Source organism: Halococcus morrhuae DSM 1307, assembly GCF_000336695.1.
Lineage (GTDB): Archaea > Halobacteriota > Halobacteria > Halobacteriales > Halococcaceae > Halococcus > Halococcus morrhuae.
The window spans coordinates 1-55,199 of the sequence record NZ_AOMC01000161.1; the positions used below are offsets into that span (position 1 = coordinate 1).

59 protein-coding genes and 1 pseudogene (1 of these 60 running past the window's edge) are annotated in these 55,199 nt (G+C 65.9%); 32 read left to right on the forward strand and 28 right to left on the reverse strand.

What is annotated here, in order from left to right:
* Positions 1-143: 143 nt before the first annotated feature.
* From C448_RS14465 to C448_RS14480, 4 genes are all read right to left on the reverse strand, one after another.
* Complete coding sequence (locus C448_RS14465) at positions 144-1,598, reverse strand: hypothetical protein (RefSeq protein ID WP_004055860.1); 1,455 nt, start codon at positions 1,596-1,598, stop codon at positions 144-146.
* Between the two features lie 2 nt (positions 1,599-1,600).
* Positions 1,601-2,191 (reverse strand): DUF2150 family protein, encoded by a 591-nt coding sequence (locus tag C448_RS14470; RefSeq protein ID WP_004055861.1) that lies wholly within the window; start codon positions 2,189-2,191, stop codon positions 1,601-1,603.
* A gap of 38 nt (positions 2,192-2,229) precedes the next feature.
* Positions 2,230-3,057: a TatD family hydrolase gene (locus C448_RS14475; RefSeq protein ID WP_004055862.1), complete on the reverse strand. Its 828-nt coding sequence runs from the start codon at positions 3,055-3,057 to the stop codon at positions 2,230-2,232.
* A 125-nt stretch (positions 3,058-3,182) separates the two neighbouring features.
* Entirely contained in the window at positions 3,183-4,451 is a 1,269-nt protein-coding gene (locus tag C448_RS14480) for an IS200/IS605 family transposon protein TnpB (protein ID WP_004055863.1), read from the reverse strand.
* 56 nt (positions 4,452-4,507) lie between these two features.
* On the opposite strand from C448_RS14480, the gene C448_RS16955 reads away from it, so the two are divergent.
* Complete coding sequence (locus tag C448_RS16955; RefSeq protein WP_275039136.1) at positions 4,508-4,636, forward strand: hypothetical protein; 129 nt, start codon at positions 4,508-4,510, stop codon at positions 4,634-4,636.
* 70 nt (positions 4,637-4,706) lie between these two features.
* Here C448_RS16955 and C448_RS14485 read toward each other — a convergent pair whose 3' ends face one another.
* Positions 4,707-5,153, reverse strand: coding sequence for an NYN domain-containing protein (locus tag C448_RS14485; protein ID WP_004055864.1), 447 nt, complete (start codon positions 5,151-5,153; stop codon positions 4,707-4,709).
* A 105-nt stretch (positions 5,154-5,258) separates the two neighbouring features.
* On the opposite strand from C448_RS14485, the gene C448_RS14490 reads away from it, so the two are divergent.
* Positions 5,259-5,489, forward strand: coding sequence for a hypothetical protein (locus C448_RS14490; protein ID WP_004055865.1), 231 nt, complete (start codon positions 5,259-5,261; stop codon positions 5,487-5,489).
* 25 nt (positions 5,490-5,514) lie between these two features.
* Here the strand turns inward: C448_RS14490 and C448_RS14495 are convergent, their stop codons facing one another.
* Positions 5,515-6,294, reverse strand: coding sequence for an inositol monophosphatase family protein (locus C448_RS14495; RefSeq protein WP_004055866.1), 780 nt, complete (start codon positions 6,292-6,294; stop codon positions 5,515-5,517).
* A gap of 78 nt (positions 6,295-6,372) precedes the next feature.
* Between C448_RS14495 and gcvT the strand changes: the two genes are divergently transcribed.
* The 7 genes from gcvT (at position 6,373) to C448_RS17255 (ending at position 11,864) form a co-directional block, all read left to right on the forward strand.
* Positions 6,373-7,467 carry a glycine cleavage system aminomethyltransferase GcvT gene (gene gcvT, locus C448_RS14500; protein WP_004055867.1) on the forward strand — a complete coding sequence of 365 codons (1,095 nt, stop codon included), beginning with the start codon at positions 6,373-6,375 and terminating at the stop codon, positions 7,465-7,467.
* Positions 7,464-7,847 (forward strand): glycine cleavage system protein GcvH, encoded by a 384-nt coding sequence (gene gcvH / locus C448_RS14505; RefSeq protein ID WP_004055868.1) that lies wholly within the window; start codon positions 7,464-7,466, stop codon positions 7,845-7,847. Before gcvT ends, gcvH begins: the two co-directional genes overlap by 4 nt.
* Before the next feature lie 84 nt (positions 7,848-7,931).
* A complete protein-coding gene (gene gcvPA / locus C448_RS14510) occupies positions 7,932-9,260 on the forward strand; it encodes an aminomethyl-transferring glycine dehydrogenase subunit GcvPA (RefSeq protein ID WP_004055869.1) in 1,329 nt (442 codons plus the stop codon).
* Complete coding sequence (gcvPB, locus tag C448_RS14515; protein WP_004055870.1) at positions 9,257-10,684, forward strand: aminomethyl-transferring glycine dehydrogenase subunit GcvPB; 1,428 nt, start codon at positions 9,257-9,259, stop codon at positions 10,682-10,684. Before gcvPA ends, gcvPB begins: the two co-directional genes overlap by 4 nt.
* 70 nt (positions 10,685-10,754) lie before the next feature.
* Complete coding sequence (nikR, locus tag C448_RS14520) at positions 10,755-11,186, forward strand: nickel-responsive transcriptional regulator NikR (RefSeq protein ID WP_004055871.1); 432 nt, start codon at positions 10,755-10,757, stop codon at positions 11,184-11,186.
* Between the two features lie 85 nt (positions 11,187-11,271).
* On the forward strand, positions 11,272-11,463 hold the full coding sequence (locus C448_RS14525) for a hypothetical protein (protein WP_004055872.1): 192 nt from the start codon (positions 11,272-11,274) through the stop codon (positions 11,461-11,463).
* A gap of 269 nt (positions 11,464-11,732) precedes the next feature.
* Positions 11,733-11,864 carry a DUF7503 family protein gene (locus C448_RS17255; RefSeq protein ID WP_280518316.1) on the forward strand — a complete coding sequence of 44 codons (132 nt, stop codon included), beginning with the start codon at positions 11,733-11,735 and terminating at the stop codon, positions 11,862-11,864.
* A gap of 1 nt (position 11,865) precedes the next feature.
* Here the strand turns inward: C448_RS17255 and C448_RS14530 are convergent, their stop codons facing one another.
* The 4 genes from C448_RS14530 to C448_RS14535 all read right to left on the reverse strand — a co-directional run bounded on the left by C448_RS14530 (position 11,866) and on the right by C448_RS14535 (position 15,312).
* On the reverse strand, positions 11,866-13,935 hold the full coding sequence (locus C448_RS14530) for a hypothetical protein (RefSeq protein ID WP_004055873.1): 2,070 nt from the start codon (positions 13,933-13,935) through the stop codon (positions 11,866-11,868).
* A 68-nt stretch (positions 13,936-14,003) separates the two neighbouring features.
* On the reverse strand, positions 14,004-14,174 hold the full coding sequence (locus C448_RS16410) for a DUF7838 family putative zinc beta-ribbon protein (RefSeq protein WP_004055874.1): 171 nt from the start codon (positions 14,172-14,174) through the stop codon (positions 14,004-14,006).
* Between the two features lie 52 nt (positions 14,175-14,226).
* A complete protein-coding gene (locus C448_RS16050; RefSeq protein ID WP_004055875.1) occupies positions 14,227-14,367 on the reverse strand; it encodes a rubrerythrin-like domain-containing protein in 141 nt (46 codons plus the stop codon).
* A gap of 132 nt (positions 14,368-14,499) precedes the next feature.
* Positions 14,500-15,312 (reverse strand): helix-turn-helix transcriptional regulator, encoded by an 813-nt coding sequence (locus tag C448_RS14535; RefSeq protein ID WP_004055876.1) that lies wholly within the window; start codon positions 15,310-15,312, stop codon positions 14,500-14,502.
* Between the two features lie 208 nt (positions 15,313-15,520).
* On the opposite strand from C448_RS14535, the gene C448_RS16415 reads away from it, so the two are divergent.
* From C448_RS16415 to C448_RS14580, 10 genes are all read left to right on the forward strand, one after another.
* Positions 15,521-15,682 (forward strand): hypothetical protein, encoded by a 162-nt coding sequence (locus C448_RS16415; RefSeq protein WP_169316358.1) that lies wholly within the window; start codon positions 15,521-15,523, stop codon positions 15,680-15,682.
* Positions 15,676-16,680 carry a YeiH family protein gene (locus tag C448_RS14545; protein WP_004055878.1) on the forward strand — a complete coding sequence of 335 codons (1,005 nt, stop codon included), beginning with the start codon at positions 15,676-15,678 and terminating at the stop codon, positions 16,678-16,680. The genes C448_RS16415 and C448_RS14545 overlap by 7 nt, the downstream gene beginning before the upstream one ends.
* A gap of 51 nt (positions 16,681-16,731) precedes the next feature.
* Positions 16,732-16,986: a hypothetical protein gene (locus C448_RS16850; protein WP_239640592.1), complete on the forward strand. Its 255-nt coding sequence runs from the start codon at positions 16,732-16,734 to the stop codon at positions 16,984-16,986.
* A complete protein-coding gene (locus C448_RS14550) occupies positions 16,961-17,428 on the forward strand; it encodes a helix-turn-helix domain-containing protein (protein WP_239640593.1) in 468 nt (155 codons plus the stop codon). The genes C448_RS16850 and C448_RS14550 overlap by 26 nt, the downstream gene beginning before the upstream one ends.
* A 96-nt stretch (positions 17,429-17,524) precedes the next feature.
* Positions 17,525-18,394 carry a sulfurtransferase gene (locus C448_RS14555; RefSeq protein WP_004055879.1) on the forward strand — a complete coding sequence of 290 codons (870 nt, stop codon included), beginning with the start codon at positions 17,525-17,527 and terminating at the stop codon, positions 18,392-18,394.
* Positions 18,395-18,524: 130 nt separating this feature from the next.
* Positions 18,525-19,067 (forward strand): plastocyanin/azurin family copper-binding protein, encoded by a 543-nt coding sequence (locus tag C448_RS14560; protein WP_004055880.1) that lies wholly within the window; start codon positions 18,525-18,527, stop codon positions 19,065-19,067.
* A 79-nt stretch (positions 19,068-19,146) separates the two neighbouring features.
* Positions 19,147-20,481 carry a Trk system potassium transporter TrkA gene (gene trkA, locus C448_RS14565; RefSeq protein ID WP_004055881.1) on the forward strand — a complete coding sequence of 445 codons (1,335 nt, stop codon included), beginning with the start codon at positions 19,147-19,149 and terminating at the stop codon, positions 20,479-20,481.
* Positions 20,481-21,971, forward strand: a complete 1,491-nt coding sequence (locus tag C448_RS14570; RefSeq protein WP_004055882.1) for a TrkH family potassium uptake protein — start codon at positions 20,481-20,483, stop codon at positions 21,969-21,971. The genes trkA and C448_RS14570 overlap by 1 nt, the downstream gene beginning before the upstream one ends.
* A gap of 39 nt (positions 21,972-22,010) precedes the next feature.
* Entirely contained in the window at positions 22,011-23,573 is a 1,563-nt protein-coding gene (locus C448_RS14575) for a TrkH family potassium uptake protein (RefSeq protein ID WP_049916391.1), read from the forward strand.
* 545 nt (positions 23,574-24,118) lie between these two features.
* Entirely contained in the window at positions 24,119-24,445 is a 327-nt protein-coding gene (locus C448_RS14580; protein ID WP_004055885.1) for a hypothetical protein, read from the forward strand.
* A gap of 12 nt (positions 24,446-24,457) precedes the next feature.
* Here C448_RS14580 and C448_RS14585 read toward each other — a convergent pair whose 3' ends face one another.
* Complete coding sequence (locus C448_RS14585; RefSeq protein ID WP_004055886.1) at positions 24,458-26,338, reverse strand: PINc/VapC family ATPase; 1,881 nt, start codon at positions 26,336-26,338, stop codon at positions 24,458-24,460.
* Between the two features lie 81 nt (positions 26,339-26,419).
* On the opposite strand from C448_RS14585, the gene C448_RS14590 reads away from it, so the two are divergent.
* The 4 genes from C448_RS14590 (at position 26,420) to C448_RS14605 (ending at position 29,633) form a co-directional block, all read left to right on the forward strand.
* Positions 26,420-27,538, forward strand: coding sequence for a M20 family metallopeptidase (locus tag C448_RS14590; RefSeq protein ID WP_004055887.1), 1,119 nt, complete (start codon positions 26,420-26,422; stop codon positions 27,536-27,538).
* A gap of 25 nt (positions 27,539-27,563) precedes the next feature.
* Positions 27,564-29,069, forward strand: a complete 1,506-nt coding sequence (locus C448_RS14595; protein WP_004055888.1) for a carboxypeptidase M32 — start codon at positions 27,564-27,566, stop codon at positions 29,067-29,069.
* A 104-nt stretch (positions 29,070-29,173) separates the two neighbouring features.
* Positions 29,174-29,353: an HVO_0416 family zinc finger protein gene (locus tag C448_RS14600; protein WP_004055889.1), complete on the forward strand. Its 180-nt coding sequence runs from the start codon at positions 29,174-29,176 to the stop codon at positions 29,351-29,353.
* A gap of 49 nt (positions 29,354-29,402) precedes the next feature.
* A complete protein-coding gene (locus tag C448_RS14605; protein WP_004055890.1) occupies positions 29,403-29,633 on the forward strand; it encodes a DUF7533 family protein in 231 nt (76 codons plus the stop codon).
* Here the strand turns inward: C448_RS14605 and C448_RS14610 are convergent.
* Positions 29,630-31,456: a UvrD-helicase domain-containing protein gene (locus C448_RS14610; RefSeq protein ID WP_004055891.1), complete on the reverse strand. Its 1,827-nt coding sequence runs from the start codon at positions 31,454-31,456 to the stop codon at positions 29,630-29,632. The two genes, C448_RS14605 and C448_RS14610, sit on opposite strands and share 4 nt — an antisense overlap.
* 82 nt (positions 31,457-31,538) lie before the next feature.
* Between C448_RS14610 and C448_RS14615 the strand changes: the two genes are divergently transcribed.
* The 4 genes from C448_RS14615 (at position 31,539) to C448_RS14630 (ending at position 34,627) form a co-directional block, all read left to right on the forward strand.
* Complete coding sequence (locus C448_RS14615) at positions 31,539-32,123, forward strand: riboflavin synthase (protein WP_004055892.1); 585 nt, start codon at positions 31,539-31,541, stop codon at positions 32,121-32,123.
* A gap of 316 nt (positions 32,124-32,439) precedes the next feature.
* Positions 32,440-32,880 (forward strand): helix-turn-helix domain-containing protein, encoded by a 441-nt coding sequence (locus C448_RS14620; RefSeq protein WP_004055893.1) that lies wholly within the window; start codon positions 32,440-32,442, stop codon positions 32,878-32,880.
* A 30-nt stretch (positions 32,881-32,910) separates the two neighbouring features.
* On the forward strand, positions 32,911-34,038 hold the full coding sequence (locus C448_RS14625) for an acyl-CoA dehydrogenase family protein (protein ID WP_004055894.1): 1,128 nt from the start codon (positions 32,911-32,913) through the stop codon (positions 34,036-34,038).
* A 37-nt stretch (positions 34,039-34,075) separates the two neighbouring features.
* Positions 34,076-34,627 (forward strand): HAD family hydrolase, encoded by a 552-nt coding sequence (locus C448_RS14630; protein WP_004055895.1) that lies wholly within the window; start codon positions 34,076-34,078, stop codon positions 34,625-34,627.
* Here C448_RS14630 and C448_RS14635 read toward each other — a convergent pair.
* The 4 genes and pseudogenes from C448_RS14635 to psmA form a co-directional block, all read right to left on the reverse strand.
* Positions 34,621-34,857, reverse strand: coding sequence for a DUF5822 domain-containing protein (locus C448_RS14635; protein ID WP_004055896.1), 237 nt, complete (start codon positions 34,855-34,857; stop codon positions 34,621-34,623). The two genes, C448_RS14630 and C448_RS14635, sit on opposite strands and share 7 nt — an antisense overlap.
* Positions 34,858-34,961: 104 nt before the next feature.
* A pseudogene (locus C448_RS14640) lies at positions 34,962-35,995 on the reverse strand (LLM class flavin-dependent oxidoreductase).
* A gap of 79 nt (positions 35,996-36,074) precedes the next feature.
* Positions 36,075-36,773, reverse strand: coding sequence for an Ntn hydrolase family protein (locus C448_RS14645; protein WP_049916380.1), 699 nt, complete (start codon positions 36,771-36,773; stop codon positions 36,075-36,077).
* Positions 36,766-37,467 carry an archaeal proteasome endopeptidase complex subunit alpha gene (gene psmA / locus C448_RS14650; RefSeq protein WP_004055899.1) on the reverse strand — a complete coding sequence of 234 codons (702 nt, stop codon included), beginning with the start codon at positions 37,465-37,467 and terminating at the stop codon, positions 36,766-36,768. Before psmA ends, C448_RS14645 begins: the two co-directional genes overlap by 8 nt.
* A gap of 153 nt (positions 37,468-37,620) precedes the next feature.
* Between psmA and panB the strand changes: the two genes are divergently transcribed.
* Positions 37,621-38,430, forward strand: coding sequence for a 3-methyl-2-oxobutanoate hydroxymethyltransferase (panB, locus tag C448_RS14655; RefSeq protein WP_004055900.1), 810 nt, complete (start codon positions 37,621-37,623; stop codon positions 38,428-38,430).
* A 334-nt stretch (positions 38,431-38,764) separates the two neighbouring features.
* On the opposite strand, the gene C448_RS14660 is transcribed toward panB, so the two are convergent.
* The 9 genes from C448_RS14660 to C448_RS14700 all read right to left on the reverse strand — a co-directional run bounded on the left by C448_RS14660 (position 38,765) and on the right by C448_RS14700 (position 46,945).
* Positions 38,765-39,736, reverse strand: a complete 972-nt coding sequence (locus tag C448_RS14660) for a phosphoadenosine phosphosulfate reductase family protein (protein ID WP_004055901.1) — start codon at positions 39,734-39,736, stop codon at positions 38,765-38,767.
* Positions 39,737-39,808: 72 nt separating this feature from the next.
* Positions 39,809-39,994 (reverse strand): DUF7333 family protein, encoded by a 186-nt coding sequence (locus tag C448_RS14665; protein WP_004055902.1) that lies wholly within the window; start codon positions 39,992-39,994, stop codon positions 39,809-39,811.
* 63 nt (positions 39,995-40,057) lie between these two features.
* On the reverse strand, positions 40,058-40,888 hold the full coding sequence (locus C448_RS14670; RefSeq protein WP_049916392.1) for an aldo/keto reductase: 831 nt from the start codon (positions 40,886-40,888) through the stop codon (positions 40,058-40,060).
* An 80-nt stretch (positions 40,889-40,968) separates the two neighbouring features.
* Entirely contained in the window at positions 40,969-41,613 is a 645-nt protein-coding gene (locus tag C448_RS14675) for an SdpI family protein (RefSeq protein WP_004055904.1), read from the reverse strand.
* 84 nt (positions 41,614-41,697) lie between these two features.
* Positions 41,698-42,624, reverse strand: a complete 927-nt coding sequence (locus tag C448_RS14680; protein ID WP_004055905.1) for a PLP-dependent cysteine synthase family protein — start codon at positions 42,622-42,624, stop codon at positions 41,698-41,700.
* Between the two features lie 40 nt (positions 42,625-42,664).
* Complete coding sequence (locus tag C448_RS14685; protein ID WP_004055906.1) at positions 42,665-43,699, reverse strand: phosphate signaling complex PhoU family protein; 1,035 nt, start codon at positions 43,697-43,699, stop codon at positions 42,665-42,667.
* A gap of 79 nt (positions 43,700-43,778) precedes the next feature.
* Positions 43,779-44,855, reverse strand: coding sequence for an ATP-NAD kinase family protein (locus C448_RS14690; protein WP_004055907.1), 1,077 nt, complete (start codon positions 44,853-44,855; stop codon positions 43,779-43,781).
* A 185-nt stretch (positions 44,856-45,040) separates the two neighbouring features.
* The gene (locus C448_RS14695; protein ID WP_004055908.1) at positions 45,041-45,739 is read right to left on the reverse strand and encodes a competence/damage-inducible protein A; all 699 of its coding nucleotides are present in this window, start codon (positions 45,737-45,739) and stop codon (positions 45,041-45,043) included.
* Between the two features lie 51 nt (positions 45,740-45,790).
* On the reverse strand, positions 45,791-46,945 hold the full coding sequence (locus tag C448_RS14700) for an NAD(P)/FAD-dependent oxidoreductase (protein ID WP_004055909.1): 1,155 nt from the start codon (positions 46,943-46,945) through the stop codon (positions 45,791-45,793).
* Positions 46,946-47,086: 141 nt separating this feature from the next.
* On the opposite strand from C448_RS14700, the gene C448_RS14705 reads away from it, so the two are divergent.
* The 4 genes from C448_RS14705 to acs all read left to right on the forward strand — a co-directional run bounded on the left by C448_RS14705 (position 47,087) and on the right by acs (position 53,246).
* A complete protein-coding gene (locus C448_RS14705) occupies positions 47,087-48,556 on the forward strand; it encodes a DHH family phosphoesterase (protein ID WP_004055910.1) in 1,470 nt (489 codons plus the stop codon).
* Between the two features lie 38 nt (positions 48,557-48,594).
* Positions 48,595-49,398, forward strand: a complete 804-nt coding sequence (locus C448_RS14710; protein ID WP_004055911.1) for a CBS pair associated ParBc domain-containing protein — start codon at positions 48,595-48,597, stop codon at positions 49,396-49,398.
* A 56-nt stretch (positions 49,399-49,454) separates the two neighbouring features.
* The gene (locus C448_RS14715; RefSeq protein ID WP_004055912.1) at positions 49,455-51,155 is read left to right on the forward strand and encodes a methylmalonyl-CoA mutase family protein; all 1,701 of its coding nucleotides are present in this window, start codon (positions 49,455-49,457) and stop codon (positions 51,153-51,155) included.
* A 111-nt stretch (positions 51,156-51,266) separates the two neighbouring features.
* On the forward strand, positions 51,267-53,246 hold the full coding sequence (gene acs, locus C448_RS14720) for an acetate--CoA ligase (RefSeq protein ID WP_004055913.1): 1,980 nt from the start codon (positions 51,267-51,269) through the stop codon (positions 53,244-53,246).
* A gap of 174 nt (positions 53,247-53,420) precedes the next feature.
* Here the strand turns inward: acs and C448_RS14725 are convergent, their stop codons facing one another.
* From C448_RS14725 to C448_RS14735, 3 genes are all read right to left on the reverse strand, one after another.
* Positions 53,421-53,792, reverse strand: a complete 372-nt coding sequence (locus C448_RS14725; RefSeq protein WP_004055914.1) for a universal stress protein — start codon at positions 53,790-53,792, stop codon at positions 53,421-53,423.
* Positions 53,793-53,816: 24 nt separating this feature from the next.
* On the reverse strand, positions 53,817-54,101 hold the full coding sequence (locus C448_RS14730; protein ID WP_049916382.1) for a DUF7520 family protein: 285 nt from the start codon (positions 54,099-54,101) through the stop codon (positions 53,817-53,819).
* Positions 54,102-54,447: 346 nt separating this feature from the next.
* Positions 54,448-55,199 carry the final stretch of a cbb3-type cytochrome c oxidase subunit I gene (locus C448_RS14735; RefSeq protein WP_004055916.1) on the reverse strand. It continues 1,030 nt past the right edge of the window, so only the last 752 of its 1,782 coding nucleotides appear in the window; its start codon lies off the right edge, out of view; its stop codon occupies positions 54,448-54,450.

Here is a 55,199-nt window from a genome sequence, read left to right on the forward strand (position 1 = left end):
GAGATGTGTATAAGAGACAGGTCCCACCTCCTAAGTCATGCGATCACGATTCCATCGGCGGGGCGACCGATGTGGCAGACCCGTTTCGTCGATCGCTCCGATCGGCCGAGACGCCAGTAGAGATCGATATTCTGCGACAACCGCTACTCGCGGGCTGGCGTGTACGCCTCGTTGTAATCGACGCAGTCGTGGAGGTCGTTCTCGTCGAAGCGCTTGATGTGGCCACCGACGACGTAGAGCGTGCCGTCGATGACGCCGGAGGTCGCCCCGCCCCGGAGATGGGTCGGCTTCGGGAGGTCAGTCTCGAAGCGATCGGCGGCAGGATCGTAGCGGTGGGCGATCGGCTTGTAGCGGTCGATCGTCGATTCGCCCTCCCAGAACATGCCGTGAGTGAGGTAGGCCTGGCCGTCGATGACCGGGTTCGAGTGGGTCGCGTAGGTGCCCGACCGTGGCAACGGCTGCGCGCGCTCGAACTCGCCGGCCGAGACGTCGTATCTGAAGTTCGTGTCGGTCGGCCCGGTCGTCCCCGACAGCCCGCCGATGGCGTGGAGATACTGGTCGCCATCGACCGAGAACAGCGCGACCGTCGGCCAGCGCTTGGCGTTCGGCATCCGCGCGAGGTCCGGGTCGGCCACCTGCTCCGCCTCGGGATCGAACGTCCAGAGTCGGCTCTCGTCGTAGGTCCCCGGAACGCCCTCGCCGTCGAAGCCGTGGTCGGTCGCCGTTTCGGCGTCGTGATCGCCGGTGCCGCCGCCCACACAGTAGATCAGCCCGTCCTGTGGGTTGTAGAGCCCGCCCATCACCCAGTTCGGATACGGACAGCTGGCCGCGAGCTCCGTCCAGCCGTCGCCGGGCCGGTAGCGGAAGATCACGTCCGACGGCGGACCGCTCTCGTAGGGCGCGTTGGTGGGCGCGCCGCCGAAACTGTACAGCGCGTCGTCGGTCGCGACGCCACAGAGCCCCCACAGTTCTCGCGGGAGATCAGGCAGGCGCTCCCACTCGCCCCCCGATCCCGCGCTCGGGTCGTACGCGAAGGTCCGTGCGACCGCTTCGAGCCGAACGCCGGTCTCGATGCCGCCGAAGAAATGGAGTTTGCCGTCGAGCACGCCGCCGCCCGCGTCGCTCCCGACGACCGGCAGCGGTGCCCGTTCGGTCCAGCCGGTGTCGAGATCCGCTGCTTCCGCGTCGGTCGTCGACCCCGACGTTCGGTTCGTGCTCGCCGTCGACCCGCTCCGCGTCGTGTTCGTCGTTCGATCGGCCGTCGCACCGGTCGCGGTGCGGTTCGTCGCCTGTCCACTCGTCGTTCGTCCACTTGTCGTCGGCTCGTCCCCTGTCGGCCCATCCGTCATCCGCTCCGACGCGTCGGTTTTCGGTGGTGTCGCCGCCGGTGCGGTCGTGATGATCGACTGTTCCTGTGTGGGCCGGGGGGAGCGCTCGCCGTCCGCAGTCGTCTCGGCGGGTGTTTCGGAGCCGTTCTCGGTATCGGAACCGTTCGATCCACCGTCGAACGCACAGCCGGCGCTCGCCACGAGCGCGCCGACGCCGAGTGCACGCAGCGCCGCCCGGCGAGAGCGGCGCTGGTCGTCCCGGTCGACCATGCTCAGGCGACGTCCTCGTCCTCTTCGATGAGTTCGGGATCGCTCAACGCGCTTTCGAGACTGCCGAGCCCGTTGATCCACTCGGCGACGGGGCCGTAGCCGACGTCCTCGACGAGGGCGGGATCGATCGTCGCGCCGTCAACGATGCGCGTGCCGGCGCGTGCACAGTGATCGAGCGCGTCGTCGAACTCCTCGTCGGCCTCGGCGGTGCTCGCGGCGTCGAGATGCGTTTCGATATCCCCGTCGTCGGGGCCTTCGACGACGTACAGTTCGGCGGTGTAGAAGACACAGACGAGCGACGTCTGCACGCCGTCGACCAGCAGCAGCGTCTCCTCGTCCTCGATGTCGACGTCGGCGAGGACGATCTCGCGGGCGTCGGCGAGCTCCTTGAGCGCCATCTCCTCGTTGAGCTCCTCGTCGTCGAAGGCGGTGATGATCTTCGTGACGGCGATGGCGGCGTCCTCCTGGAGGTTCCAGAGCAGTCGGGCGGCGTCCTCGTCGTCGGGATCGAGATCGGTCTCGCGCAGTCGATCGAGCCAGTTCTGCCAACGCTCCTCCGTGTAGAACTCGTCGGGGGGTGTACTGCTGCTCATACCCGCTTCGAGCGCTTTGCTGTTGATAGGCCTTTTCGTTAGCCGAGCGTCTCGATCCCGTACACTCGACGGGGCGTCTCGACGTGGGCGGTTCGCACGGCATCGTCGAACCCCTCGTCGAGCAGCCACCGCACGCGCCGCGGCACCGTCTTCGGCCCCAGCACGGCTCCCGGGCGCTCGGGATCGTCGATGAAATCGGTCTCCATCAAGAAGGGTTCGCCCCGCTCGGCAGCCTCTGCCAACCGATCCTTCTCACTCATCACGCTCGGCATCGGTCCCACGAGTCGCCCACCGGCGTAGTGTTTGACGACGCGGTGAGCCGGTAGATCGCGCTCGGTGGCCCAGTCGGCGATCTCGGTGAGGTCCTCGCTCGCCTCCGTGTGGAGCTGGACGGCACAGTCGTTCTCGGCTCCGAGCGCGAGCGCGTGTTGCAGGACCCGGTTCGACGCGTCCCAGACGTCCGCCGAGATGTCGTAGTGCGGACGGCCGGATTTCAGCGCGAGCGCCTCCGAAGGGACGTATTCGGTGGCGATATCGAGCCCGGCTTGCATCAGTTCGCCGGCTTCGTCGGGAGTGAACCCACGCTCGGTGAGGTGACTGACGAGTCCCGGATGCACGCCGAGAACAGGCCACGCGCGACCGCCGAGCAACTCGCTCGCCTCGTCGACGATATCGATGGTGGTCTCGAAGGCCGCTCGAAAGTCTGCGGGCTCGTCGACATCGATCCCGAGCGTCCAGGAGGGTTTGTTGACGACGAGCAGGTGCGTCCCGCCCGATCGAGCGAAGTCTTGGACCGCCTCCATCCCCCGTCCGTTCTCGGGGTCGAGATGGAGATGATTGTCGAGGACCGGCGTGTCGAACTCCATGCTCACCCTACGTGCGTGCCGCCCCAAAGCGGTTGTTGACATCCTCCCCGCCCTGAAGGGCGGAGATTCCTTCGCTGGGGTCTCGGTCGGGCATTAGCGCCCCACCCCACGAAGGCAATTTTCTCCTACGCTAGGATACTCCGGTTTGTGCGCACTTCTTTGGGACTTTCGTGAGAGTGTGGTATCTCCAACCAGTCGTGGTTGTCCCACTCGAATCGCACGGGCCGTGCCATCGGCCGTGATACCGCTGTTTGGCGTCGCAGGAACGTTTCGCTGGCTACGAGGTCCGCGTGCCCCTCGAAGCCACATTCGCAGGTGAGTGTGTCCTTGTGCCGTGTGGTTCGGTCGGTTGAACCGCACTGCGGACATTCCTGCGAGGTCCACGCTTCGGAGCGTACCTCTATCGAGAGACCGTATTCTTCGGCGGTGTGTGCTAGCCGTTCCACGAATCGGCGAAACGCCCAGAAGTTGTGCGTCTTCGCGTTTGCTTCTACCGACCACGACGTTTCGAGCACGTCGGTGAGCGCACCGACGTACACGGTTGCCACGCCGTCGGCGTGCAGCCGTTCGATAAGGCCTCTGGCGAGCGCGTCCATCGCATGGTTTCGGCGGTTCGTTCGCCGCCGGTACAGTCGCCGTATGCGGTGGCTGCTGTACCGTCCGTTGCGAAGTTTTGACTGAAGACGCGCTATCTCTCGCGTGGTCTCGCGGAACCTCGCAAAGAGGTCGCGCCCCTCGTAGAGATACTGTTTGCCGGTACTCGTACTCGCCGCCACGATGTTGTTCGCGCCGATGTCCAAAGCAGCCGTTTCGTCGGCTAGTGGTGAATCCTGTCGAGAACCGTCCGTTGTGACAGGTTGAATGGCTTTGAACGAATCGGTGCGGTCGTCGTGGTTGAGTTCGAGACGGCCGTTCTTGCCGGACCACTTCGGTTTGCCCCGTACTTCGAGGCGAAGGCGTTCCTGATACCCGAAACCGTATTCGTCCTTGAGGTCCGAACCGATGGGTATCTCTAGACGCGACCGTTCGCCCGTTTCGAGCGTGTACTGGTCGCACCGACCGTACCATCGCAGGGTACGGCCGTCCTCTTCGTTGCCCCAGTATCCGGGTGGACCGGTCGGTTCGCCGTTCTCTTTTGCCGCGAAGAACGATTTCCACGATTCGTCGCTCTTGCGCTGCATTTCCTTCGCGGCGGCCGAACCGAGTACGCCTTTGTACCGGCCACGGATGCTGGCAACGTCGACGTCCCAAACACTCTCGCCGTCGGCGAGGTTCTGCCGACGAGCGTAGGTGAGTGCGTTCCACAGCGACGCCGAAGCGTCCAACACGCGGTGTAGCAACTCCGCGTCCTCGGATGAACGGGGAGCTACGTCGAAGGTGTTGGAACGCTTCATCGCCGGTTTTAGATGTAGTCAGAACATCCATTAGTGTTGTCTTTGTGGATGTGGGCATGGGGCGCTCCCTACACATCGAAGTGACCGACGAGCAGTACGAGCGACTGAATACAGCAAAGGAGAACCACGGGTTGACGTGGCGCGGGATGCTGATTCTCGCGGCTGAAGAGCTTGAAAACGATTGAGATCCGGCCATGTAGCCGCTAGTGGCGCTTACACCCCGCCCTGAAGGGCGAGGGTTCCGCTTGCTAAACCTCATTCGAGCGTTACGTCGTCGTGGGCGGCGTTGCGCAGCGCGTCCGAGCGGCCGTGCTCGCCGGGTGCGATGGCGAACGTCTCGACGCCTCGGCGGGCGGCGTGTTCGAGCACCGGTTTGAAATCCGTATCGCGCGAGGCGATCGTCAGCAGCGAGAGGTCGTCGATCGCGGCGGTCGCGTCGACGGCGAGTTTGACGTCGACGTCGCCGCTCGTGATACAGACCTCGAACCCGCGCGCCTCGGCGGCCTGGATCAATCCCGGCGTGGCGTGCTCGTCGAGATAGAGCCGGGCGACCGAGAGGCGACCGCGCTCGTCGGCGAGCGCGCGGACGTCGTCGAGATCGACATCGAACTCGTTTCTGAGGACGTTCGGACCGTCGACGAACAGGCCGACCGCTGGCTCGTCGCTCGATCCCGACACCGCCTCACGAAGCCGCTCGCGCATGCACCGACTTCCGTGAGGACGGACAAAGCCGTGGCGGTGTCGGCTTCACGTCACCCATCACAGGCAGGGCGGAGACTGAAGGGCGCAACGAACCGATGGCCACGTATGAGCGAGGACAACTCACACGAGCGCGACGTCACGCTCGCGAAGGAGAAAGAAGATCCCGAGGACGACGTGAGCGAGGAAGCAAGACAGAAACGCGAGGAAGAAGCGGAGCAGGCCCGCGAGGAAGCCGCCGAGGGCGAGGTCGACGTCGAGTCTGAAAAGCGCGAGGCGGCCGCCCGCGAGGCCGAGAACCCGGACAACCACCGCGACGAACCGCCGCACAGCAGCTAACGACCCGGCGCGGGCGGCACGGTTGCTACGATTTTTCTGCAGCGTCACGCAGCGTAGCGAGAAGCTCCTCGTGTGCTTCACCGTTCGAGGCGATCAGTTCGTCGCTGTCGTGGTGCCAGGGCTCGCCCGCGAGGTCGGTCACCGTCCCGCCGGCACAGCGGATCATGTGCACGCCCGCGACCGTATCCCAGGGGCTCAGGCGCGCGGTGGCGACGGCGGCGTCGAGCGAGCCGCCGGCGACTGCCGCGAGCGTCGCCTGTGAGCAACCGAACCGACGGACGTCGCCGAAGCGCTCGGCGAGCGCGCCCACCGTGGCTCCGAACTCGCCACCGAGGAGGATCGGCGTGACCACGAACGTCTCCGGATCCTCGCGCGCGCTCACGCGAATCGGCTCGCCGTTGAGCGTCGCCTCGTCCTCGTCGGCGAGATAGGCGTCGCCGAGAACGGGCAATATCGTGGCCGCGGCGACCGGCTGTCCGTCCTCGACGGCGGCGACGACCGTCCCCCAGATGCCGAGCCCGCGCACGAAGTTGTTCGTCCCGTCGATGGGATCGACGATCCAGGACGCACCCGATTCGGGCACGGTCTTCCTGGTGTCCGCCTCCTCGCCGACGATGGCGTCGTCGGGGAACGCCTCGTGGATGCACTCGATCGTGCGGCGCTGGGCGGCACGATCGGTCTCGGTGACGAGATCGGTCTTGGTCGATTTGGTCTCGACGGCGAGCTCACCGCGGAACGATTCGAGCGCGACGCTCGCGCCGACGTCGGCCGCTCGTGCCGCGCGCTCGGCCCGGGTCTCTGTCATGACGAACGCGACGACGCCGGGGTGTAAAAATCGGTCGCCGGAAGCAAGCCATTAGACCCCGCGGCGTGAGATGGCGGTATGGCGCTTCGCACACCACCGCTGGGCGCGGCCCACGAGGATCGTGGCGCGAAAACGACCGAGTTCGGCGGCTGGGAGATGCCCGTCGAGTTCGACTCGATCCGCACCGAACACGAGAGCGTCCGCGAGGGGGTCGGCAAGTTCGACGTCTCGCACATGGGCGAGATCGTCGTCTCCGGCCCCGACGCCGACGAACTGATGAACCGACTCACCAGCAACGACGTGCGAACGGTCGACGCCGGCACGGCCCAGTACGCGGCGATCACCGATGCCGACGGGGTGATCCTCGACGACACGATGCTGTATCGACTGCCCGAGAGCCACAGTGATGAATTCCTGTTCGTTCCGAATGCGGGCAACGACGTCGCGATGGAGGAGCGCTGGGAGTCCCACCGCGACGAGTGGGACCTCGACGCCACGGTCGAGAACCGCACCGAGGAGTACGCGATGATCGCGGTTCAAGGGCCCGACTCGGCCGACCTCGTCGCCGAGGCGACCGGCGACGATGCGCTCGCGGAGCTCCCGAATTTTGCGGCAACCGACGCGACGATCGCCGGGAGCGAAGGGTTGCTCGCGCGCACGGGCTACACCGGCGAGGACGGCTTCGAGGTGATCTTCCCGTCGGCGGACGCCGAGGCGGTCTGGGAGGCGTTCGACTGCCAGCCCTGCGGGCTCGGCGCTCGCGACACGCTGCGCATGGAGGCCGGCCTCCTGCTCGCCGGCCAGGACTTCGATAGCGAGGAGAACCCCCGCAACCCCTACGAGGCGGGCATCAGTTTCGCGGTCGACACCGACACCGAGTTCGTCGGCCGGGACGCGCTCGCCGCGGTCGAGGAGTCGGGGCCAGACGAACGACTCGTGGGCTTCGAACTCGACGAGCGCGCGGTGCCCCGCCACGGCTACGATATTCAGAACGGCGACGGGGAGACGATCGGCACGGTGACGAGCGGGACGATGGCTCCCACCCTCGGAGTCCCCATCGGGTTGGGCTACGTCCCCGCCGACCACGCCGACCCGGGAACCGAGATCGGCATCGTCGTCCGCGGCGAGGCGAAAGATGCACATATCACGGCGCTCCCGTTCTACGAACGATGAGCTTCGACGTTCCCGACGACCGCGGCTACATGGAGAGCCACGAATGGGCCAGCGACGAGGGAGGGACTGCACGAGTGGGGATCTCCGATTTCGCACAGGACGAACTCGGCGACATCGTTTTCGTCGAGTTCCCCGACGAGGGTGCGGAGATCGCCCACGACGAACAGCTCGGCGTCGTCGAGTCGATCAAGGCCGTCTCCGATCTCTACTCGCCGGTGTCGGGCACCGTGACGGCGACGAACGACGAACTGCTCGACGCGCCCGAACTGCTTAACGACGATCCCTACGGCGAGGGCTGGCTCGTCGAGGTCGATCTCGCCGACGAGAGCGGTCTCGACGAACTGCTGAGTGCCGACGAGTACCGCGACCAGATCGAGTAACGCGTCACCGAGACCGACGGTCTGATATGGACTGCGTCCGGACGCCCGGTATCGAATGTCCCCACATGTCACGGGAGGGCGGCGATGAGCGATACCGGCCGCGGAAGCCCGTTCGCGCCACATACCGACGCCGAGACGACGGCGATGCTGGACGCGATCGGCGTCGAGAATCAGGAAGCGCTGTTCGACATTCCGGAGGACGTTCGCTTCGACGGTGAGTTCGGTATCGCACCGCGCAGCGAGCGCGAGATCCGCCGCGAGATACAGCTCCACCTCGACCGCGACGACGATCTCACGGCGTTTCTCGGCCGCGGTCACTACGACCACTACGTGCCGTCGATGGTCGACCACCTTGCGGACAGATCGGAGTTCCTCTCCTCGTACACGCAGTACCAACCTGAGGTCGCACAGGGGTTCCTCCAGGCGCTGTTCGAGTATCAGTCGATGCTGGTCGAGCTCACAGGATTGGAGATCGCGAACTGTTCGATGTACGACGGCGCGAGCGCGCTCGGCGAGGCCGCGACGCTCGCGCTCCGGGCGCGCTCGGTCGACGGCACTCGCGTGCTGATCCCCGAACTGCTCGCCGATGGGCGGCGCGCGGTGCTCGAGAACTATCTCGCCGGCACCGACGCGACGATCGAGCGTTACCCGATGGCCGACGGCAACGCCGACCGCGAGGCGCTCGCCGACACGCTTGCCGACGACTGTGCGATGGTGTACGCCGAAAATCCGACTGTGAGAGGCACCATCGAGGAAGGCCTGAGCGAGATCGGCGAACTCGCCGACGAGCACGGCGCGCTGTTCTGTCTCGGGACGGACGGGGTTGCGCTGTCGCTGCTCGAAAAACCCGCGAACGTCGGGGCCGACGTGGTGGTCGGCGACGCGGCGCTCGGACTCGGCGCGAGCGGCGGGCTCGGGCTCGGCCTGTTCACGACACACGAGGACTTCCTCCGGCAAGTGCCGGGGCGACTGGTCGGCGTGGGCGAGGACAGCGACGAGAACCGAGCGTACACGCTCACCCTCCAGACCAGGGAACAGCACATCCGACGCGAGCGCGCGACGTCCAACATCTGTACGAACCAGGCGTGGGTCGCGCTCAGGGCCGCGATGCACGCCGCGTGGCTCGGTGCCGATGGACTCGTCGGGCTCGCCGAGGACTGCGTGACGAACGCGCGCGATCTCGCCGACCGCCTCGATGACATCGACGGCGTCGAGGCACCGGCCCACGACCGTCACCACTTCCGGGAGTTCACCGTCCGGACCGACCGATCGGCCGCTGATATGCGCGAGGAGCTCGAAGACGAGGGGTTCGCAGTGCACGCCATCGACGACCATCTCCTGCAGTTCTGTGTCACCGAGACGAACGCCGGACAGATCGACGAGCTCGCCGCGGCCGTCGAGGTGGTCGCATGAGATACGATCAGGCCACGTGGACGCGCGAGGACGGCGACGAGAACGCGGATACCTACGAACCGCTGCTCGCCGAGAAACGCTCGACGGAGGTCGCGGTCGACGAGTCGCCGCTGCCGGACGACCTCACCCGCGAATCCGTCGCGCTGCCGGACCCCTCGGAACCGGAGCTTGCTCGCCACTACACGCGCCTCTCGCAGATGAACTACGGCGTGGAGAGCGGGCCGTTCCCGCTCGGCAGCTGTACGATGAAGTACAACCCGAAGTTCACCGAGGACGTGGCGGCGCTGCCGGGGGCTGGAACCCATCCCGCGCGCTCGGCGGCGAGCACGCAGGGGACGCTCGAACTCCGCCATCACCTCCAGACGTATCTCGCGCGCATCGGCGGCATGCACAGTGTGACGCTCCAGCCGCCCGCCGGGGCCGCCGGCGAGTTCACGGGCATCCTGGTGGCGAAGGCCTATCACGAGGAACACGGCAACGACAGGAATGAGATTATCGTCCCCGAGAGCGCTCACGGGACGAACTTCGCCAGCGCGGCGCTCGCGGGCTACGAGGTCGTCTCGCTGCCGAGCGCCGAGGACGGCCGCGTCGACGTCGACGCGCTCGAAGCGGCGGTGAGCGACGACACGGCAGCGCTGATGCTCACCAATCCCAACACCCTGGGTCTGTTCGAGCGCGACATCGAGGAGATCGCCGAGATCGTCCACGGGGCGGGCGGGCTGCTCTACTACGACGGCGCGAACCTCAACGCGCTGCTCGGGCGCGTGCGACCGGGCGACATGGGCTTCGACGTGATGCACTACAACGTCCACAAGACGTTCGCGACGCCCCACGGCGGCGGCGGCCCCGGAGCCGGGCCGGTCGGCGTCGTCGAGGAGCTCGCGCCCTATCTCCCGTCACCACAGATCGAGGAGCGCGACGGCGAGTACGAACGGGTCGAGCCGGAGCACACGATCGGCAAGGTCCACGGGTTCGCGGGCAACTGGCTCGTGCTGCTCAAGACCTATGCCTACATCGCCAGACTCGGCGACAGCGGGCTCACGGACACGAGCGCGAAAGCCGTGCTGAACGCGAACTACCTCGCCAGCCAGATCGACTACGAGATCCCGTTCTCACCCTTCCACCACGAGTTCGTCGCGAGCGCTGACCGCGACGCGGCCGATGTCGCAAAGCGGATGCTCGACTACGGCGTCCATCCGCCGACGACGAAGTGGCCCGAGATCGTCGACGAGGCGCTGATGACCGAGCCGACTGAGGCCGAGACCCAAGCGGCGCTCGATCAGCTTGCGCGCGCGTTCAACAACGCGGCCGACGATAGCGACGAGGCGCTCGAAACCGCGCCCGAACGGACCGCGGCAGGTCGCATCGATCAGGCCGACGCCGCACGGAACCCGCGGCTGTCCTGGCAGGCGCTCGACAACTGATTCACAACACGGCCACCGTTATCGCGCTGTGTTGCTAAGGTTTAGTAGTGCAGCCGACGAGGGTTGACACATGACCGTCGTCAGCGTTTCGATGCCCGAGGAGTTACTGAACCGGATCGACGAGTTCGCCGACGATCACGGCTACACCGGTCGCAGCGAGGTGGTTCGTGACGCCGCACGCGACCTCCTCGGCGAGTTCGAGGACGCCCGGCTGGAGGATCGCGAACTCATGGGCGTCGTCACGGTATTGTTCAACTACGAGACCACGAGCGTCGAGGAGCGGTTGATGGGGCTGCGCCACGAACACGAGAACCTCGTCGCCGCGAACTTCCACAGCCACGTCGGCAACCACTACTGCATGGAGCTGTTCATCCTCGATGGCTCGCTAGAGGCGATCTCGGCATTCGTCGGGAAGATCCGCGCGACGAAGAACACGCTCAGCGTGGACTACTCGGTGATGCCGGTCGACGATTCCGCCGGTCCGCTCGCCGACAGCAAATAGGAACGATCGGGCGTTCGTCCGACGGAAGGATATCTTCGGTGATAGCTAGATAGATTTATGTGCTCGTATCACAAAGGGATACTGCATGGCAGCGTGTCCACTCTGTGGGGCGGACGTCTCGGAGGAACGACCCCGCCACTGCGTGACCCTCGAAATCGAGGACACGACACGGTCGACGAAGCAGTTCATGGGCGACGAAGCCGAGATCAAGCGCTACTGCGTCGATCGACAGGTCTGTCCCGACTGTTGGGACGATCTGCGTACGAAACTCTCGTAAGCGTTCTTTGCCGCGTCGATCAGCACCCCTGACAGCCGCACGAGCGATGACTGTGCTGTTCGTCCTCGCTACGACCTGCATTGGTAACTGGTAACAACGCAAATACGCCATCCCTTCAAAGCCGTTGCCACGACTGCTCACTGGTGCTGTCGGCCGAATCGGAAAACATAATTGTATTTAGTATATGGGCGCAGAAATAATATTTTTATTATTTTTGTAGGATACATTCGGAAATATTCATATCCGGGGCATGCATGGGTGAGAATGTCATGTCCGATGACCAACTCCGAACGTACCTGTACCGTCATCCGAAAACGCTCGCCGCGCTGTTCAGTCTGACCGTGCTGCTGTCACAGATGGGAGCCGTGGCGGCCAATCACACCGGAATAGTTGGCCCCTAACTCATACGGATTCGCTATCAACACTCCGGCTCCAGTTCAGTTTCTCCCGCACTATCACGGGAATGTCCTCAAGCGACAGAAATTCGAGGAGTTCCTCTTCCGTAACATCGAAAGATTCCACGTCACCCGACGAAATATAATGATCCGTGTTATCTCCGATCTCCGGCCGGACAACGGTTCCAATGCCGTCCCAGGATGTGAGAAACGTCTTGTATGTTGCCCGAAATGAGTTGTCACCGCGCTCGATTTCACAGAGATTGGGTTGTAGATGAGCAGCCTGCGCGATCGCTATCTCGCCATCCCCCACGACCAGATATTCATCACCCATTATACTCTCGCTACGTGCGATTTCGAGCGCAGACCCAAGTGGGAATCCAGCGTTGAGCAGGCGTGCGAGCGCCCGACCCATCTTGATACCCTCACTATTGAGGATATCGGTAAGCGTAACGATCCCGCCAATGGCACCCGCTTCGATCAGCGCAATCCCTTGCTGGTAGGACTGGCAAGCGTTCAGTAGAAAAGCATCCACGCCCACCGAATCGAGCCGCCGGGCGTCGAGACGGCCGTCCGCGCACGCGAATCCCTCACTGTCGACGTGGCCGATGTAGTGCAAGAAATCCGTCCGGGTAGCGAGCACGTCCGCCAACTCGTTAGTGGTGAGATCGTGGGCGACAGTCACGTCGAAGGGGAGATCGGCCCGCTCGCCGTAGCTCGCCCCGACGGCGCGCTCGTCGTCCATCGCCGCGTCGTTACAGACGACCGTGATCTCGATGTCACCCTCCGCCGGCGTCCGCTCCAGCCGGTTCCGATAGGCCGCGAGCGACGCCTTGCTCGCCCCCAGCGGCGTTCCCTCGCCGATCCACGTTTGCTCCAGCGACTCGGCCGGCTCGGGCCGCACGAACGGCTCCTCGATATCGATGGCGGCCGGTCCGTCGACGAACCCACTCCGCCCGTCGGCCGTCTTCTCGTCTGCTGCCATTGCCTCCGGACTGGATGCCGGGTTCACCGCCCGAACGATGGCGAGATCGGCGACGACAAAGGGCAGGTGCTCGCTGCTCGCTGGCGTCGCCGCGACGTTCGCGGTGAGCTTCCAGGTCGGCAGGTGCTCGGCGATCGTCCGGTAGGGGATCGAGAGATACGTTTCGAGCTGGGTGGCCAGGGATTGCTCGTAGAGCGTCGGGAAATCGAGCCCCAGCTCGCCCTCCAGCACCCGTCGCTCGTGGAGATCGACCGGATACAGCCCCTCGGTCCGAGTGAGACAGTCCAAAAAGAAGGTCTGCTTGAGCGTCCGCGCGACCGTTTGCTCGAACCCCTGCGAACCGGCGAGCGACTGCTCGAACCCGCGATCGGTCCGCAACAGCGGTTCCGCGCCCGGTTCGACCGTCGCACCAAGGTAGTACGCGAGCGGCGCGGCCACGTATATCGACTCGTAGTCGGCCGGCACCTCGATGGTCACGCCGGTGTCGGGCGGTTCGAGTCCCGCTAGATCCAGGGAATCACCGAGTTCGACCGTCGGCGGATGGCCCCGCAGGGTCGGATACGATCGCTCGGGCGTCGTCGTCTTCAGGGCCGACCCGAACGTCGAAATCGCCTCCATCATCGCCTCGGGGTCGGCCGGCGTTTGCACCGTCGTCGCCGGTCGCTCGTGGTGCGAGCGCGCGCCGATCAGCACCTCGCGCTCGCCCTCGAATTCGATCGCCATTCCCTCCGCGTCGGCGGTAATCTGGAGAGCACTTTCCACGCGGAAATACAGCTTCACCGGTGCGCTCACTTCGACGATATACTCGCCAGCGGGGAGCTGTTCTTCCGCGTGATGTTCGGCACGGGCGACCACTACGCCCGACTTATCGCGGACGTGTACCGACACCACGCTCGGCAGCGTGATCTTGTCAGTCCGGACCGACACCGCGCTCTCGACGGGAAACCGAAAACACGACGGGTCGGTGGCCGTCGGCCGTGTTGGACCCGTCGAGAGCACGTATCGATGGCGTTCGACCGGGTCGACGACCGCCAACCCGTCCTCCGTCCGCTCGAACGTGGGCCGCGTCGCTGCGCCCGATCGATCCGTCATCTCATCGATTCATCCCGTGGCTATGGGCAGTCGTCGCGACAGCAAAAGCGTGTGGGGCGTCGATCGGCCTACGCCGATGCGCTGGAGTCGACGTCCTCACCGATGGTGACGAACCCGTAGTCACAGTCGGGACAGCGCCACTTCGTCTTCTCGCCGAGATGCATCATCGTGCTCGCCGCGCGGTAGAACACCTGCTGATCGTCACACACCGGGCAGCGCTGTTCGCGTTCGAGGCTCATATCGTCGGATAACGGTCGGCGGCCCTCAATCTACTGGTTTCGCGATCCGACCCTATTCAAGCGACATCGCTCGGTTCTGGAAACTCCCACCACAGGAACACGCGCCCGGATGCGTCGTTCGCTCGACGATCTTCCCACACTGGAGGCACTCGTATGTCGACTCGCGTGCGGACTCCTCGACGACATCGTACATACACAGCCATAGACAGTCAGTATTAATAATACTTATGCAGCTATGTTATATAACCACTATGCCCTATGCGGACGCGATGGGCGTCCGTATGTATGCCACAGACCGGACGCCCCCGGCGAGTGGCCAATAGGGTTACTCGTTCTCACCGACGGTCATGCCCGGGTGGAGCCGAGCGAGCTCGGGGTGTTCGCTCAGCGGGATCGCGGCGTCGCGATACTCGTCGTAGACCGCCTCGGCCCACTCGCGGGCGGCGGGCGCATCGGTATCGGCATACGTTCGCAGCAGCCCGGTGTCGTCGTCGTAGCTGCCGACACCGACGCGCTCGGCACAGAGCGTCAACCCGAAGGGGAGCTCGTCGTGGACCAGGATCGAGAAGTTGCCGCTCGCGAACGTCCGCTCGGCGCGGTCGGGGTTCGTTTCGAGCAGCTCCGCGACGACGCTCGTCGGGAAGACGACCTCGGTCACCATCCCGCCGACGATGCGCTCGTGAAGGGCGTCGATATGCAGCGGGTTGATGATCGCCGGATCGAGCCCACGGAGTTCGTCGGTCGCGTCGACGAGCGTCATGAACCGCTCGACCGGGCGATACGGGTTGCCGGGCGCGGCGGTCGTCACGGTCGCGTCGGCGAACGCCGCCATATCGAAGGCAACGTCGTGGGCATCGGCGGCGGCCAGCACCGGCGCGAGCTCCCACGCCGTCTCGACGGTCGCCGTGAACGACGCGACCTCGCGGGCGCACGCCCGCCCCAGCGGCGTGAGCACGAACGCACCCGCCTCGCGCTCGATGAGCCCGTGCTCGCGGAGCGAGCGCGTGAGGCGATGAACCGTCGACTTCGAGACGTCGAGCTCCGCTTCGAGATCGCGCCGGTCCATCGCTTCGGCGTCCTGCAACGCCGCGAGCACCGGCGCACGCCTGATCAGTTCGACGAGGCGCTCGGTGTTCATCGTTCGTGTGCTATTGTTCAACATCGGTAATAAACGTATCTCCAAAAGTGGGTCGATCGACCCGGTTCCGTTAGAACGCAGACGTGAGAGCGAAATTTGGCGTGCGCCAAACGAAGGGCTATGATTGCCATCGCCGGACGGACAAGCAAGATGCGACGTATTGATCGAGCGGGTCGAAACGGGATCGATCGCGACGAACGGGGAACCGATGAGTAACGAACAGCAGAGCGGCGGAACGGTGGGTGGCGAATCGAGCGCAACGAGGACGCTCGTCAGCTACTGGACGGAGCTCCCGCACGACTGGCAGGCGGTGGTGCTCGGCGCGCTCGTCCTGGTGATCGTCGCCACCGGTGTTCAGATCCCGTGGTGAACGTCCGCGAGTCGGTGCTGCCCGGCATCGGCGTGCTCGTCGTCATCGGGCTGGCCGCGCGGGCGCTCGCGACGGTCATCCCGACGAGCCACCTGATCCTCGCCATCGTCATCGGGCTGGTCGTCGGCAACCTCTACGGCGTGCCCGACTGGGCGAGCGCCGGCGTCGGAACGAACAAGCTCTGGCTCGAAGGCGGGATCGTCCTGATGGGCGCGAGCGTCGCCCTCGATCGCGTCGTCGACGCCGGCCCGACGATCCTGGTTCTCGTGATCGCCACGGTGATGACGACGATCCTCACCGTCGAGGCGCTCGCACGCGGCGCGTTCGGCATCCGCGAGCAGATCGGCTCGCTGCTCGCCGCCGGGTCGAGCATCTGTGGCGTCTCGGCGGTCGTCGCGACGGCCGGCAGCATCGAGGCCGACGAGGACCAGATCGCCTACGCGGCCGCCACAGTATTGTTGTTCGACGCCGTGACGCTGCTGGCCTATCCGGCACTCGGCCACCTCTTCGGGCTCACCGACAAGGTCTTCGGTATCTGGGCGGGGCTGACGATGTTCAGTACTGGCCCTGTGACCGCCGCCGGGTTCGCCTTCTCGCAGGCAGCCGGCCAGTGGGCGCTGCTTGTCAAACTCACGCGCAACGCACTCATCGGCCTCGCGGCAATCGCCTACGCGCTCTACTACATCCGCCGCTCGGGCGGGGAGCGCGAGGACGCCGTTCCCGGTGGCGTGGGCTATCTCTGGCACTCGTTCCCCAAGTTCGTGCTCGGCTTCCTGGGACTGATGCTGGTCGCAAACACCGGCGTGCTCGGCGGGGCCCAGCTCGCCTCGCTCGAACACGCCGCCGACTGGCTGTTCCTGTTCGCCTTCGCCGGCCTCGGGCTCGACATCCGCCTCGACGAACTCCGCTCGACGGGGGTCAAGCCGGTCCTCGTCGTGCTCGTGAGCCTCATCTGCGTGAGCACGGTCTGTCTGTTCGTCCTCACGACGCTGTTTTAGACGGCTGCCGAAACGGCATGTTCTTTTCGCGCGCGCCGAACGGTGGGATGGATGCGGGAGTTCACGTTCACCATCGAGTACGAGCGCGGGACCGACCCCATCATGGACGCCTTCATCGACGATCCCGACACAGTGGCGCGCTCGCTCGACGGCTTCGTGACCGAGGAGCGGTTCTGGCGCATCGAGCGCATCGCGGGCTCGCCGGCGACGCTCGACCGCATCGAGGACATCCGCTTCGACGACGACACCTGCGGGGAGTCGCTCACCGAACGCGACTGTGATGCTGTCTCTTATACACATCTCTGATGGCGCGAGNTATAAGAGACAGGTCCACACCCTCTCGGGGAAGCATCTCCCGCCCGGACTCGTCTTCGAAACCCTCCGAAGCGAAAACCGTCACTCCTGGCGCGTGCTGATGCGCTCGGACGCGAAGGTGGGTGTACTCTACGACGAGATCGCCGCCCGCTTGCGCGAGGGGCTCTCCTTTCGGATGGGCCATCTCCGCGATGCCGACGGCTGGCAGCGCGACTCGCTGGCGTCGGTCTCGGTGGCGGCCGAACAGCGCGCGGCGCTCCAGGCGGCCGTCGAGGATGGTTACTACGAGACGCCCCGAGAGACGACGCTCGACGAGCTCGCCGACGCGCTCGACGTTCCCCGCTCGACGCTCTCCTACCGGCTCCGGCAGGCCGAGAGCCAGCTCGCGCGCCGCTACGTCGCCGACGACGAGCGCGATCGCTGGCTCCGGTAGCCTCGTTTCCAGGATGTCGCCCGGCAGCGATCGGCACGTCATCGGTAGCCGACAGCACGGGTTTAATAGCCATTGCGACCTAGCGGACGGTAAGCGATGACCGACCACGCGACGGACGTGCTCGTTCCGCCGGAGTGGGTCGAGGCGCGCCTCGACGAGTTCGTGGCCGACGACCCTGCTGCCCGCCTGCTCGAAGTCGATCTCGACCCGAGCAGCTACGAGACGGGCCACATCCCGGGGGCGACGAAGCTCGACTGGAAGGAGGACCTCCAGGACTCGACGGCGTTCGACATCCCGTCGGTCGACGACTTCGAGGCACTGCTCGCCGAGATCGGCATTACCCCTGACTCGACCGTCGTCGTCTACGGCGACATGATGAACTGGTTCGCCGGCTACGGCTACTGGCTGCTCAGCTACTACGGCCACGCCGACGTCCGCCTGCTCGACGGCGGGCGCGACGGCTGGCTCGCCGCGGACTACGAGCTCACCGACGAGATACCCGAATTCAGCCCGCAGTCGTACACCGGCGCGAGCCCGAACGAATCGATCCGTGTCGACCGCACGGAGGTCGAGACGGCGATGGAACGCGGCACGTCGCTGATCGACGTCAGAACTCCCGAGGAGTACCGCGGCGAGGTGCTCGCACCGCCGGGCTGGAACGAGGGCGTTCAGCGCGGCGGGCACATCCCCGGCGCGGTGAACGTTCCCTGGAGCCAGGTCGTCGACGCCGACGGCCGGTTCAAATCGGAGGAAACCATCCGCGAGATCTATCGCGACGCGGGCATCGACGAGGAAGTGGTCGTCTACTGTCGCATCGGCGAGCGCTCGGCGCTGACCTGGTTCGTCCTCCACGAACTGCTCGGCTACGAGAGCGTGCGCAACTACTACGGCTCGTGGGTCGAGTGGGGCAACACCGTCGGCGCGCCGATCGAGCGCGGCCGGCGGGCGGGCATCCGCGGCGAGTAGCTCACACTCTCCCGACACGACGACGGCACGCAGGGAATCGTACTGCGGGATCGTGCCCATCGGTAGCGCAGGCCGCCGAACACGACGATATCCAACGTCTTTTGTCCGTCCTCGTGGAAGCTCTCGGCGAATGCAACGAACGAATCGGCGGCGGTTCCTCGCCGGCATCGCCACGACCGGTACCGTGCTCGCGGCGGGCTGTAGCAGCAGCGGTTCCGCCGGTGACGGCGGCGATGGCAGCAACGGGACGGCGAGCGGAGGGAGCGGTGACGAAACCGCGACCGGTGGGAACGCCACGAGCGAGAGCGGCGGCTCGACGAGCGGTGCGAGCGGCAACAGTAGCGCGAGCGGCGGCGAGACGACCACGGTCGCGTCCGGTCCGGACGGACGGCTCGTCTTCGAGCCGGAGACCGTCGAGATATCGGTCGGCGACACGGTGGCGTGGGAGTTCGAGAGCGCCGGCCACAACGTCAGCGGGGTGCCGGAGGACAACGAAGAGGTGAGCATTCCGGATGGGGCGGAGCCGTTCTCGTCGTACGACGGCGACCCCTACGCCGTGGTCGAGGAGGGCAAAACCTACGAACACACCTTCGAGACGGCCGGCGAGTACACCTACGTCTGCATCCCACACGTGAGTTCGGGGATGGTCGGCACGGTCACGGTCTCGGAGTGAGGCTCGGTGCACCGACGCTGAAAGGGAAATCCACTTACTCGCCGCTACGAACTGTCGGTATGGTCAGAGGGCGATCCCCGTGCGCGTGATCATCGTCGGGGCCGGACAGGTCGGCTCCTCGATCGCCGAGAGCCTCGACGACGACCACGAGGTCGTCGTGATCGACACCGACGATAGCCGCGTCGAATCGCTCACCTACTCGCTCGACGTGCTCGCCATCGAGGGCGACGGCACGTCGCTCGCGACGCTGCGGGAGGCCGACGTCGGCGCGGCCGACCTGTTCATCGCGAGCACCGACGACGACGAGACGAACATCGTCACCTGCGCGACGGCCAAAACCGCCAGCGACGCGTTCACCATCGCCCGCGTCAGATCGACGAACTACCTCCAGACGTGGGAGGAGTCCGGCGGTGCCTTCGGCGTCGACTTCATGGTCTCGACGAACCTGCTGGCCGCCGAGACCATCACCCGCATCATCGGGCTGCCGGCCGCCCAGAACGTCGACGTCTTCGCCGAGGGGAGCGTCCTGTTGGCGGAGTTCTGTATCCCCACGAACAGCCCGATCGCGGGCCAGACGGTCGCCGAGGCCGACGACCAGTTCAACGAGCTCACCGTCGCGGCCGTGCTCCACGAGGACGGACTGATCGTCCCCGACGGCGAGACGAAACTGGCGACCGGCGACGAGATCGTCGTCATCGGCAGCGCCGAAAGCACGCGCGCGTTCGCCGCCGATCTCGCCACCGACCGCGACGAGAACCGCGACGTCGTCATCATCGGCGGCAGCGAGATCGCCGTCCAGACGGCCGAACTGCTCGAAGATCGGGGACTGCAGCCGCGCCTCATCGAAAACGACCCCGACCGTGCTCGCGAACTTGCCGAACGACTCCCGCAAACGACGGTGATGTCGAGCGACGCGACCGACCGGGAGTTCCTCACGCGCGAACACGTCGGCGACGCGGACGTGGCGATCGCCGCGCTCGGTTCCGACGAGAAGAACTTACTGGCCTCGCTGCTCGCCGATCGCGTCGGCGTCGATCGGACGATCGCCGTCGTCGAGAGCGGCGAATACACCGATCTGTTCGAGGCGGTCGGCGTCGACGCGGCGATCAACCCGCGCGATGCGACCGCCGAGGAGATCATCCGGTTCACGCTCGACGGCCGCATGGAGAACGTCGCCATCATCGACCACGACCGCGCCGAAGTGCTCGAGATCCAGATCGACGACGACAGCGCGCTCGCCGGGCGGCCGATCACCGACGCCACCGACGATCTCCCGGCCCGCGTGACGATCGGCGCGATCACGCGTGACGGCGAGTTCATCACACCGCGGGGCGATACGGTCGTCGAAGTCGGCGACCACGTCGTCGTCTTCGTCGAAACCGAGGCCGTCGACGCGGTCGCGAGCCGGCTTTGATGGCGGTTCGGGTCGACGTCCGCACGAGCGCGAGCCTTCTCGGCACCGTGCTCCAAGCGCTTGCCGTCCCGCTCGCCGCGCTCGTCGGCGTGGCCGCCCTCTACGGCGACTCGCTGCTCCCGTTCGTCGTGCCGACGCTGCTTTCGCTCGCGGTCGGCACCGGTCTGCAACGCTTCGAGCGCTCGGCTCCCGGCCCGCGCGAGGCATTCTTGCTGGTCGCGCTCGCCTGGCTCGCGGTCGCACTCGTCGGCACCGTTCCCTTCGTTCTCACCGGTGCGGGAGTGTTCGCCAGCCCGGTGAACGCCCTCTTCGAGTCGATGAGCGGCATCACGACCACCGGCGCGACCGTCATTACCGATTTCGGCCTGCACTCGCGATCGATACTGCTCTGGCGCAGCGTCCTCCAGTGGCTCGGCGGTCTCGGCATCCTGGTGCTCGCCGTCGGGCTGCTCTCGGAGCTGTCGGTCAGCGGCGCACAGCTGATGGAGACCGAAACCCAGACCCAGGACGTCACCAAGCTCGCGCCGAAGATCGCCGAGACCGCACGCCTGCTCGGCGGCATCTACACCGGGCTCACGGGACTGATGGTCGTCGTCCTGCTCGTGCTGGCGTTCGGCGGTCTCGCACCGGCGCTGTCGCTGTACGACGCGGTCGCACACGCACTCACCGCCGTCTCGACGGCCGGCTTCTCGCCGGAGGCCGCGAGCATCGGCGCGTTCTCGCCGGCCGTCCAGTGGGCGACGATCCCCTTCATGTTCGTCGGCGCGACCAACTTCGTCCTGCTCTACTATCTCCTGCAGGGCGATCCGAGCCGCCTGCGAGCGAGCGAGGAGTTCCGGTTCTATCTCGCGATCGTCCTCGGCGCGACCGCGCTGGTGGCCATCTCACTGTTCGTCAACGATCGCTTCGGGACCGTCGAGACGACGCTGCGCCACGCGCTCTTTCAGGTGGTCTCGATCGTCACGACGACGGGCTACGCGACGGTCGATTTCGACCTGTGGTCGCCGCTGTCGCGCCACGTCCTCTTCGTCGGGATGTTCGTCGGCGGGATGGCCGGCTCGACGACCTGCTCGATCAAGACCGTGCGCTGGCTGGTCGTCCTGAAGGCGTTCCGACGCGACCTCTTCACCGCCATCCATCCGGAGGCGATCCGGCCGGTTCGGCTGACCGGATCGCCGGTCGAGGAGAGCACCATCCGCGATATCTACACCTACACGCTCGTGAGCGTCGTGATATTTTCGTTGCTGACGGTGTTCATCGTCGTCGATACCACGTGGTCCGCCGTCGCTCTCAGCGAGTTCGAGGCGATGGGTGCGGCAGCCTCGACGTTTCTCAACATCGGCCCGGCCTTCGGCTTCGCCGGCCCCTACGGTAGCTACGCGGGCTTTCCCGTCGCGACGAAGCTCGTCATGACGGTTCTGATGTGGATCGGGCGCATCGAGATCGTCCCCGTGCTCGTGCTCTTTACGCGCGCGTTCTGGCGATCGTAGAGCGATAGATTGATCCCGGCGACAGCCGCCAACGCGAACGTGGCTTCGAAGTGGTCGTCGAGTCGGCTGCGCGTCGATTGGCGGACGAGTATCGGTCTCGTCGGCACGGTCGTGAAATATCTCTCGGCGACCCTGCTCGTCCCGCTCGCGGTGGCGCTTTTCTACGGCCGTGACGTGCTGACGTTCGCCATCGCGTTCCTCATCACCGTGATCGTCGGACTGGGACTCGAACGCGTCGAACCCGACCCCGATCTCGGCACGCGCGAGGGGTTCTTGATGGTCGCGCTCACCTGGCTCGTCGTCGCGCTCGTCGGCACCGTTCCCTATCTCCTCGCGGGGATGGGCACCGGATCGACGCTCGCCCACCCGATCAACGCCCTCTTCGAGTCGATGAGCGGGTTCACGACGACCGGCGCGACGATGATGGGCGAGATCTCGTTCACTCAGCACTCACACGCCCTCCTGCTCTGGCGACAGCTCACCCAGTGGCTCGGCGGCATGGGGATCGTCGTGCTCGCGGTCGCGATCCTCCCCGAACTCTCGGTCGGTGGTGCACAGCTGATGGACGCCGAAGCGCCCGGCCCGGGCATCGAGAAGCTCACCCCACGTATCGCCGAGACCGCGCGCGTGCTCTGGCTGGTCTATCTCGGCTTCACCGTCCTCGAAATGGTGCTGCTCTACGGGCTCCATCTCGGCGGTCTCGCGCCGAACATGGAGCTGTACAACGCCGTCTCGCACGCGCTGACGACGCTTCCCACGGGCGGGTTCTCGCCGGAAGCCCGCTCGATCGAAGCGTTCTCGGCGGCCGTCCAGTGGCTCATCATCCCGTTCATGATCGCCGCCGGTGCCAACTTCGCGCTGTTCTGGCACGCGCTCACCGGCAACCCGGAGAAACTGACACAGGACACCGAGTTCCGGTCGTACGTCGGCATCATCGGGGTGTTGACCGCCGTCATCGCGGGCCTCCTCTTCACCGGTGCCGGCATCGAAACCGTCACCGACGCCGTTCCACCCATCATCGGACAGGTCGAGGACGCGCTACGTCACGCCCTGTTCAACGTCGTCTCCATCATCACGACCACCGGTTTCGCCAACATGGACTTCACCACGTGGAGCGCACCCGCGAAGACGATCCTCCTCTTCGCGATGTTCATCGGCGGCTCGGCCGGCTCGACCGGCAGTGCGGTCAAGATCATCCGCTGGGTGGTCATCGTCAAATCCCTCCGGCGCGAACTCTTCACGACCGTCCACCCCGAAGCGGTGTCGCCCGTCCGACTCGCCGGCCGCGTCATCGACGAGCGCGCCATCCGCGGCATCTACGCCTTCACGCTGCTGTACGTCGCCCTCTTCGCCTTCGCCAGTCTCCTGATCGTCATCGACTCCTGGCGCGTCGGCTACACCATCTCCACACTCGAAGCCACGAGCGCCATCGCCTCGACCCTCGGCAACGTCGGCCCCGGCTTCGGCGCTGTCGGCCCGATGAACAACTACCTCGACTTCCCGGCCACGTCGAAACTGCTCATGACCTTCCTGATGTGGATCGGCCGGCTCGAAATCCTGCCCGTGCTCGTGCTGCTCACACCGTCCTACTGGCGCACCTAGCACCCACTTTTTTACTGCGGGGGGTCGCGCTCGCTGTGCTCGCTTGACCCCCGCTTGCAAAAACCTGGACTAAAAACATCCGCTCGCTCGGCCGTTGGCCTCGCTCGCGGCGAACCGCGCTCGTTCCACTCGCGTGGATACTGATGCTCCACAACCGCACAGCACCGCCTCCGCCGAAGCCCTCGGCTACTCGCTTCGCTCGTAGCCTCGCCCTTCATCCACCGAGGGACCGTACCGCCACCGCACCCGTCATACCGTACGAACCTTCCCGGTATCAAGTATTTCCAACCGCCGTCAATTGTGCAATCGCACCTCGTCGATATAGCCGGGTTCGCATCGAATATCGACGTGACCATGCGCTCTCTTGGCGGATCTCGACTTGGCGGTCTCGGCGGAGCAGTGTGCCCACCAATCACACCCAAACAAATATGAATTGGCAATGGGATAACTACGGCACGCAACCGATGTCCATTCGAGACCGCTCGCGTTGGCTGCCGGATCGCACTCCGACATGGGGGGATGTCGTAGCAGGGGTATCGGCCGTCATGTTACTGTATGCCATAGGATTCGCCGAACCATCCGGTTGGGAGTGGCCGTGGGTTGCGGCGGGAATCGTTCTCGTCGCTATCGGGGCCGGCCCGCTCGCAAACACGGCCGTCGGACGCTCGTTCGGGGACTGGTTCCACGACATCGGTATGGGCGGACGCCTCGTCGTCATGGCTGTCCTTCTGATCGTGCTCTTCGCTGTGGAGGGGATGGTCGCTGTTCCGAGTCAAATTGTCGTCAGCGTCGCCAACGGGGGACTGATCGGAATCGTCGTGTTGGTCTCCGTTTGGGTGCTCAATGCCGGCGAAATCTCCGGATGGCGATGACGGCCAGGGAGCCTACGACGGTGCGACCGTGACCTGCCGCCCGCGATCGATGGCCTGCTCCAGCTCCTCAGCGATGGCGCTCCCGCGGGAAACCTGCACCTCGCCACCGCGCGAGACCGTCGCCGTGAACAGATACTCGCCATCGGCCTGGACTTCGACCGTCTCGCCCGCGTGACCCTCCATCGGGATGACGACGTGCCGGGCGGTGATCTCGGGTGTGACGATATCGCCCGCACCGCTGCCACCACCGCCCACCGAGCCGCCCGTGCTGCCGCTCGACCCGCCAGTAGCACCGCCGCCGGATCGTCCGCCCGGTCGCTCGTCGAACGTTCGCACGTCGATATCGATCCCCAGTCTGTTCTCGATGTCGGTGATGCGCCCGCCGCCCTTGCCGATCACCGTCGAGATGTCGGTCTCCTCGACGTAGACCACGGCGGTGTTCGCACTTTTCAGATCGACCTCACAGCTCCCGTGTGCGACCGACCGGATCTCTCGCTCTATCTCCTGTTTCGCGATCTTGTCGACGCCGCTGTCCTCGCTCTCGGCGTCGCCGACCGCCACAGTGACGACCTGCCGGTTGAAGCTGTAGATCTCGTACTCCGGACGACCCGTCTCGAAGTCACGAACCTGGATGACGGGTCGTGCGAGGTCCTCCTCCATCAGCCCCTCGGGGACCTTGACCTCGGTTTCGACGTCGTAGACGGTGGCGATCTCGCCGGCCTCGACGAACACCACGGTGTCGACGACCTGCGGGATCATGCCCAGCTCGACGCGACCCACGAGTCGCCCGAGCGCGTCGATAGCCCGCGTCGCGTGGACGACACCGACCATCCCAACGCCCGCGAGGCGCATGTCCGAAAACACCGAGAAGTCCTCGGTCTTTCTCACTTCGTCGTAGATGGTGTAGTCCGGCCGGACCATCAGCAGCGAATCGGCCGTGTTCTCCATCTTCCCGTCGAGCTCGGTATACTGGGTCACCTCGGCGTCGACCTGCAGATCGCGCGGTTTCTCCATCGTCTTCACCGAGAAGTCCGAATCGGCGAGGAACTCGGCGATCGCCCCCGCGAGAGTGGATTTGCCCGCGCCGGGTGCACCGGCGACGAGCACGCCGCGCTGGTGGTCGAGCAGGCGCTCGCGGAGGTCCTCGGCGTAGTCGTAGTCCGCCAGCTCGGTCTCGGCGATCGGCCGGACCGCCGTGATCTCCAGCCCGTCGGCGAAGGGCGGTCGCGCGAGCGCGATCCGGTACTCGCCGAACTGGACGATCGTCATGCCATGCTTGTCGAGCTCGACGAACCCCTCGCTGGAGGCGTGTGTCGCGCTCTCGATCTCGTCGATCCACTCGCGGAGCTCGCCCTCGGTGAGTTCGTCGTCGCCGATTGCCTCGAAACGCATCTCGCCGACCGTCCCGCGCTTGGCCATCGGGGGAACACCTGTCTTGAGGTGGACGCTCATCGTCTCGTCGTCGAAGAACTCCTCGATCGCCAGCGTCTCGACCTCGCGGACCTCGGGATCGACGTACTCGACGGCAAGCCCGGTGGCACGGGCGACCTCGCTCTGAACCTCGTCGCTCGTGAGCAGCGTCGCCTCGTGCTCGGCCGCGAGATCGCGGATGAGCGCGTCGACGCTCCCCTCGTCGGCGCTGTGGCGCTCGCTCGCTTCGGGTCGCCGGCCGATGTATTCGATCTCGATCCCGCCGTCGTCGGCGAGGTCGGCAAGTCGCTGGAGCTCGTCGAGACCCTCCCAGCCGGTTTCCTGGCCGTCGTTGGCCTGCGCTTCGAGCTCGGCGACGACCGCCTCGGGGATCGCGACCGTCTCGCCGGAGAGCCCACCGCTCGCCGCTCGTTCGGACACGCGACCGTCGATGACCGCGCTCGTGTCCGGGACGATAGTCATATCATCACTGGGCCGGCGAGCGGCATAAGGATGTTCAAGCGCGGGCGAAAGCGCTTATGCGCCGCTGCCCGACCGCCCGCCATGTCCACCGTCACGGAACTTACCCGCGAGCTCGTTGCAATCCCGAGCCACGACGACGAGACCGACGCCGGCGATTTCATCGAGAGTTGGCTCCGCCGCGAGACCGACGCCGCCATCACCCGCGACGAAGTCGGCAACGTCATCGCCAGACGCGGGAGTGGTGAAGAGTCGCTCGCGCTCGTCGGCCATCACGACGTGGTGTCGCCGGACGATTCGCAGGTCGAGGACGGCGAATACGTCGTCGAGGAGCGCGATGGGCGACTCCACGGCCGCGGGACGGCGGATATGAAAGGCGCTGTCGCAGCTGCGATGTGCACCTTTCGGGATAGCGAGGTGCCACGCACCTCGAAGAGTCGGGCACAGCCCGACGGCGCGGATCCCACTATCGAACTCGTCTTCGCCAGTTTCGTCGGCGAGGAGATCGGTGGCGAGGGTGCACGCCACGCCATCGACCAAGGATTCGCACCCGACTGCGCAATCGTCGGCGAAGGCTCGACGGGATATTCGGCAGCCGGTGTGACCGACATCGCGATCGCGCACAAGGGCCGGCGCGCGAGCACCATCACAGCCCGCGGCACCGCCGCACACGCAAGCGAACCCGAGGCCGGCGAGAACGCCATCTATCGGGCGGGCGAGGCGGTCGACACGATCCGAGGGATGGACGGGCCGAGCGCGGACGTATTTGGCGAGGATCTGGAGGGAAGCATCGTCGTCACCGAGATCGAGGGCGGGTCGGCGTGGAACGTGCTCCCCGAATCCTGTTCGGTGACGGTCGACGAGCGCACAGTCCCTGGCGAGCGCGCGCCGCTCTCGCGAGTCGAAAACGAGAGTACTGAGTGGGTCGTCGATCAGGACCTCCCACCGATGGCCTGCAACGACGAGGCGTTCGCCCAGCGGGTGCTCTCGGCCGCTGACGGCGCACAGAGCGGCGACCCCGAACTGGTGACGAAGCCACACGCGACCGACGCAGGCTGGCTCGCCGAGGCGGGAGTGACATGTGTGGTCTGTGGCCCCGCGGAACCGGGCGAGGCGCACACGAGCGAGGAGAGCGTCTCGCTCGATGTGCTGGATCGGTGCTACGATATCTACCGGGGTGTGGCGTCGGGAGGCGAGAATTGATAGGCCACCGCCCCGGGATTCGGGTATGGCAACCGACGCCACGCAGACCGCTGCCTACGAGGAGCTCCTCGACCGCTACGAGCGCATCTCGAACATCGAGGGCGCTGCGGGGATCCTCAACTGGGACCAGGAGGTGATGATGCCCGAGGGCGGCACGCCCGCGCGCTCGGCGCAGCTCTCGGCGCTGTCGGCGACGAGCCACGAGCTCCTCACGGAGGAAGCGATGGGCGACGCGCTCGATGCCGCCGAGAGCGCGGAGCTCACGGACGAGAAAGCCGCCGCCGTCCGCGAGATCCGTCGCCAGTACGAGCGCGCGACGCGCGTGCCGACGGAGTTGGTCGAGGATATCTCGCGAACCACGAGCGAGGCGCTGCCGGTCTGGAAGGAGGCCAAAGCCGAGGACGACTTCTCGAAATTCGCACCCATTCTTGAGAAGCTCATCGACCTCAAGCGCGACTACGCCGAGCAGATCGACCCCGACCGCCCGGCCTACGAAGTGCTGTTCGAGGACTACGAACCCTATCTCGGGCTCGATACTGCCGAGCGAATCCTGGAACGTCTGCGTGAGGAACTCGTCCCGCTCATCGACGCGGTGGGTGAGAGCGATGTCGAACTCGCGAGTCCGTTCGCTGGCGAGTTCGATCCCGATATCCAGGAAGCACTCACGCGCGACGCGCTCGATACCTTGGGCTACGACTGGGATCGGGGTCGCCTCGACACCGCGCCCCATCCCTTCTCGATGGGCACCACCTTCGACGCGCGCGTGACGACGCGCTACGAGGACGACGACTTGCTCGGCGCGCTCACGAGCACGATCCACGAGTTCGGCCACGCGACCTACACGCAGGGACTCCCCGACGAGGAGTACGGGAGTCCGCTCGGTGAAAATCGGAATCTCTCGGTTCACGAGTCCCAGTCCAGATTCTGGGAGAACCACGTCGGACGCTCGGAGCCGTTCTGGTCGCTGTTTCTGCCCCACGTCCGCGAGCGCTTCCCGGAACTCGACGGCGTGACACCCCGTGACGCCTACGAGGCTGCCAATCGGGTGTACGATGACAACCCCATCCGGATCGAGGCCGACGAACTGACCTACCACATGCATATCGTCCTCCGGTTCGAGATCGAGCGCGAGCTCATCGAGGGCGATCTCGACGTGGTCGAGGTCCCCCAGGTCTGGAACGACAAGATGGAGGAGTATCTCGGAGTTCGGCCCGACACCGACGCCGAGGGCTGTCTCCAGGACATCCACTGGTCGCACGGTTCCTTCGGCTACTTCCCCACCTACTCGCTCGGCAGCGTGCTCGCGGCTCAGCTGTACGCGAGCGCCGACGAGGAGATCGACGACCTCGACGGGCAGATCGAGGCGGGCGAGTTCGGCCCGCTCCACGAGTGGCTCACCGAGAACGTCCACCAGCACGGCAAGCGCTACACGACGCCCGATCTCATCGAGGAGGCCACCGGCGAGGCGTTCACCGCCGACTACTTCCTCGACTACGCGAGCGAGAAATACGGCGCGCTGTACGATCTCTGAGGACGGATTCGGCGATTCGCCCTCGATATCTCTCGGTCCGCTTCCGGCAGAGGTGTGGGTCAACCACCAGAGCTATATGAGTGGTGTGCCATGACGTAACACGCATGGCAACCGCATCGAACGAGAACGACATCGACGATTTTCTCTCGGGACGTGGTCACGACACCGACTCACCGGGGTGGGAGGAGAGCTACAACAAGAAGCAGTGTCCCGACTGCGGCGGCCTTCACGAAACGGACGCGAGCACGTGTTCGGTCTGTGGCTGGTCGCCGCGAGCCGATTAACGTTAGACCGGGGCGAAGCCGGTAAGTGTCGTCCCTGCCCAGCGCGCACGTGGGCATCCTCAACACGCTCGGCCTTGTGGTGACGCTCGCCTTCGCGCTCCCGGTCGCGTTACTCGGCGTCAACCTCGTCATTTCGGGGCGCGCGACCATCGGCATCGCGCTCTGTGTCGTCGCCGTCCTGATGGTCGCGCTGAAACAGTACGTCACGACGCCCGACGACGTGCCGACGGCCGCGGCCGAAAAGACCGTGAACGCGGTCGTGAAGGACGAGGAGAACTAGTCGGCAGCGGGCGCTTCGGTTTCGGCGAGCACGTCCTCGATCGTGACGCCGCTCGGTTCGTTGTCGAGCAGCACGTCGACCGGGAGCGTCGGCGCGCCGCTCACGAGGTCTTCGAGGAGGACGAGTCGTTCGCGCGCGCGGCTCATCCCGACGTAGAACACGCGGCGCTCGTTGTCGGTGAGCATCGGCACCGGGTCGGTGCCCTTGTCGAACTCCCCGCCCGGCACGCCCGCCGTGTCGTCGACCGAGGCGGCCATCTGCTCGACGACCTTCTCGGTGAGATCCGTCGCGACGAAGACGTGGTCGGCCTCGCGGCCCTTCGCCGAGTGGATGGTTCCGACGCGAACGCGATCACGCTCGACGTCCTGGTAATCGCCCGCGAAGTAGGCCTTCACCGACTTCTTCTGGAACTGCGAGGTCTTTCTGAGCATGTCCTCGGCCGACGCCGGCCCGGGCATGAACGGTGCGTACTCCGTGACGAGATCGGGATCGATGACGAGATCGGTGAGGTCCTCGACGCCGGCCTCCTCCTGTCGCTCGTCGATCGCGTCGTAGAGCGCGTCGCGGTTGTTCGTCCCGAAGGCCGTGTCGGCGAGCATGTCGGCGAGCCGGCGGGCTTCGAGCCCCGTGATCGACTCGCCATCGGCGGATTTCTCGACGGCGTTGACGTAGTCGGCCAGCCGGTCGGTCCACATCCGCTGGTCGGTGAGCGCGCGGAAGGGGATGCCCTCGTCGATGAACTCGTCCATGAACTGGAAGAGCTGGTAGCGCGCGCGGAAGAGTATCATCGCCGTCTCGTCGGTGTTCTCGACCGTCGAACGCACGTTGCGGACGAGATCGAGCATCGAGGGCGTCTCGACGGCCTCGACGCTCCCGCCCTCGATCCGCGGCCTGAGGTTCTTCTCCTGGCGGTTCTCGATGTGGCGGATCTCCCGGTTGACGACGTTGAGCACGCGCGAGGGGAGTCGGTAGGAGGTGTCGAGGATGACGTCCTCGCCGCCCTCTTCGAGCAGGAGCTGTGGGTCAGCGCCCTGCCAGGCGTAGACGACCTGATCGTCGTCGCCGGCGATGAGCGCGCGCTCGACGTGTGGTTTCCACTCCTCGTAGACCGAATACTGGAGGGTGGTGATGTCCTGAAACTCGTCGATGACGAGATAGTCGACGCTGGGCAGTAGCGAGCGCTGCTCGACCCGTTCGAGCATGTCCGCGAAGCCGACCTTGCCCGCCTCACCCTTGTGTGTTCGCCACGCACGGATCGCCTCGGGGACGTCGATGCGGTCGTCGTCGCTCGGCCACGTCGGCGTGTACTTGTTGCCCTGCTGGGCGTTCTCGTCGATTTCCGGCGGGAGGCGCACCTCCTCGTCGTTCCACTGGAAGGGGACGTCGTACCAGTCGGCGACGTCCTTGGTGGTGCGCTGGAGCCACTGGCTCGTGGCGATGATCTTGTTACCGATGGTCGTCGAGCGCGCGCTCCGGCGGCGCGAGCCCTCGTACTCGTCCTCGAAATCGAGGCCGTAGGACTCGCAGAACTCCTTTTTGTCCGTCTCGCCGACGACATCGCCGCTCGAAAGGTCGAGCAGGCTGTACGCTTTCGCGTGCATCGTCGAGACGTTGCCCTTGAGCGAGCGCGGACTCACGTCGAGGCGCTCGGCGAGACGCTCGCGGATCTCGGTGGCGGCCGCTCGGGTGTACGATACCACCAGGACGTCGTCGATGGTCACGCCGGGGTGATCAAGGATCTCCTCGACGCGATCGAGCAGCGCCGTCGTCTTCCCGCTGCCCGGCCCGCCGAACAGCCGGGTGACGTGCGAATCGGTGGACATTGGCCACAACAGGAACTCGCCCACTATAAGCGGCGTGGCTCCCGAACGCCACACTCATGCCACGACGGGAAGTAGAAACGCCATGTTCACCGGCATCGTCGAGACGACGGGCGAGGTACGGGACGTGCACGAGGCAGAGAGCGGGCGGCGCATCCACGTCACGACCGATCTCTCGGGGCTCGAACACGGCGACTCGATCGCCGTCGACGGCACCTGTCTCACCGTCGAGGAGACGGGCGAAACCATCGAACTGTTCTGCTCGGCCGAGACGCTCGCGCGGACGACGCTCTCGGCGGTCGAGTCGGGCGACGCGCTCAATCTCGAACGCCCGCTCGCCGCCGACGGACGCCTCGACGGTCACTTCGTCCAAGGCCACGTCGATGCGACCGCCGAACTCGTCGACGTCGAACAGGTCGGCGAGGACTGGGTGTTCACGTTCTCGCTGCCCGACGGTGTCGCACACTACGTCGTCGAAAAAGGGTCGATCACCGTCGACGGGATCAGCCTCACCGTGGCGGAACTCGACGAGGACCGCTTCTCGGTGGCCGTGATCCCGACGACCTACAAACTGACGACGATGAACGAGTTGGCACCCGGCGACGGCGTGAACATCGAAGTCGACGTGATCGCGAAATACGTCGAACGATTGCTCGACGGCCACCGCTGAGAACGGTGGTCGGCGCGCGCTCGCGCTCGTGTGCGAGCAACGCGAGCACCGAGCGCGAACACTGCGCGAGGGATGAGCGAACGAGCAACGCGAGTGAGCGAATCGGTTGGGGAGGTGTGTGGGCTGTTGTGGTGCTGGTGCAGGAAGTAGTGGTGTCCGCGCGAGTGCAGCGAGCGCGGTTCGCCGCGAGCGAACGTAGTGAGCGAGCGGATGTTTTTAGTCCAGGTTTTTGCGACGAGTGGTTCGCCGGAGGCGAACCCGAGTCGTAAAAAAGTGGAGGCGTAGCATTATACCGTCCACGCGCGAAAGATCGGGTATGCCCAAATACTCCACCGGCGACGCGTCCGGGGGTGGCGGGAGCTGCGAGCTCTGCGGGACCGCGAGCGACGATCTGACGACGGCGATGGTCTCCGGGGCCGAGCTCGATCTCTGTCCCGACTGCGTGCCCCATGGCGAGCAGGATCGCCGGTCGAGTCGCGATGAGGGAGGTCGTGACGGCGGCTCCAGCGGTCGTGGCGATCGCCAGCGGGCGGCCAGCAACGTCGCGAAATTCGGGGACGCCACCACGGGCGATTCCAGCCACTGGGAGCGCGAGGGGACGAACTACGACCGCGATCAGCTGCCGTATCTCGTCTCCGAGTACGGCGATCGAGCACGGAGCGCGCGCGAGGAGGCAAACCTCGATATCGCGGCGCTGGCCGACGAGCTCGACNGGTGCTTGTCGACGACTGAGACGAGGGGTCTCCGGAACGGGTAATTTTTGCGCGCCCGGAGCTAGTGGCATGGTATGGACCTCACTGCCGAACAGCGCGCCATCCGCGACACCGTCCGGGAGTTCGCTCGCGAGGAGATTCGACCCGAGGCCGAGCGGGCCGATCGCGAGGAGCGCTTCCCGGAGGACGTCTGGGACGGCCTCGCCGACCTCGATATGACTGGGTTGACGACGCCCGAGGCCTATGGGGGATTCGACGCCGATTCGCTCACCTATAGTTTGGTGAATGAGGAGCTCGCCGGCGGAATGTTGGCGGTGGCGACGGCGCTGTCGGTCCACTGTCTCGCCACCTCCTGTATCGCCGAGTTCGGCGACGAGCGCCACCGCGAGCGCTGGCTGCCCGAGATGGTCGACGGTCGCCCCGTGGGTGCGTTCGCGCTCTCGGAGCCCCACGCCGGCTCGAACCCCGCTGCGATGAGCACCGAGGCACGGCGCGAGGGGGACGAATACGTCATCAACGGCGACAAGCAGTGGATCACGAATGGCGAGCGCTCCGGGGTGATCGTCCTCTTCGCGAAGACCGATCGCGAGGACGACCGAAGCATCACGCAGTTCCTCGTGCCGAAGGATACCGAGGGCCTGGAGGTGGGTCCCACAGAGGACAAACTCGGCCTGCGCGCGAGCGACACGACGAGCCTGACCTTCGACGACGCGCGGATTCCGGTCGAGAATCGATTGACTGAGGAAGGACGAGGACTGTCGGCGGCGCTGTCGATCCTCACCGGTGGCCGTATCGCCATCGCCTCGCAGGCCGTGGGGCTCGCCCAGCATGCCCTCGACGAGTCGCTCGCCTACGCTCAGGAGCGCGAGCAGTTCGGCGACGCCATCGGCGAGATCCAGACGATCCGCCACAAGCTCGCCGAGATGCGGACGAAGACGCAAGCTGGTCGGCTGCTGACGCGGGATGCGGCCCGGCGCGCCGATCGTGGCGAGGAGCACCGCGAGGCCGCGAGCATGGCGAAATACGTCGCCAGCGAGAACGCCGTCGACGTGGCCAGCGAAGCGGTCCAGATCCATGGCGGCTACGGCTACACCACCGAGGGCGGCGTCGAGCGCCTCTACCGCGACGCGAAGATCACCACCATCTACGAGGGGACGAGCAACATCCAAAAGAACGTCATCGCCCGCGAGCTGCTCGACTGATCGAAGCCGACTTCCCCCGTCCTGTTCTTGCCCCGGTATGACCGTTACCGTCCCCGACGACGTCGACGCCGTCGTCTACGACCTCGACGGCACGCTCGTACGCCTCACCGTCGACTGGCGGACCGTCGAGAGCGAGATCGCCGCGGTGCTCCGCGATGCGGACGTCGATCCATCGGGCCTCGACGCCTGGGCGATGCTCGACGCTGCCGAGGACGCGGGCGTCGGGAGCGAAGTCGAGTCACTCATCGCCGCGGCCGAACGCGACGGCGCACGCGACGCGCGCCGACTCCCGTTCGCCGACGAGATCGAGACCCGACTCCCGATCGGGATCTGTTCGCTCAACTGCGAGCAATCCTGCCATATCGCGCTCGAAAAACACGACCTCGCCGAGCGGATGGAGAGCGTCGTCGGTCGCGATTCGGTTCCCGAGCGCAAGCCCGCGCCCGAACCGCTGCTGGCCGCCGCCGAGGAGCTCGGTGCAACTCCCGAGCGGACGCTGTTCGTGGGTGATTCAGCCGGCGACGAGGAGGCCGCCGAACGAGCCGGCACGCAGTTTGCGTACGTCGGCGACGGTCCGACGAGCTACTGATCGTCCATCCGGCGCGCGTAGCCATAGACGCCGAGCGCGACGACGATCCAGACGACCGCACCGACCCGGACGGCGAAGGAGACGCGCGCGTTCCAGGAGTCGAGCGGGGTGCCCGCCGAGAGCAGCGCGACGATCGGCGCGCCGACGACGATCGTGAGGACGAACGTCACCTGCATCACCCAGCCGTAGTCGACGCCCTCGGGATCGCTCGTCTCGACGGGTTCGGGCACGGTGAGAGTTCTCGCGTACGGCGATAAGCCTTTCTCGCCGGGTCGTGGCCGCCGGCGTGGTGACACGCGCGATCGCCGGTTGTCGGAATCGAACCGATCACCCGCTATCGCAGCGTGAGATCGGCCGCGTCGGCGAGCAGTTCGTGTGTTTCCAGCATCTTCTCGTGATCGCCCATCTGGTTCTGGACCACGACCTCGTCGACGCCGACCTGATCAGTGATCGTCTCCAGCAGCTCGCGGACCGTCGACGGGCTCCCCGAAATCTGGCGGGGCCATTGGCCCGGTTCGAGCGGGGTCGGCGTCGGGTCGGGCACGTAGCCGAGCTCTTCGATCGCCTCGTCGACCGACCGGATCGGGTCCTCGTTGATCGCGCCGCGCTGGATCCGTTGCCGCGACGCCTCGACGGTCGCACGCCGCCGGGCCGCCTCCTCGTCCGTCTCGGCACAGGTGACGTTGACCGCGATCGCTCCCTTCGAGTGCTCCGGCCCGGCCCCGTACGACGAGGGCTGGAACCGGTCGTGGTAGGTCTCGAACGCCTCGACGGCGGGGCCGGGTCTGAGAAATGCCGCGAAGCAGTAGGGTAGTCCCAGTTCGCCCGCGATCGCGGCGCTCGACGGGCTCGCCCCGAGCACCCATACCTCCGGAACGCTGTCGCGCGAGCGGGCGAGGCTCAGATCGTCGAACGGGTGATCGTCGTCGAACCCGTCGTAGAGGTGGGACGCGACCTCGTCGATCTTCTCGGCGTGGTCGTCGCTTCGGTGTTGTTCGCTCCGATCTTCCTGCAACGCGAGGTTACTGACTGGACCGCCTGTCGCGCGCCCGAGCCCCACGTCGATGCGGTCGGGTGCGAGCGCATCGAGCACGCCGAACGATTCGGCCACCTTGTACGGGCTGTAGGGTTGAGTAGCACAGTACCGGACCCCACTCGAATGTCGTCGGTTTTCGCGGCGATGTGTGGGATGAGCACCTCCGGTGTGCTGCTGGCGAGCCGCTTGGGGAAATCGTGATGTTCGGCCACCCAGTAGCGCGAGTAGCCGAGTTCTTCGGCGTTCCGAGCGCGCTCGACGGCGTTCTCGAACGCTTCGGTCGCCGTGCCGTTCTCCGGAATCGGTACGAGATCGACGATCGAGAGATCCATCTGTCGTGGTCACTCCTGCATCAACAGTCGATTGCTTCGATTGCCGCGACGAGATCCGCTACCGTTGACGACGAGTCGGTCACAGGGCGTTCTCGACGCGATCGTAGCTGTCGATATCGACGCCCTCCTCGGTGATCGTCGCGAGCGAGAGGCCGTTACCGCTGGCGGTGTCGCGTTCGGTCGCGCTCTGGACCGCTCGGGCCGCGGTGGTTCGGGCGTCGTCGACGCTTGCTTCCTCGTCGTACTCCCCTTCGAGGACGCCGAGCGCGAACGGCGAGCCCGACCCGCTCGCGGCGTACGTCTCCTCCATGACGCTCCCGCCGGGGCCGATGCTGTAGACGTGAGCGCCCTCGTCGTCGACGCCGCCGAGCACCGGCTGGACGATTTGGAAGTTCCCGCTCCGCAGCCGGTTCGCGGTGACGTTTGCGAGCGCGTTCAGGCTCATCGTCGTATCGCGGCGGGTCTCGTAGAGACGGACCTCCGCACGCAGCGATTCAACTAGCGACTGGGCCGCGCTCACGCTCCCGGAGATGGTGAGTGCGGCCGACGAGTGAATCTGGAGGATCTTTCGGGCGTTCTTGCTCGCGACCATGTTGCCGGCGCTCGCGCGCATATCTGCGGCGAGCACGACGCCCTCCGCAGCCGTGAGGCCGACGGTCGTCGTTCCCGTTTTCAACTCCGTCGTTCCGTCGCCTCCCTGCGATGCACCACCGAACTCGGGCGTGGTGGCGCGCGCTTCGCTGTTGCGTCCGCCCATACGGTGACTGTCCTTACTCATCGTCGGTCTCGAAATCGATCTCGTCGAGATGTGCTTCGATCTCGTCGTCGTCGAGCTGTCTCTTATACACATCTCTGANGGCGTCCCGCACGGACGCGAGCGCTTGGAGCGCGATCTGGATGCCGCCGTCGAGGTCCGCGTCCGGCCGATAGTTCGTTTCGAGGTCATCGAGAATCGCGTCGCGGTCGGCACCGACGGCGCTCGCCGACCAGCCGGTCGCGGTGCCGGACGGGTCGGTCTCGAACAGTCGCGGCTCGCCGTCCTCGATGCCGGCGACGAGCAGCGCGACGCCGAACGGTCGCGCACCGCCGGTCTGGGTGTACTCTTGGATGTGGTCGGTGAGTTTCCCGGCGAGTGTTTCGACGCCGATCGGTTCGCCGTAGCGCAGTTGCTCGACCTGTGCCTGCTCGCGGGCGAAGTCGACCAGCTGGCGGGCGTCGGCGACGTGGCCGGCCGAGCCGACGGCGATGTGATCGTCGACCTTGTGCAGTTTCTCGATGCTCGATCCCTCCATCAATGGCGATCGGACCCGCTGTTCGGCGACGAGAACGACGCCGTCGGCGGTCCGGACGCCGAGACTCGTGCTTCCCCGCTCGACCGCCTCGCGGGCGTACTCCACCTGATAGAGTCGGCCGTCGGGCGAGAAGATAGTGGTACCGCGATCGTAGGCTTGCTGTTGGTTTTGTCCTTGCATAGCGTGAGACGTCTCCGTTCGAGTTCACCCGAAGTTAGGACTTCTCCTATATATGGGGTTTGGTTTATCGTGTGGCCGGCGACGCGATCTCGCGCTGCGTGGTCGTAGTATGGAGTCGGAGCCGTTTACTCCCGTCGCGTGTGAGGGTCGCCCATGCCAACCACGGTCGGTGAGTTCCGTGCCGACGGCGAGACGCCGCTGACGATGTTGACCGCCTACGATGCGCCGACGGCGGCGGCCTGCGAGCGGGCGGGCGTCGACGCGATCCTGGTCGGCGACAGCATGGGCAACGCGATGCTGGGCTACGATTCGACGCTCCCGGTCACGGTCGACGAGGTCGCCAGCCGGACCGGCGCGGTCGCGCGCGCGACCGACGAGCCGCTCGTGATCGCCGACATGCCCTTCCTCAGTTTCGGCGTCGACGAGGCCGAAAGCCTCCACAACGCCGGAAAGATGCTGAAAGAGGCGGGCGCACACGCCGTTAAACTCGAAAGCGGGTCGCACACCGTCGAGCTCACCGAACGGCTCGCCGAACTCGGCATCCCGGTGATGGCCCATCTCGGACTCACGCCACAGAAGGTCAATCAACTGGGCTACGCGCGACAGGGGACCAGCCGGGAGGCCGCCAGCGAGATCGCCGACCTCGCCGTCGCTCACGAGGATGCGGGCGCGTTCGCGCTCGTACTCGAACACGTGCCGGCGAACCTCGCTGCCCGGATCACCGACGATCTCTCGATCCCTACCATCGGCATCGGCGCAGGGAAAAACTGTGACGGCCAGGTGCTCGTCGCCAACGACGTGCTCGGCCTCGGCGAGCGCATCCCACCGTTTGCCACGTCGTTCGGCGATCTCCGCGGCGAGATGGAGAACGCGATCTCGGACTACGTCGATGCTGTCGAAGACGAGGAGTTTCCGGCCGACGAGCACAGCCACGTCGAATCGGATCTCGACGATCTCTACTGAGGCGGCTGGCGGAGCGGCCGTGCGGCCGCTGGGCGGCGGCGGGGCGGTTGCGGAGCGGTCCCCTGATGTCCTGGTGGATGAAGGGCGAGCGCGACCGAAGGGAGCGCGAGGGCTTCTGCGGTACTGTGCGGGTGCGGGAAGCGGAGAACGATAGCGTCCGCGCGAACGGAGTGAGCGCGGTTCACGAGAGACGCTTCGCGCCTCTCTGGCTCTCGTTCACTCCCTGCGGTCGTTCACGAGAACACCGCGAGCGCCGTCAGGCGCGAGCGGTCTTTTTTGGTGGAGATTTTTTGGCCTAGTGGTCCGCGAAGCGGACCCGAGGTCAAAAAAGGTCCTACATGTAGCCGAGATCGCGCAGGCGCTCCATCAGGTCTTCTTTGTCCTGGGCGCGGCCGGCGCGCTCGGTCGTGCCTTCGAGGTCCTGGAGCCAGGCGGGCTCCTCGTCTGCCTTTTCGGTGCTGACTTCGCTGCCGAGTGAGCGGAAGCCGGCGAAGTACTTCGGGCTGATCGGGATGTCCTCGTTCGTGAGGCCGTTCGGGAGATCGTCGGCGCTCTGGGGGACGTAGCCCTCGTCGGGGTACTCGGCGACCGTCTCGGGCACCGCGAAGTTCCAGAAGGCGTCCCAGACGTCGCGCTCCTCGAACTGCAGGATCGGTTGAATGCGGTCGTGGGGTGGGTAGATTTCGGGGTCGTGACGCGGGCTGAAGAAGGTCTCGTCGGCGCGGGCCTCCTGTTCATCCCAGCGCACGCCCGAGATGACGCCGTCGACGTCGTACTCTTTGAGGGCGTCGTTGAGCGCGACCGTTTTCAGGAGGTGGTTGCCGACGTAGGTGTCGAGCAGGAAGTCGAACGTTTCTTCTTCGTATTCGAGGATCTCGCGGACGTGGTGGCGGTTGTGCTCGGAGAGCTCTGAAATCTCGATGTCGTCACCGGGTTCGAGTCCGTGCTCGTCGACGTAGTTGCCGACGTCCTCGTTGCGTGCGTAGCGCACCTCGAGATCCCACTCGTCGGCCCATTTGTCGACGAAGTCGTGGATCTCGTCGAAGTGCTGGTAGTGATCGATGAAGATCGCGGGCGGGACGTCGAGATCGAAGCGCTCGGCGACCTCCTTGATGAAGTAGAGCGTGAGCGTCGAGTCCTTGCCGCCGGTCCACATCACTGCGGGGTTGTCGTACTGTTCGAGCCCCGTTTTGGTGACCTGGATCGCCTTCTCGATCTTGTCCTCGATGCTCGGGTAGTCCTCGGGGTCTTCGCCCTCGCCGTCGGTGTAGTCGACGTCGAGGTAGTCGGGAAAGTCCTGTGGCATCTCGTAATGAGATATAATTAGGACAGTAAAAGCGTTTGTGGCTTCGCGTCGGGGTGGTGTGCTATCGCATACTTAGCGCAGCGCGCGGTACTCGCCGTGCTGGATGCCGATGAACAGCGTCAGTACGCCGAAGACGAGCAGGCCACCGAGCACCATCATCACGGTGCTCGTTGCCATCGGGCTCATGAACGTGCCGATGGCGATGATGGCGAACAGCACCACGAACGCCCCGACCGTCTTTCCGAGGTCGAACTCCATATCGACCCTCGGAGTGCTGTGAGAATAAGGGTTGGCAAACCGTTCAATCGCTGCGATCGGTTCTTACCACGGGGCGAAGTCGGGATCGACCTGCCGCTCGCGTTCGTCGATGGCGTCGATTTTCTCGATATCCTCGTCGTCGAGGTCGACGCCGAGCGACGCCCAGTTGTCCTCGATGTGATCGGCGCTCGTCGCCTTCGGGATCACGGTCACGTCCTTCTCGTGGAGCCATGCGAGGCTGATCTGTGCCTCGCTGGCGTCGTGTTTCTCGGCGATCTCGCCGAGTTCGTCGATCTCGAAGACCTTCCCGCGCGCCAGCGGCGAGTAGGCGACGAACTCGATATCGTGGTCGTCACAGTAGTCGCGGAGTTCTTCTTGTGGCAGAAGGGGATGGCATTCGGCCTGTTCGGCGAAGAGCGGCTCGTCGAGCACCTCACGGGCGGTGTCGAGGTGTTCGGGCTCGAAATTGGAGACGCCGATGCGATCGATCGCGCCGCGATCCTTCAGTTCGGCGAACGCCGACAGCGTGTCCTCGGGATCGTACTCGCCGGACGGCCAGTGGGTGTAGAGCAGATCGAGCGACTCGACGCCGAGATCGTCGAGGCTCTCGGTCGTGGAGTGGATCACGTCGTCGTAGCCCAGATTCGAGATCCAGACCTTGGTGGCGAGGAAGACGTCCTCGCGCGGGACGTCCGCTCGCTCGATACCCTCGCCGACGCTCTCCTCGTTGCCGTAGGCCTGTGCGGTGTCGACGTGTCGGTAGCCCGTGTCGAGCGCCGTGCGGACGCTCTCGGTACACTGTTCGGGATCCTCGTTCTCCCACGTTCCGAACCCGAGCATCGGCATTCCCTTCGCACGCTCGACGCTGTCGGGACTGAACTGCTCTGAAGACATGTACTCGATCGAAGGACCGACGACCGAAAAGCCGTTTGGGAAGCGGCGAATCGGACGATCCCACGCTGGAGCGCGAACGATCACGTCGTTCCGCGGCGTCGGTACACGACGTAGGAGTAGACGGTGATGTACGCGACGGCGAGCAGCGCCGGGACGACGACGAACGCGATGGCGGCGTCGGGGACGAGGAGGCCGCCGAGCGCGGCGATCCCGGCGAATTTCAGCGCGAGCGCCGCCCGGCGGTTCGTTCGCTCCCACACCACGTCGTCGTCGAGCGTCCACGGCGTCCGGATCCCGGCGATCCAGTTCGGCTCGGCGCGCTCGACGAGCAGCCCGGCCCCGTAGAGAACGGCTCCGATCGCCGGCGCGAGCGCGGCCCCGATCGGCGGTCGAACGCCGAGGTTCCAGACCAGCACGAGCGCGTGAACGTAGCCCAGAAACCACATCATCCCGGCGGCGAACCACTCGTAGATGCCGCGGAACGCCTCGATGTTTCGCTTTCGCGGGTCGAACCGTGGCGAGACGAGCATGAAGAGATAGACGCCAGCGGCGAGCGTCGGCAGGAAGAACGCACCCAGCGGACGGGTCATCGTGCCGTTGACGCCCCCGTCGAGACTCCAGTTGGTCGCCAGCCGGGCGGGCAGATCCGGGTAGACGACGGCGCTGGCGATCCCGGCGAGCACGATGGCCGCGATACCCAGAGCACGTGGACGACGGTACCGCATGACGTATTCTACGAGCGAACGTGTCGTAAGTTTGGGCCCGTTCGGATGACTGTCCGGCGGCTGCGGTGCTCCTGTCGTTGCAGCTCAGTCGAACATACCGGTCGACATGTAGCGCTCGCCGCTGTCCCAGAAGACGGTGATGACGAGCGGATCGTCGGTGGTATCCGTGCCGTCGGTCGCGCTGCCGTCGTCGGCGAGGCGCTCGGCGACCCGGCGGGCGGCGAGGTTCGACGCGCCGCTCGACTGGCCCACCAGAACCCCCTCCTCGCGGGCGAGTCGTCGGCATTCGTCTTCGGCGGCGTCGAGGGCGACCGTCTCGATCGAATCCAGCAGGTCGGTGTCGAGAACGTCGCTCACGAACCCCGGCCCCATCCCCTCGAACTCGTCGACGCCGGCTTCACCGGTCGAGAGCACGGCGTTGGTGTCGGGTTCGACCGCGACGACCTCCATCTCGGGAAACTCCTCTCGTAGTCGGCTGCCGATGCCAGTGATCGTCCCGCCGGTGCCGACCCCGGCGACGAGCGCGTCCACGGTGCGCCCCTCGATCTGGTCGAGGATCTCCTCAGCGGTCGTCTCGTAGTGGGCGCGCGCGTTGGCGGGGTTCTCGAACTGGCGGAGCTGGACCATTCCCTCGGCTTCGAGTTCGTCGGCGCGTTCCCTCGCTTCCTCCATCTCCCCGTCGACGAGATCGACGTCCGCGCCGTAGGCGCGCATGAGGTTGCGTCGCTCCTCGGATTTCGAGGCCGGCATCACGACCGTGAGATCGTAGCCTTTCGCCGCCGCGACGACCGCGAGCCCGATGCCCGTGTTGCCGCTCGTCGGCTCGACCATGCGGTCGCCGGGTTCCAGTAACCCCTCCTCCTCGGCGGCCGCGACCATCGCCTTCGCGGGGCGGTCCTTCGCCGACCCGCCCGGATTCTTCGATTCGATCTTCGCGGCGACGGTCGCGCCGGCCGGCGCGGCGACGGCCACCAGCGGCGATCCGATGGCGTCGAGAACGCTATCGTCCATCGGCCGTGATAGAGCGCGGGAGCCTAAACCGGTGACGGGACTACTCGATCGTCGTGTGGATCGACTCCTCGTCGAGCGCGAGGTTGGTGACGATCTCGGCGTTGCGGACGGCGTACTCGGCGGTCTTGGCGAGGCTGACGAGCACCTCGCGCACGCGCAGTAATGCCTCGTTGCCCATCTGTGGCAGGTCGTCCAGGATATCGCTCTCGCGATCGTTGAGTTCGGCGAACCGTTCGCGCACTTCGACGGTGCGTTCGAAGTCGCGTTCGACGGCGGCTCGCACCGCGAGCTCGGAGATCTCGTCGACGTCGTCGGTGAACTCCCTGATGCGCCGCATCGTCGCGTCGTCGATATCGAGCGTGTGGCCCGGCGACTCCATCGCGATCGTGGCGATGTCCTCGGCGTTGTCGGCGGTCAGCTCCAGGTTTTTCGCGATCGAGCGGTAGCCGATGAGCGGGAAGCCGTCGTCCAGCCCCACCGCCCGCGCGAGCGTCGGGTTCTGGTAGGCGGTAAAGATCAGCCGCAGAAGGAGGACGAAGATCTTGTTCGCCTGCCGCTCGCGGTTGAGCGCCCGCTCGGCGAAATCGGGATTGCCGAGCGCGAGCGCCTTCATCGCCTCGTCGCGCATCGTCGATCCGGTGGATTCGAGCCGTTCGAGAAGGTTGTCGAGCGTGAAGTCCTCCGGATCGACCGAACACCGGATCGCGATCCGTTCGGGCGTCTCCTCGATGACGCCGAGACCCATCAGCTGCGTCTCGGCGTTGTAGACGGCGTTGATATGTGCTGAATCGAGCGTTCCCTCCTCGACCTCGACGTGGATGACCCGACGGCCGAGGACGTACTGAGCGACGATGGCGCGTTCGAGCACGTCCGCGTCCATGTTCTCGGCGTGGATCGTCGCCCGCGACTCCTCGGTCTGTGAGGATTCGGGCATCACAGTGAGCGTCCCCTTCCCCCCGGCGCGCAGCGACACCTCGTCACCCTTCTCGACGTCGTGTGAGCGCGCCCACTCGGCGGGCAGCGTCATCGCCAGCGTCGACGGACCGAGCCGCTGGACTTTTCGCGTTTCGACCATGCGGTCATGGTGTCCTCAATCACCTTAATCTTCACCATACCCCACTAAACAGCCCGCCAGGACTACTAGCGATACGCCCTTACACGATCTCCAGCAATCGCTGCTCGACACGCCCGATTCTGACCTTTCGCCAGCCCCGCAGCTCCTCGTCGAGCTCCCTGTCACCGGTATCGACACGCAACACGCCGATATCGTCGAGCTTGGCCCGCGAGGCGACGATCTCGATCTCGGACGCCCGGAGCACGGCCGGCGAGAGCTGCTGGTTGCCCCGCCCAAAGACGAACCCCTGGCCGCCGATCGGCGAGACCATCACGACGTTCCGCTCGCCGAGATTCCCCTCGATCTCGTCGGCGCTGCCGTCGCGGACGAGCAGTTCGCCACCCTCTCCGTCGGCTCGCCAGACGTCGACGCCGAGCGGGCTGCCGTCGAAGCCGAGTTCGTGCTTGATCGCGCCGAGCGTGCTCCCCGGTCCGAGCACGTAGGTCGTGCCCGTATCGACGTCGGCGGCGACGCCTGCCGCGAGCGTCTCGACGCTCCCGCCCGAGAGCTGTTTGCTCGATTGGAGCTCCTCGGCGACAGGAACCTCGGCGAGCCCCTTCAGCTCGCTCGTCACCTCGCCCGCGCGGTAGGCCTCCTCGTCGATGTCGTTGACCTCGCGGGTTTCGGTGCGCTCGAAGGTCGCCGCGATCCGTCCGGCCGCGCGCGGCGAGACCGCAAATACTGACGAATAGATCTTGACGCCAGCGGGCACGCCGAGCATCGGGATTTCGTCGTCGTGCTCGGCAAGCGTCTCGGTGACGTCGACCGCAGTGCCGTCGCCGCCGACGAAGAGAACGAGATCGACGCCCGCGTCGGCGAACGCCGCGACGGCAGCGCGCGTGTCCGCGGCGCTCGTCTCTCCCGACGACTGGGTACGGACGTCCGGCTCGAACCCGGCGTCGGTGGCGATCATCTCACCCATCTCGCCGCCGGCGACGAGGAGCTCGACGTCCGGACCGGCGGCCAGCAGTCCGTCGAGCGCCTCGCGGGCGCGTTCCGGAGCCCGCTGTTCCGCCCCACGCTCACGTGCTTCCTCGACCTTGCCGTCGGTGCCCTTCAGTCCGACTCGACCGCCCATTCCGGCGATCGGGTTCACCACGAAGCCGACACGTCGCATACCGTCTTCAGTGGGGTCACCGGCAAAAGCCGTCCGACTCGAACGACCTATAGGGGGCGGGCCGGAAACACAGCCATGAACGCGGTGCTCCTTCAGGAAGGCGTGCAGACGGGTATCATCAACGGGGCCGGCGCACTCGTCACGATCGCGAGTCTGGCCGTCGTCGCCGCGTGGTGGGCGTATCTCTACCGCTGATCCTCGACGAGCGTGACGTGCTCGGCGAGCCAGTCGGCCGCCGCCGTGGCCTCTTCCTGACTCGCGCTCTGGACCTTGAGACGAACGTGTTCGCCGGGATAGCTCCCCACGCTCACGTCGAAGCGCTCGCGCACTCCCTCGATCCTGTCGAGCAGCGCGCTCTCGGGCTCGTCGGCGTAGACGAACTCGACGGCCTCGACGGTGCCCGTGAACTCCTCGGCGACCGACTCGAACATCGCCTTCATCTCGTCGGGAACGCCCGGGAACACGTACACCCCGTCGACGACACAGCCCGGCGCGACGCCCTCCTCGTTGTGCAGCACGCGCGCACCGCTCGGGAGATCGGTCGTGCCGGTCGCGAGGTCGTCACGCTCGTAGCCACCGTGCGCTTCGAGCCACTCGACGGCCTCGTCGCTCTCTGTGAGTTCGCGGTCGAACGCCCGCGCGACGGCGTCCATCGTCATGTCGTCGTGGGTCGGGCCGAGCCCACCGGTGACGAGGACGGCGTCGTAGCGGTCGTGGAGGCTGGCGATGGTGGCAGCGATCTCGTCGATATCGTCGGGAACGACGACCGCGCGCTCGACGTCGGCCCCTCGCTCGGTGAGGCGCGTGCCGAGCCACGAGGCGTTGGTGTTGACCGTATCGCCGGCCAGCAGTTCGTCACCGACGGAAACCAGCGCGACGCGCATACCGCAGGCTGGGTGGCGCGCAGTGAAAAACAGTCGGTTAGTCGCCGATAGCTACATGTTCGGCCACGCGCGCGCCGCACGCAGCGTGCCGCCGACGTCGCGGATCCAGCGCGTGGCGATCCCCTTCTTCAGGATCTCCGCCGCCGGCCCGCCGAAGGTGTTCATCGGAACGCCGACGACGTCGTGGGCGACGGCCTTGTCGCCGACCGAGACGACCGTCCCCTTGCTCTCGTGGGTCCACTCGGCCAGCGGCTGGCCGTGGAGCGCGCGGGCGACGTTCTCGCCGGCGACCTCGGCGGCCTGCCAGGCGGCCTGTGCGGTCGGCGGACACGGTCCGTCGGGCTGATCGACGATCGCCGAGTCGCCGAGCGCGAACACGCGATCGTCGCTCGTCTCGAAGGTTGCGTCGGCGTTGACGCGGTTGTGTTCGTCGTCGAGGCTCGCATCGCCCATCGCGTCCTGACCGGTGATCCCACCGGTCCAGACGAACACGTCGTGGGCGAGCGACTCGCCGGATTCGAAGTGGATCTCGCCCGCTTCGGCCTGAGTGATCGGATCGCCGGTCGCGATCTCGATGTCGAGATCGAGCAGGCGCTTTCTGAGCGCCCCCTGGAGCTCGGGATCGTTACCCGGGAAGATCTCGTCGAGCGCCTCAACGAGCGTGATCTCGATCGGTGCGTGATGCATGTCGCGGAACTCGGCGACCTCGCCGGCGGTCTGGATGCCGGAGAGCCCGGCCCCGCCGATGGCGACCTGTGCGGGATCGTCCTCTGTCGCCTCGCGAGCGGCCTCCTTGACCTGATCGTGGATCTCGAAGGCGTCGTCGAGGCCCTTGAGCGTCAGCGAGTGCTCTTCGAGCCCCTCGATGCCGTAGTAGGCGGTCTGGGAGCCGAGCGTGACGAGCGCGTAGTCGTAGGACACCGTCGATCCGTCGTCGAGGGAGACCTCCTGGTCGTCGCAGTCGAGACCCGTGACTTCGCCCTGGATGAAGCGCGTGCTGGGCGATTTGATCGAATCGACGGGGATCGTCACGTTCTGTTGGACGCTCGGATCACGGATACAGCGATGGCTCTCGTGAAGAACGAGATGGTAATCGTTGTCGGAGACCCACACGAGATCGGTCTCCTCGTCGAGGGCGTCTTCGAGGCTCAGTATCGCGCCGGCCCCGGCATACCCAGCGCCGAGGACGACGACGGTTGCCGTCATACCCATAATTCCGCGGTCGATCGTTACAAAGGCTTTGAAACACGATGCGGCGGTGAATGGGTGTCATATGCCGGCGTCCCGTCCGACAGTGTATCATCCCGCTTGCGGGGGTTTTAATCGTCGTGGCACCCAGCGGTGGGCATGGTCTCGCGGCTCGTGCTCGGTTGCGGCTCCGTCGGTCGGACGCTCGTGAGCGAGCTCGCCGACCGGCCGGGGACGGTGCTGGTCTGCTGTGCGGACGAACATCGCATCGAAACCCTCCGCAGCGACCGCGTCACGGCCCGCCTGGCCGACCCGACCGACCCCGAAACCCTCGCGGCGGTCGAACGCTCGATCGACATCGTCGTCGTGGCCGACGACGACCCGGCCACCAACCGTGCGGCCGCCGAACTCGCCCGTGAACACCATCCCGACGCCTTCGTCCTCGCGTATGCGGGCGAGGAACCCGCTGTCGAAACACGGCTGCAGATCGAGTCGATCGCCGACCGACTCGTCGACAGGGAGGCGACCGTCGCCGGCGATCTCGTCGAACGCATCGGCGAGGCGAGCATGCGTCCCCGACGGCTCCGGCGCGTGCTCCGCTCGATCGACGGGCCGCTCGCGGTCGTCACCCACGACAACCCCGACCCCGACGCGATCGCGAGCGCGCTCGCGCTCTGTAAGGTCGCGCGGACGGTCGGCCGCGAGGCGGAGATCTGCTATTTCGGTGAGATCACCCATCAGGAAAACCGTGCGCTGATCAACGTCCTGGACGTCGAGCTCCGCGAGCTCGAACCGGGCGACATCGACGAATACGACGGGATCGCGCTCGTCGATCACTCCCGGCCGGGCGTCAACGATCAACTGCCCGAGGACACCCCCGTGGACGTGCTGATCGACCACCATCCACCGCGTGCGCCGGTCGAGGCACGGTTCGTCGATCTCCGGAGCGACGTGGGCGCGACGAGCACGCTGCTCGTCGAATATCTCCGCCAGCTCGGCATCGAGATCGACGAGACCGTCGCGACCGCGCTGCTCTACGGGATCCGCGTCGACACGGACGACTTCCGACGCGAGGCTTCGACGGTGGATTTCGACGCTGCAGCCTACTTGCTCCCCTTCACCGACGAGTCGGTGCTCGAACGGATCGCGACGCCGAGCATGAGCGCCGAGACGCTCGAAACGATGGCGCGGGCGATCACCAACCGCGAGGTCCGCGGCTCGGTGCTCGTGAGCCATATCGAGGAGCTCCACGAACGCGACGCGCTCGCCCAGTCGGCCGATCAGCTGCTCGACATCGAGGGCGTGCGGACCACACTGGTGTACGGCATCATCGACGGGACGGTCTACTGCTCGGGGCGGACCCGCGGGGCGACACTCGATATCGGCGAAACCCTGCGCGACGCCTTCGATCGGATCGGCAGCGGCGGCGGTCACGCCGACATGGCCGGCGCACAGATCCCGCTCGGGCTGCTCGGCGAGAACGAGGAGGCGGCGCTCTCGGAGATCGTCCACGATCTCATCGTCGAGCGCTTCTTCACGGCCATCGACTCGCGCCCCGACGCGCGCTCGGTCGGCCCGTTCGCCGACGAGGGTGGCGATGCTGACGACGAGGGGTCGCCACGCGACTGAACGAGACGCTTTTGTCCGCCCGCGGCGACGGCCTAGCAATGACCGAAGGCAGCGACAAGCCACGGGTCGCCGACTACATGACCCGCGATGTCGCGACCGTCTCGCCCGACGACACGGTCGCGGCGGTCGCCAGCCGCATCGCCGAAACCGAGGAACACAGCGGTCTGCCGGTCTGCGAGGGACGCAACTGCATCGGCTTCGTCAGCGCCCGCGACCTCCTGCTCGCCGACGACAGCGCGCTCGTCTTCACCGTCATGAGCGACGATCTCGTCGTCGCACACCCCGACATGGCGCTCTCGGACGCCGCGCGCGTCATCCTGCGCTCGGGCATCCAGAAACTCCCGGTCGTCGACGACGCCGGCAATCTCACGGGGATCATCGCCAACACCGACGTCGTCCGCAGCCAGATCGAGCGCGCCACGCCCGAGAAGGTGGGCAAGCTCTCGCGCACGCTCGAGAACATCCACGGCGTCGAGACGGCCGAGGAGCGCCGGCGCGTCGCGCTCGCAGACCTGACGCCCACCCAGTCGAAGGTGTACGGCGACGAGCTCGAAGGACGGCGCTACGAACTCGAACACGGGCTGACCGAACCGCTCGTCGTCATCGACAACGGGGGTGCGAAACTGCTGCTCGCCGACGGCCACCATCGGGTGAAGGCTGCCGCCCAGTCGGGCATCGACGAGATGGACGCCTACGTCATCGTGGTCGACGAACGCGTCGAGCTCGGGATGGCCCAGACCGCCCGCAACGAGGGGCTCTCGACGATCGACGACATCGCGGTCGTCGACTACGCCCACCATCCGCTCATCGAGAGCGTCGAACGTCTCCAGAACCCCGAGTGAGGGCACATCTCACTGCCCCGGAACCTTCATTGACGACCCACGCAAAAACTGCGAGCATGTACGACGAGGAGGACCTCGAAGCGATACGCGAGGGGAAGGAACGGTGGGCCGAGGAGACTCTCGACCCCGTTCTGGAGCACCACGGTGAACGCAAAGAGAACTTCGCTACGGTTTCGAACCTCGACGTCGACCGACTCTACACGCCCGACGACGTCGCCGACATCGACTACGACGAGGATCTGGGGTTCCCCGGCGAGGAGCCGTACACGCGCGGGGTCTACCCGACGATGTACCGCGGGCGGACGTGGACGATGCGTCAGTTCGCCGGCTTCGGCACCGCCGAGGAGACCAACGAGCGCTTCCACTACCTCGTCGACGAGGGTCAAACGGGATTATCGACGGCGTTCGACATGCCGACGCTGATGGGGATCGACTCGGACGACGCGATGGCCGACGGCGAAGTGGGGAAGGAGGGCGTCGCGGTCGACACGCTCAGAGACATGGAGATCCTCTTCGACGGCATCGATCTCGAAGAGGTCTCGACGTCGTTCACGATCAACCCGAGCGCGCCCGTGGTTTTCGCGATGTACGTCGCCCTCGCCGACGAGCGCGGGGTCCCCCGCGAGAAGCTCCGAGGAACGATGCAGAACGACATGCTGAAGGAGTTCATCGCACAGAAGGAGTGGGTCATCCCGCCCGATCCGTCGCTCGATCTCGTCACCGACACGATCGAGTTCGCCGTCGCGGAGACCCCGAAGATCAAACCCGTCTCGATCTCGGGCTACCACATTCGCGAGGCGGGCTCGACCGCGATCCAGGAGCTCGCCTTCACGCTCGCCGACGGGTTCGCCTACGTCGAGGACGCGCTCGATCGCGGGCTCGATATCGACGAATTCGCGCCACAGCTCTCCTTTTTCTTCAACTCGCACAACTCGCTGTTCGAGGAGGTGGCGAAGTTCCGGGCCGCGCGGCGCATCTATGCGAACGTAATGGACGAGTGGTACGACGCCGAGGATCCGAAATCGAAACAGCTCAAGTTCCACACCCAGACCGCCGGCCAGAGCCTCACCGCCCAGCAACCCCTGAACAACGTCGCGCGCGTGACGGTCCAGGCGCTCGCGGGGGTGTTGGGCGGAACGCAGAGCCTCCACACCAACAGCTACGACGAGGCGCTCGCGCTTCCCTCCGAGAAGGCGGTGCGAGTGGCACTCAGAACCCAGCAGATCATCGCCGAGGAGTCGGGTGCAGCGGACATCGTCGACCCTCTCGGCGGGAGTTTCGCGGTCGAGAGCCTCACCGACGAAACGGAAGAAAAGGCGATGGCCTACATCGAGGAGATCCGCGAGATGGGCGACGGCTCGGTGCGCGACGGCGTGCTCGCGGGTATCGAACAGGGCTACTTCCACCGCGAGATCCAGGACGCCTCCTTCGAGTATCAGGAACGCGTCGAGACGGGCGAGGAGACGGTCGTCGGGGTCAACGCCTACGAGTCCGACGAGGACACCAAACCAGAGATGCTCCACGTCGACGACGAGGTGCAGGAGCGCCAGCGCGATCGCCTCGCCGAGGTGAAAGACGAACGCGACGACGCGGCCGTCGAGGATGCACTCGAAACGCTCGGCGAAGCGGTCGAGAGCGGCGACAACACCATGCCGGCCATCGTCGAAGCGGTCAAGGTGGGAACGACGATGGGCGAGATCATGGAGCTGTTCGAGCGCCGCCACGGCTCCTACCGCGAGACCGTCGGCGTGGCCTGATTCCGTCGCCCGATCGTCTCGCTGGCATTCGATCCGCAGACGTCGTCCGGAATCGCCGGGATAACAATTATGTGCCACCGCGCCGTCGGCCACATTTGGGTACGACAATTCATGACAACCGATGACGAGTTGACGATCGAATCACGACTGGCCGAACAGGAGTATTTCGAGCCGCCGACCGAGTTCGTCGGACAGGCCAACATGACCGACCCCGGGGTCTACGACCGGTTCGACGAGTTCCCCGAGGGGTTCGAGGAGTACGCCGCAATGCTCGACTGGGACGAACACTGGGACGAGGTGCTCGACGACTCGAACCCGCCCTTTTACGAGTGGTTCGTCGGCGGGAAACTGAACGCCAGCCACAACTGCATCGACCGCCATCTCGACGAGCGCAAGAACCAGACCGCGCTGCTCTGGGAGGGCGAGGACGGCGAGCAGCGCAACGTCAGCTACCAGGATCTCTATCGCGAGGTCAACGAGATGGCCGCCGCGCTGCGCTCGGCCGGCGTCGGGGAGGACGACATCGTCACGATCCATCTCCCGATGGTGCCGGCGCTGCCGATCACGATGCTCGCGTGCGCGCGCATCGGTGCGCCCCACAGCGTCGTCTTCGCCGGTTTCTCGGCGAGCGCGCTCGCCGAACGGGTCGACGACGCCGACTCCGATCACGTCGTCACCATCGACGGCTACTATCGCCGTGGTGACTTCCTCGAACACATCGAGAAGGCCGACGAGGCGATGGACGAGGTCGACAGTGATCCCGACGTGCTCGCGTGGACGCGCCACAACGAGCCACAAGTCGAGGTCAGCGACGACTACACGCTGGTTTCGGAACTCCTCGCCGACCACCGGGGCGAGCGCGTCGCACCGGTCAGCCGCGACGCCGAGGACCCGCTGTTCCTCATGTACACCTCGGGAACGACGGGCCAACCGAAGGGCTGCCAGCACCGGACGGGTGGCTATCTCGCCTACGCGACGGGCACCGCCAAGTACGACGAGGACATCAAGCCGAGCGACACCTACTGGTGTTCAGCGGATATCGGCTGGATCACCGGCCACAGCTACATCGTCTATGGGCCGCTCTCGCTCGGCACCACCTCGGTGATGTACGAGGGGACCCCGGACTACCCGCACAGGGGACGGACGTGGGAGATCGCCGAGAAGTACGACGTCGACATCTTCCACACCTCGCCGACGGCAGTCCGCCAGTTCATGAAGTGGGGCGAGGAGGAGCTGGAGGGGTACGACTTCGACTTCCGGCACATGACGACCGTCGGCGAGCCGATCCAGCCCGAGGCCTGGCTCTGGTACTACAAACACGTCGGCGACGAGAGCGCCGTCATCGTCGATACCTGGTGGCAGACCGAAAACGGCGGACACATGATCACGAACCTGCCGGCGATCCAGGACATGAAACCCGGCAGCGCCGGCCATCCGGCCCCCGGAATCGAGCCGGCCATCCTCGACGACGCGGGCGAGGAGATCGCCCCCGAGTCCGGCGAGGCGGGTAACCTCGCCATCACGCGGCCATGGCCCGGTATGCTTCAAACCGTGCACGGCGACGACGAACGGTTCATCGACGAATACTGGGAGCGCTTCTCGGACACCGACTCCGACGACTCCGCGGACTGGATCTACGAGGCGGGCGACGCGGCCGTCCAGGGAACGGATGGCTACTACCGGATCCTCGGCCGGCTCGACGACGTGATGAACGTCGCCGGCCACCGTCTCGGAACGATGGAGCTCGAAAGCGCGATCGCGGAGGTCGAGGACGTCGCCGAGGCGGCCGTCGCCGCGCGCGACGACGCCGAGAAAGGTGAGGTGCCGGACGTCTACGTCACCGTCAGGGAGGGCGTCGAGGAAACCGAGGAGCTGCGCGAGCGCATCGTCGAATCCGTCGAGGAGGGTATCGGCAAGTTCGCCCGGCCGTCGAACGTGCTGTTCGTCGACGAACTGCCGAAGACCCGCTCGGGGAAGATCATGCGCCGACTCCTGGAGGACATCTCCAACGACGAGGAACTCGGCAACACGAGCACGCTCGCCGACCCGAGCGTTCCCGAGACGATCCGCGATCAGCTTCAGGCCGACTAGAACGACCCCACGCCACCCGATAGAGAGCGGGAATCCGGCACCGCTCGATATCGCGGGATTCGGCCTCACGATCGACCTCCTGACTCTCGTCGACGCTGACCTCCTTCCGGGCGAAGGCAAGGCGGCCGTACTGTCGCTCGTGTTCGCGTTCGGCGTCCGTGACGCGCGATTGGATCAGTGATCCGGCTCGCCCGCGACCAGCACCGGACGATCGGCGTTGACGATCACCGACTGTGCACCGCTACGCAGCTGTGCCTTCCCGGCCGGCGAGCGCGTCCGACCACCGACGCAGATGAGATCGGCCTCGCGCTCGGCCGCTACTTCGACAAGCGCGGTCGGTGGATCGCTGCTCACGGTTTCGACGGTGGTGTCGATATCGTGTTCGTCGAAAAACGCAGTGATCTCCGACGGGTCGGCGGAGTCATTGCCCGCCCGCACTAGCACGACCGCGAGTGAGTCCGTGGCCGCGGGCAGATCGACGATCGCGCGAGCTTTCCGCAGCGTGCGTTCGTGGTCCGTACCGGAACCCACGACAACAGTGTACATGATTCGTGAACGGGCCGCGCCGTCTTACCGGTCCCGGTCGCCGTAGCGGCGGGAGACGAACCGGACCGCGAGCAAGAGCACGCCGAGGATGGTCGCGAGCGTCACCATTCCGTAGACCGCAAGCCCGAGCGGCGTCGGTGGCATCTCGATGAGGAAAAACAGCTTCACCGAGCGGAGCGCGTCCGGCCCGATCATTCCGAGGAGAAAGCCCATCACTCCGGCGACGCCGATAGCGACGCAATAGATGCCGAACACGACGCTGCGGCCGCTGTAATCCGCTTGCCGTCCGCGCGTTGGGGTCTCGGACACACGACTACTACCGCTCGCCGGAAGATTAGCCTTTTGTCCGCGTGTCCGCTATGTGTGCCATGAGCGAAAAGGAGATCCTGCTGGCGGTCCTCTCGGGCATCGCACTGTTGATGGCGGTCATGGCCGTCGTTCTCGTCGCCACCAGTTGAGCCGCTCCGAACTGTCGTAGACCTCTTTTCCACGCCCCAGTACCATCTCGAAAAACGGTATCTCAGACGTCGTCGGTAGTGCCAGCAGACGGCAGCGGCGATAGCGGATCTCTCGATCGACAGTCGAACCCGTCCAACCGTTCTGTGACAGCGAAAATCGCGACAACAGTCGAACGTTCGGTCGGCGTGTCGAACGCCTACTCGGCGTCGGCCGACCCGTCGACGGGGTCGCCGCCGTCGGTCATCGTTGCCTCCTCTTCCTCGCCGCCGTCGGCGATGGCCGTCTCGAGGCGGCGTTCGTTCCAGCCCCACTCGTTGGTGAACTGGCCGGTCTCCTTGAGGTCCCAGGGGTCGTTGTCCTGGAGCGTCGGCGCTTCGTACCACGACTGGATCATGTTCCAGACCCAGATGATCTGGCCGACCAGCAGGATGAACGCCCCGAGCGTCGTCACCTGATGGAGGACCTCGATTATCTGCTGGGGACCGACGCCGAAGGTGTAGGTCGCGTACCGGCGGGGCATGCCGAGATAGCCGAGCAGGAGCATGGCGAAGAACGTGATGTTCGTCCCGATCATCGTCAGCCAGAAGTGCCACTTCGCGAGGCGTTTCTGGTACATCTTGCCGGTGATGATGGGGAACCAGTAGTAGATCCCGGCGAACACCGTGAAGGCGAGCAGTCCCATGAGGATGTAGTGGAAGTGGCCGACGATGTAGTAGGTGTCGTGCAACACGAGGTCGATCGGGATCGCTGCCGTGAACACGCCGGTGACGCCGCCGAAGATGAAGTTCGAGACCGCACCGACACAGAACAGCATCGGCGCGGTGAGCCTGAGATTCCCGCCCCAGAGCGTCGTCGTCCAGTTGAACACCTTGACGGCGCTCGGGATGGCGATCGCGAGCGAGACGGCCTCGAAGCTCGCGCGGATGCGCGGGTCGATGCCGGTCGCGA

Excerpts from the sequence above, each read along its gene's own strand:
- C448_RS14465 (WP_004055860.1), bottom strand. The coding sequence starts at position 1,598 with ATGGTCGACCGGGACGACCAGCGCCGCTCTCGCCGGGCGGCGCTGCGT.
- C448_RS14470 (WP_004055861.1), bottom strand. The coding sequence starts at position 2,191 with ATGAGCAGCAGTACACCCCCCGACGAGTTCTACACGGAGGAGCGTTGG.
- C448_RS14475 (WP_004055862.1), bottom strand. The coding sequence starts at position 3,057 with ATGGAGTTCGACACGCCGGTCCTCGACAATCATCTCCATCTCGACCCC.
- C448_RS14480 (WP_004055863.1), bottom strand. The coding sequence starts at position 4,451 with ATGAAGCGTTCCAACACCTTCGACGTAGCTCCCCGTTCATCCGAGGAC.
- C448_RS16955 (WP_275039136.1), top strand. The coding sequence starts at position 4,508 with ATGGGGCGCTCCCTACACATCGAAGTGACCGACGAGCAGTACGAGCGA.
- C448_RS14485 (WP_004055864.1), bottom strand. The coding sequence starts at position 5,153 with ATGCGCGAGCGGCTTCGTGAGGCGGTGTCGGGATCGAGCGACGAGCCA.
- C448_RS14490 (WP_004055865.1), top strand. The coding sequence starts at position 5,259 with ATGAGCGAGGACAACTCACACGAGCGCGACGTCACGCTCGCGAAGGAG.
- C448_RS14495 (WP_004055866.1), bottom strand. The coding sequence starts at position 6,294 with ATGACAGAGACCCGGGCCGAGCGCGCGGCACGAGCGGCCGACGTCGGC.
- gcvT (WP_004055867.1), top strand. The coding sequence starts at position 6,373 with ATGGCGCTTCGCACACCACCGCTGGGCGCGGCCCACGAGGATCGTGGC.
- gcvH (WP_004055868.1), top strand. The coding sequence starts at position 7,464 with ATGAGCTTCGACGTTCCCGACGACCGCGGCTACATGGAGAGCCACGAA.
- gcvPA (WP_004055869.1), top strand. The coding sequence starts at position 7,932 with ATGAGCGATACCGGCCGCGGAAGCCCGTTCGCGCCACATACCGACGCC.
- gcvPB (WP_004055870.1), top strand. The coding sequence starts at position 9,257 with ATGAGATACGATCAGGCCACGTGGACGCGCGAGGACGGCGACGAGAAC.
- nikR (WP_004055871.1), top strand. The coding sequence starts at position 10,755 with ATGACCGTCGTCAGCGTTTCGATGCCCGAGGAGTTACTGAACCGGATC.
- C448_RS14525 (WP_004055872.1), top strand. The coding sequence starts at position 11,272 with ATGGCAGCGTGTCCACTCTGTGGGGCGGACGTCTCGGAGGAACGACCC.
- C448_RS17255 (WP_280518316.1), top strand. The coding sequence starts at position 11,733 with ATGTCCGATGACCAACTCCGAACGTACCTGTACCGTCATCCGAAAACG.
- C448_RS14530 (WP_004055873.1), bottom strand. The coding sequence starts at position 13,935 with ATGACGGATCGATCGGGCGCAGCGACGCGGCCCACGTTCGAGCGGACG.
- C448_RS16410 (WP_004055874.1), bottom strand. The coding sequence starts at position 14,174 with ATGAGCCTCGAACGCGAACAGCGCTGCCCGGTGTGTGACGATCAGCAG.
- C448_RS16050 (WP_004055875.1), bottom strand. The coding sequence starts at position 14,367 with ATGTACGATGTCGTCGAGGAGTCCGCACGCGAGTCGACATACGAGTGC.
- C448_RS14535 (WP_004055876.1), bottom strand. The coding sequence starts at position 15,312 with ATGAACACCGAGCGCCTCGTCGAACTGATCAGGCGTGCGCCGGTGCTC.
- C448_RS16415 (WP_169316358.1), top strand. The coding sequence starts at position 15,521 with ATGAGTAACGAACAGCAGAGCGGCGGAACGGTGGGTGGCGAATCGAGC.
- C448_RS16850 (WP_239640592.1), top strand. The coding sequence starts at position 16,732 with ATGCGGGAGTTCACGTTCACCATCGAGTACGAGCGCGGGACCGACCCC.
- C448_RS14555 (WP_004055879.1), top strand. The coding sequence starts at position 17,525 with ATGACCGACCACGCGACGGACGTGCTCGTTCCGCCGGAGTGGGTCGAG.
- C448_RS14560 (WP_004055880.1), top strand. The coding sequence starts at position 18,525 with ATGCAACGAACGAATCGGCGGCGGTTCCTCGCCGGCATCGCCACGACC.
- C448_RS14570 (WP_004055882.1), top strand. The coding sequence starts at position 20,481 with ATGGCGGTTCGGGTCGACGTCCGCACGAGCGCGAGCCTTCTCGGCACC.
- C448_RS14580 (WP_004055885.1), top strand. The coding sequence starts at position 24,119 with ATGTTACTGTATGCCATAGGATTCGCCGAACCATCCGGTTGGGAGTGG.
- C448_RS14585 (WP_004055886.1), bottom strand. The coding sequence starts at position 26,338 with ATGACTATCGTCCCGGACACGAGCGCGGTCATCGACGGTCGCGTGTCC.
- C448_RS14590 (WP_004055887.1), top strand. The coding sequence starts at position 26,420 with ATGTCCACCGTCACGGAACTTACCCGCGAGCTCGTTGCAATCCCGAGC.
- C448_RS14595 (WP_004055888.1), top strand. The coding sequence starts at position 27,564 with ATGGCAACCGACGCCACGCAGACCGCTGCCTACGAGGAGCTCCTCGAC.
- C448_RS14600 (WP_004055889.1), top strand. The coding sequence starts at position 29,174 with ATGGCAACCGCATCGAACGAGAACGACATCGACGATTTTCTCTCGGGA.
- C448_RS14610 (WP_004055891.1), bottom strand. The coding sequence starts at position 31,456 with ATGTCCACCGATTCGCACGTCACCCGGCTGTTCGGCGGGCCGGGCAGC.
- C448_RS14615 (WP_004055892.1), top strand. The coding sequence starts at position 31,539 with ATGTTCACCGGCATCGTCGAGACGACGGGCGAGGTACGGGACGTGCAC.
- C448_RS14625 (WP_004055894.1), top strand. The coding sequence starts at position 32,911 with ATGGACCTCACTGCCGAACAGCGCGCCATCCGCGACACCGTCCGGGAG.
- C448_RS14630 (WP_004055895.1), top strand. The coding sequence starts at position 34,076 with ATGACCGTTACCGTCCCCGACGACGTCGACGCCGTCGTCTACGACCTC.
- C448_RS14645 (WP_049916380.1), bottom strand. The coding sequence starts at position 36,773 with ATGAGTAAGGACAGTCACCGTATGGGCGGACGCAACAGCGAAGCGCGC.
- panB (WP_004055900.1), top strand. The coding sequence starts at position 37,621 with ATGCCAACCACGGTCGGTGAGTTCCGTGCCGACGGCGAGACGCCGCTG.
- C448_RS14660 (WP_004055901.1), bottom strand. The coding sequence starts at position 39,736 with ATGCCACAGGACTTTCCCGACTACCTCGACGTCGACTACACCGACGGC.
- C448_RS14665 (WP_004055902.1), bottom strand. The coding sequence starts at position 39,994 with ATGGAGTTCGACCTCGGAAAGACGGTCGGGGCGTTCGTGGTGCTGTTC.
- C448_RS14670 (WP_049916392.1), bottom strand. The coding sequence starts at position 40,888 with ATGTCTTCAGAGCAGTTCAGTCCCGACAGCGTCGAGCGTGCGAAGGGA.
- C448_RS14675 (WP_004055904.1), bottom strand. The coding sequence starts at position 41,613 with ATGCGGTACCGTCGTCCACGTGCTCTGGGTATCGCGGCCATCGTGCTC.
- C448_RS14680 (WP_004055905.1), bottom strand. The coding sequence starts at position 42,624 with ATGGACGATAGCGTTCTCGACGCCATCGGATCGCCGCTGGTGGCCGTC.
- C448_RS14685 (WP_004055906.1), bottom strand. The coding sequence starts at position 43,699 with ATGGTCGAAACGCGAAAAGTCCAGCGGCTCGGTCCGTCGACGCTGGCG.
- C448_RS14690 (WP_004055907.1), bottom strand. The coding sequence starts at position 44,855 with ATGCGACGTGTCGGCTTCGTGGTGAACCCGATCGCCGGAATGGGCGGT.
- C448_RS14695 (WP_004055908.1), bottom strand. The coding sequence starts at position 45,739 with ATGCGCGTCGCGCTGGTTTCCGTCGGTGACGAACTGCTGGCCGGCGAT.
- C448_RS14700 (WP_004055909.1), bottom strand. The coding sequence starts at position 46,945 with ATGACGGCAACCGTCGTCGTCCTCGGCGCTGGGTATGCCGGGGCCGGC.
- C448_RS14705 (WP_004055910.1), top strand. The coding sequence starts at position 47,087 with ATGGTCTCGCGGCTCGTGCTCGGTTGCGGCTCCGTCGGTCGGACGCTC.
- C448_RS14710 (WP_004055911.1), top strand. The coding sequence starts at position 48,595 with ATGACCGAAGGCAGCGACAAGCCACGGGTCGCCGACTACATGACCCGC.
- C448_RS14715 (WP_004055912.1), top strand. The coding sequence starts at position 49,455 with ATGTACGACGAGGAGGACCTCGAAGCGATACGCGAGGGGAAGGAACGG.
- acs (WP_004055913.1), top strand. The coding sequence starts at position 51,267 with ATGACAACCGATGACGAGTTGACGATCGAATCACGACTGGCCGAACAG.
- C448_RS14725 (WP_004055914.1), bottom strand. The coding sequence starts at position 53,792 with ATGTACACTGTTGTCGTGGGTTCCGGTACGGACCACGAACGCACGCTG.